53 protein-coding genes (1 of these 53 cut by a window edge) are annotated in these 57,235 nt (G+C 58.1%); 19 read left to right on the top strand and 34 right to left on the bottom strand.

Annotation, left to right across the window (positions count from 1 at the left end; translation table 11 throughout):
- From dgcA to nfsA, 5 genes are all read right to left on the bottom strand, one after another.
- Positions 1-1,510, bottom strand: the 5' portion of a protein-coding gene (dgcA, locus tag QC815_RS12655) for a dimethylglycine demethylation protein DgcA (protein ID WP_310540084.1). 563 nt of this gene lie to the left of the window's left edge; 1,510 of the gene's 2,073 nt are visible here — the first part of the coding sequence; its start codon is at positions 1,508-1,510; its stop codon lies beyond the left edge, outside the window.
- Positions 1,511-1,533: 23 nt separating this feature from the next.
- On the bottom strand, positions 1,534-2,079 hold the full coding sequence (locus QC815_RS12650; protein WP_230445724.1) for a 4-vinyl reductase: 546 nt from the start codon (positions 2,077-2,079) through the stop codon (positions 1,534-1,536).
- A 172-nt stretch (positions 2,080-2,251) separates the two neighbouring features.
- Entirely contained in the window at positions 2,252-3,229 is a 978-nt protein-coding gene (locus QC815_RS12645) for a dipeptidase (RefSeq protein WP_230445723.1), read from the bottom strand.
- 223 nt (positions 3,230-3,452) lie between these two features.
- Positions 3,453-4,595: a choline metabolism transcriptional regulator GbdR gene (gene gbdR / locus QC815_RS12640; protein ID WP_230445722.1), complete on the bottom strand. Its 1,143-nt coding sequence runs from the start codon at positions 4,593-4,595 to the stop codon at positions 3,453-3,455.
- A gap of 349 nt (positions 4,596-4,944) precedes the next feature.
- On the bottom strand, positions 4,945-5,676 hold the full coding sequence (gene nfsA / locus QC815_RS12635; RefSeq protein ID WP_230445721.1) for an oxygen-insensitive NADPH nitroreductase: 732 nt from the start codon (positions 5,674-5,676) through the stop codon (positions 4,945-4,947).
- A 253-nt stretch (positions 5,677-5,929) separates the two neighbouring features.
- Here nfsA and arfB point away from each other — a divergent pair, with 253 nt between their 5' ends.
- The 3 genes from arfB (at position 5,930) to QC815_RS12620 (ending at position 9,338) form a co-directional block, all read left to right on the top strand.
- Positions 5,930-6,343 carry an alternative ribosome rescue aminoacyl-tRNA hydrolase ArfB gene (arfB, locus tag QC815_RS12630; RefSeq protein WP_230445720.1) on the top strand — a complete coding sequence of 138 codons (414 nt, stop codon included), beginning with the start codon at positions 5,930-5,932 and terminating at the stop codon, positions 6,341-6,343.
- A 264-nt stretch (positions 6,344-6,607) separates the two neighbouring features.
- Entirely contained in the window at positions 6,608-7,915 is a 1,308-nt protein-coding gene (locus QC815_RS12625; RefSeq protein ID WP_230445719.1) for an ATP-grasp domain-containing protein, read from the top strand.
- A 253-nt stretch (positions 7,916-8,168) separates the two neighbouring features.
- Positions 8,169-9,338 carry an alpha-hydroxy acid oxidase gene (locus QC815_RS12620; protein ID WP_230445718.1) on the top strand — a complete coding sequence of 390 codons (1,170 nt, stop codon included), beginning with the start codon at positions 8,169-8,171 and terminating at the stop codon, positions 9,336-9,338.
- 96 nt (positions 9,339-9,434) lie between these two features.
- On the opposite strand, the gene QC815_RS12615 is transcribed toward QC815_RS12620, so the two are convergent.
- Positions 9,435-9,923 (bottom strand): pyridoxamine 5'-phosphate oxidase family protein, encoded by a 489-nt coding sequence (locus QC815_RS12615; protein WP_230445717.1) that lies wholly within the window; start codon positions 9,921-9,923, stop codon positions 9,435-9,437.
- Positions 9,924-10,167: 244 nt separating this feature from the next.
- Between QC815_RS12615 and QC815_RS12610 the strand changes: the two genes are divergently transcribed.
- On the top strand, positions 10,168-10,767 hold the full coding sequence (locus QC815_RS12610) for a cysteine hydrolase family protein (RefSeq protein WP_310540080.1): 600 nt from the start codon (positions 10,168-10,170) through the stop codon (positions 10,765-10,767).
- A 137-nt stretch (positions 10,768-10,904) separates the two neighbouring features.
- On the opposite strand, the gene QC815_RS12605 is transcribed toward QC815_RS12610, so the two are convergent.
- From QC815_RS12605 to QC815_RS12575, 7 genes are all read right to left on the bottom strand, one after another.
- The gene (locus QC815_RS12605; RefSeq protein ID WP_230445715.1) at positions 10,905-11,840 is read right to left on the bottom strand and encodes a Brp/Blh family beta-carotene 15,15'-dioxygenase; all 936 of its coding nucleotides are present in this window, start codon (positions 11,838-11,840) and stop codon (positions 10,905-10,907) included.
- 49 nt (positions 11,841-11,889) lie between these two features.
- A complete protein-coding gene (locus QC815_RS12600; protein WP_310540077.1) occupies positions 11,890-13,086 on the bottom strand; it encodes a lycopene cyclase family protein in 1,197 nt (398 codons plus the stop codon).
- Positions 13,083-14,075 carry a phytoene/squalene synthase family protein gene (locus tag QC815_RS12595; RefSeq protein WP_230445713.1) on the bottom strand — a complete coding sequence of 331 codons (993 nt, stop codon included), beginning with the start codon at positions 14,073-14,075 and terminating at the stop codon, positions 13,083-13,085. The genes QC815_RS12600 and QC815_RS12595 overlap by 4 nt, the downstream gene beginning before the upstream one ends.
- Positions 14,072-15,619, bottom strand: coding sequence for a phytoene desaturase family protein (gene crtI / locus QC815_RS12590; RefSeq protein ID WP_310540074.1), 1,548 nt, complete (start codon positions 15,617-15,619; stop codon positions 14,072-14,074). Before crtI ends, QC815_RS12595 begins: the two co-directional genes overlap by 4 nt.
- The gene (locus tag QC815_RS12585; protein WP_230445711.1) at positions 15,616-16,656 is read right to left on the bottom strand and encodes a polyprenyl synthetase family protein; all 1,041 of its coding nucleotides are present in this window, start codon (positions 16,654-16,656) and stop codon (positions 15,616-15,618) included. The genes crtI and QC815_RS12585 overlap by 4 nt, the downstream gene beginning before the upstream one ends.
- A 221-nt stretch (positions 16,657-16,877) precedes the next feature.
- The gene (locus QC815_RS12580) at positions 16,878-17,663 is read right to left on the bottom strand and encodes a bacteriorhodopsin-like (RefSeq protein WP_230445710.1); all 786 of its coding nucleotides are present in this window, start codon (positions 17,661-17,663) and stop codon (positions 16,878-16,880) included.
- A gap of 416 nt (positions 17,664-18,079) precedes the next feature.
- Positions 18,080-18,310, bottom strand: coding sequence for a hypothetical protein (locus QC815_RS12575; protein WP_230445709.1), 231 nt, complete (start codon positions 18,308-18,310; stop codon positions 18,080-18,082).
- Positions 18,311-18,747: 437 nt separating this feature from the next.
- Between QC815_RS12575 and QC815_RS12570 the strand changes: the two genes are divergently transcribed.
- Positions 18,748-19,602 carry a sensor domain-containing diguanylate cyclase gene (locus QC815_RS12570; protein WP_230445708.1) on the top strand — a complete coding sequence of 285 codons (855 nt, stop codon included), beginning with the start codon at positions 18,748-18,750 and terminating at the stop codon, positions 19,600-19,602.
- A gap of 93 nt (positions 19,603-19,695) precedes the next feature.
- On the opposite strand, the gene QC815_RS12565 is transcribed toward QC815_RS12570, so the two are convergent.
- Positions 19,696-21,021 (bottom strand): MFS transporter, encoded by a 1,326-nt coding sequence (locus tag QC815_RS12565; protein ID WP_230445707.1) that lies wholly within the window; start codon positions 21,019-21,021, stop codon positions 19,696-19,698.
- A 253-nt stretch (positions 21,022-21,274) separates the two neighbouring features.
- Between QC815_RS12565 and QC815_RS12560 the strand changes: the two genes are divergently transcribed.
- On the top strand, positions 21,275-21,562 hold the full coding sequence (locus tag QC815_RS12560; RefSeq protein ID WP_230445706.1) for a sll1863 family stress response protein: 288 nt from the start codon (positions 21,275-21,277) through the stop codon (positions 21,560-21,562).
- Positions 21,563-21,582: 20 nt separating this feature from the next.
- Here QC815_RS12560 and QC815_RS12555 read toward each other — a convergent pair whose 3' ends face one another.
- The 8 genes from QC815_RS12555 to QC815_RS12520 form a co-directional block, all read right to left on the bottom strand.
- Positions 21,583-22,791: a toxic anion resistance protein gene (locus tag QC815_RS12555; protein WP_310540070.1), complete on the bottom strand. Its 1,209-nt coding sequence runs from the start codon at positions 22,789-22,791 to the stop codon at positions 21,583-21,585.
- A 63-nt stretch (positions 22,792-22,854) separates the two neighbouring features.
- Complete coding sequence (locus QC815_RS12550; protein ID WP_310540068.1) at positions 22,855-23,796, bottom strand: cobyrinic acid a,c-diamide synthase; 942 nt, start codon at positions 23,794-23,796, stop codon at positions 22,855-22,857.
- A 207-nt stretch (positions 23,797-24,003) separates the two neighbouring features.
- Positions 24,004-24,621: a TPM domain-containing protein gene (locus tag QC815_RS12545; RefSeq protein WP_230445703.1), complete on the bottom strand. Its 618-nt coding sequence runs from the start codon at positions 24,619-24,621 to the stop codon at positions 24,004-24,006.
- Between the two features lie 60 nt (positions 24,622-24,681).
- Positions 24,682-25,443: a TPM domain-containing protein gene (locus tag QC815_RS12540; protein WP_310540065.1), complete on the bottom strand. Its 762-nt coding sequence runs from the start codon at positions 25,441-25,443 to the stop codon at positions 24,682-24,684.
- A complete protein-coding gene (locus tag QC815_RS12535) occupies positions 25,443-26,087 on the bottom strand; it encodes a LemA family protein (RefSeq protein ID WP_268902633.1) in 645 nt (214 codons plus the stop codon). The genes QC815_RS12540 and QC815_RS12535 overlap by 1 nt, the downstream gene beginning before the upstream one ends.
- Positions 26,088-26,171: 84 nt before the next feature.
- On the bottom strand, positions 26,172-27,347 hold the full coding sequence (gene iadA / locus QC815_RS12530; protein ID WP_230445701.1) for a beta-aspartyl-peptidase: 1,176 nt from the start codon (positions 27,345-27,347) through the stop codon (positions 26,172-26,174).
- Positions 27,344-29,980, bottom strand: coding sequence for a cyanophycin synthetase (cphA, locus tag QC815_RS12525; protein WP_310540062.1), 2,637 nt, complete (start codon positions 29,978-29,980; stop codon positions 27,344-27,346). The genes iadA and cphA overlap by 4 nt, the downstream gene beginning before the upstream one ends.
- On the bottom strand, positions 29,977-30,870 hold the full coding sequence (locus QC815_RS12520; protein ID WP_230445699.1) for a cyanophycinase: 894 nt from the start codon (positions 30,868-30,870) through the stop codon (positions 29,977-29,979). The genes cphA and QC815_RS12520 overlap by 4 nt, the downstream gene beginning before the upstream one ends.
- 282 nt (positions 30,871-31,152) lie before the next feature.
- Here QC815_RS12520 and QC815_RS12515 point away from each other — a divergent pair, with 282 nt between their 5' ends.
- A complete protein-coding gene (locus QC815_RS12515; protein WP_230445698.1) occupies positions 31,153-32,454 on the top strand; it encodes an ATP-grasp domain-containing protein in 1,302 nt (433 codons plus the stop codon).
- Positions 32,455-32,514: 60 nt separating this feature from the next.
- Complete coding sequence (locus tag QC815_RS12510) at positions 32,515-34,557, top strand: CocE/NonD family hydrolase (RefSeq protein WP_230445697.1); 2,043 nt, start codon at positions 32,515-32,517, stop codon at positions 34,555-34,557.
- 41 nt (positions 34,558-34,598) lie between these two features.
- On the opposite strand, the gene QC815_RS12505 is transcribed toward QC815_RS12510, so the two are convergent.
- Entirely contained in the window at positions 34,599-35,516 is a 918-nt protein-coding gene (locus QC815_RS12505; protein ID WP_230445696.1) for a homocysteine S-methyltransferase family protein, read from the bottom strand.
- A gap of 217 nt (positions 35,517-35,733) precedes the next feature.
- Complete coding sequence (locus tag QC815_RS12500; protein WP_230445695.1) at positions 35,734-36,036, bottom strand: hypothetical protein; 303 nt, start codon at positions 36,034-36,036, stop codon at positions 35,734-35,736.
- A 212-nt stretch (positions 36,037-36,248) separates the two neighbouring features.
- Here QC815_RS12500 and QC815_RS12495 point away from each other — a divergent pair, with 212 nt between their 5' ends.
- Positions 36,249-36,731: an NYN domain-containing protein gene (locus tag QC815_RS12495; RefSeq protein ID WP_230445694.1), complete on the top strand. Its 483-nt coding sequence runs from the start codon at positions 36,249-36,251 to the stop codon at positions 36,729-36,731.
- 31 nt (positions 36,732-36,762) lie between these two features.
- Here QC815_RS12495 and QC815_RS12490 read toward each other — a convergent pair whose 3' ends face one another.
- Positions 36,763-37,911, bottom strand: coding sequence for a GGDEF domain-containing protein (locus QC815_RS12490; protein WP_230445693.1), 1,149 nt, complete (start codon positions 37,909-37,911; stop codon positions 36,763-36,765).
- Positions 37,908-38,426, bottom strand: coding sequence for a molybdopterin-dependent oxidoreductase (locus QC815_RS12485; RefSeq protein WP_310540058.1), 519 nt, complete (start codon positions 38,424-38,426; stop codon positions 37,908-37,910). The genes QC815_RS12490 and QC815_RS12485 overlap by 4 nt, the downstream gene beginning before the upstream one ends.
- Before the next feature lie 254 nt (positions 38,427-38,680).
- Here QC815_RS12485 and QC815_RS12480 point away from each other — a divergent pair, with 254 nt between their 5' ends.
- Together QC815_RS12480 and QC815_RS12475 are read left to right on the top strand one after the other, a co-directional pair.
- Positions 38,681-39,160, top strand: coding sequence for a tripartite tricarboxylate transporter permease (locus QC815_RS12480; protein ID WP_230445691.1), 480 nt, complete (start codon positions 38,681-38,683; stop codon positions 39,158-39,160).
- 100 nt (positions 39,161-39,260) lie between these two features.
- Positions 39,261-40,316 carry an AbrB family transcriptional regulator gene (locus tag QC815_RS12475; protein ID WP_310540056.1) on the top strand — a complete coding sequence of 352 codons (1,056 nt, stop codon included), beginning with the start codon at positions 39,261-39,263 and terminating at the stop codon, positions 40,314-40,316.
- 56 nt (positions 40,317-40,372) lie between these two features.
- Here QC815_RS12475 and QC815_RS12470 read toward each other — a convergent pair whose 3' ends face one another.
- Entirely contained in the window at positions 40,373-40,540 is a 168-nt protein-coding gene (locus QC815_RS12470) for a hypothetical protein (protein WP_230445689.1), read from the bottom strand.
- A gap of 590 nt (positions 40,541-41,130) precedes the next feature.
- Between QC815_RS12470 and QC815_RS12465 the strand changes: the two genes are divergently transcribed.
- From QC815_RS12465 to QC815_RS12440, 6 genes are all read left to right on the top strand, one after another.
- Positions 41,131-41,721 carry a rhodanese-like domain-containing protein gene (locus QC815_RS12465; protein ID WP_230445688.1) on the top strand — a complete coding sequence of 197 codons (591 nt, stop codon included), beginning with the start codon at positions 41,131-41,133 and terminating at the stop codon, positions 41,719-41,721.
- A 73-nt stretch (positions 41,722-41,794) separates the two neighbouring features.
- Complete coding sequence (locus tag QC815_RS12460) at positions 41,795-42,274, top strand: DsrE family protein (RefSeq protein ID WP_230445687.1); 480 nt, start codon at positions 41,795-41,797, stop codon at positions 42,272-42,274.
- A gap of 29 nt (positions 42,275-42,303) precedes the next feature.
- Complete coding sequence (locus tag QC815_RS12455; RefSeq protein ID WP_230445686.1) at positions 42,304-42,495, top strand: YgaP family membrane protein; 192 nt, start codon at positions 42,304-42,306, stop codon at positions 42,493-42,495.
- A gap of 74 nt (positions 42,496-42,569) precedes the next feature.
- On the top strand, positions 42,570-43,043 hold the full coding sequence (locus tag QC815_RS12450) for a Dps family protein (protein ID WP_230445685.1): 474 nt from the start codon (positions 42,570-42,572) through the stop codon (positions 43,041-43,043).
- A gap of 318 nt (positions 43,044-43,361) precedes the next feature.
- Entirely contained in the window at positions 43,362-44,105 is a 744-nt protein-coding gene (locus QC815_RS12445) for a ZIP family metal transporter (RefSeq protein ID WP_230445684.1), read from the top strand.
- 412 nt (positions 44,106-44,517) lie between these two features.
- The gene (locus tag QC815_RS12440) at positions 44,518-45,210 is read left to right on the top strand and encodes a permease (protein WP_310540046.1); all 693 of its coding nucleotides are present in this window, start codon (positions 44,518-44,520) and stop codon (positions 45,208-45,210) included.
- A gap of 202 nt (positions 45,211-45,412) precedes the next feature.
- On the opposite strand, the gene hemG is transcribed toward QC815_RS12440, so the two are convergent.
- The 7 genes from hemG to QC815_RS12405 form a co-directional block, all read right to left on the bottom strand.
- Positions 45,413-46,861 carry a protoporphyrinogen oxidase gene (gene hemG / locus QC815_RS12435; protein WP_310540044.1) on the bottom strand — a complete coding sequence of 483 codons (1,449 nt, stop codon included), beginning with the start codon at positions 46,859-46,861 and terminating at the stop codon, positions 45,413-45,415.
- 45 nt (positions 46,862-46,906) lie between these two features.
- Positions 46,907-47,869, bottom strand: a complete 963-nt coding sequence (locus QC815_RS12430; protein ID WP_230445682.1) for an SLAC1 anion channel family protein — start codon at positions 47,867-47,869, stop codon at positions 46,907-46,909.
- Positions 47,870-48,019: 150 nt separating this feature from the next.
- Positions 48,020-49,486: a dihydrolipoyl dehydrogenase gene (locus QC815_RS12425; protein ID WP_310540042.1), complete on the bottom strand. Its 1,467-nt coding sequence runs from the start codon at positions 49,484-49,486 to the stop codon at positions 48,020-48,022.
- On the bottom strand, positions 49,462-51,243 hold the full coding sequence (locus QC815_RS12420) for a SulP family inorganic anion transporter (protein WP_310540041.1): 1,782 nt from the start codon (positions 51,241-51,243) through the stop codon (positions 49,462-49,464). The genes QC815_RS12425 and QC815_RS12420 overlap by 25 nt, the downstream gene beginning before the upstream one ends.
- A gap of 53 nt (positions 51,244-51,296) precedes the next feature.
- Positions 51,297-51,731 (bottom strand): protein tyrosine phosphatase family protein, encoded by a 435-nt coding sequence (locus QC815_RS12415; protein WP_310540039.1) that lies wholly within the window; start codon positions 51,729-51,731, stop codon positions 51,297-51,299.
- Between the two features lie 22 nt (positions 51,732-51,753).
- Positions 51,754-52,662, bottom strand: a complete 909-nt coding sequence (locus QC815_RS12410) for an MBL fold metallo-hydrolase (protein ID WP_230445678.1) — start codon at positions 52,660-52,662, stop codon at positions 51,754-51,756.
- Between the two features lie 78 nt (positions 52,663-52,740).
- On the bottom strand, positions 52,741-53,388 hold the full coding sequence (locus tag QC815_RS12405) for a peroxiredoxin (protein WP_230445677.1): 648 nt from the start codon (positions 53,386-53,388) through the stop codon (positions 52,741-52,743).
- A 1,263-nt stretch (positions 53,389-54,651) separates the two neighbouring features.
- Between QC815_RS12405 and QC815_RS12400 the strand changes: the two genes are divergently transcribed.
- Positions 54,652-56,073: a cytochrome ubiquinol oxidase subunit I gene (locus QC815_RS12400; RefSeq protein ID WP_310540036.1), complete on the top strand. Its 1,422-nt coding sequence runs from the start codon at positions 54,652-54,654 to the stop codon at positions 56,071-56,073.
- Entirely contained in the window at positions 56,070-57,071 is a 1,002-nt protein-coding gene (cydB, locus tag QC815_RS12395) for a cytochrome d ubiquinol oxidase subunit II (RefSeq protein ID WP_310540034.1), read from the top strand. The genes QC815_RS12400 and cydB overlap by 4 nt, the downstream gene beginning before the upstream one ends.
- The last annotated feature ends 164 nt before the right edge of the window (positions 57,072-57,235 follow it).

The following is a 57,235-nucleotide window of genomic DNA, read 5'->3' as shown; positions in this document are numbered from 1 at the left end:
GGCTTTCCTCGGGATTCTCGTCGTAGCCCCACTCCGGGAACTGGTTGAGGAACGGCTGGCCGCCGGTGGCGAGCACCACGATATCCGGGCGCAGGTCGAGTAGCGTTGCCTCATCGGCACGGGTGCCCAGACGCAGGTCGACGTTGAGACGCGCCAATTCCAGTTGGAACCAGCGGGTGATACCGGCGATCTGGTCGCGCTGCGGGGCCTGGGCGGCAATGGTAATCTGGCCGCCCAGCGCTTCGTCGGCCTCGAACAGGGTGACATCGTGACCGCGCTCGGCGGCAACACGCGCCGCTTCCATGCCGCCGGGGCCACCGCCTACCACGACGACCTTGCGCTTGACGCCTTCGGATTTCTCGATGATGTGCGGCAGACCCAGGTACTCCCGCGACGTCGCGGCGTTCTGGATGCACAGCACGTCCAGGCCCTGGTACTGGCGGTCGATGCAGTAGTTGGCGCCGACGCACTGCTTGATCTGGTCGACCTGACCCATCTTGATCTTGGCGATCAGGTGAGGGTCGGCGATGTGCGCACGGGTCATGCCCACCAGATCCACATAGCCGCCTTCGAGGATGCGCTGGGCCTGATTGGGATCCTTGATATTCTGGGCATGGATCACCGGCACGCTGACCACTTCCTTGATCCCCGCCGCCAGGTGCAAAAAGGGCTCCGGCGGATAGGACATGTTGGGAATGACGTTGGCGAGCGTGTTGTGAGTGTCACAGCCGGAGCCGACCACGCCGAAGAAATCCACCATGCCGGTAGCATCGTAGTAGGCGGCGATCTGCTTCATGTCGTCTTGAGAGAGGCCGTCCGGATGGAACTCGTCGCCGCAGATGCGCATGCCGACGCAGAAGTCGTCGCCCACTTCGGCGCGTACTGCCTTGAGGACTTCCATACCGAACTTCATGCGCCCTTCGAAGCTGCCGCCCCACTCGTCCTCGCGCTTGTTGACGCGCGGGCTCCAGAACTGGTCGATCAGGTGCTGGTGCACGGCGGACAGCTCGACGCCGTCAAGGCCGCCTTCCTTCGCCCGGCGCGCCGCCTGGGCAAAGTCACCGATGATCCGCCAGATATCCTCTTCTTCGATGGTCTTGCAGGTAGACCGGTGCACCGGCTCACGGATGCCGGAGGGCGATAGCAGCGTCGACCAGTCAAAACCGTCCCAGCGGGAGCGGCGGCCCATATGGGTGATCTGGATCATGATCTTGCCGCCGTGCTTGTGCACGGCTCTAGACAGATTCTGGAAGTGCGGAATGATGCGATCGGTGGACAGGTTCACCGAACTCCACCAGCCCTGAGGGCTGTCGATGGACACCACCGACGAGCCACCGCAGATACACAGGCCGCAGCCGCCCTTGGCCTTTTCCTCGTAGTACTTGACGTAGCGCTCGGTGGTCATGCCGCCGTCGGTGGCATGCACCTCAGCGTGAGCGGTACTGACCACGCGATTGCGGATGGTCAGCTTGCCGATGTCGATCGGCTCGAAGATTGCGTCGAATGCCATGATGTTCTCTCCTCGTAGCCGGGTTAGCGGTCGGCGTCGGTCAGCGGCTTGACGTCGAAAATACCCACCTCGCAGCCAGGCTCGGCCGCGCTCTGGGTCTGCTCGGCGACGGTACGCAGTGAACTGCCCCGCGCGGCGAGGATCTGATCCATGGCGCCGGCGAACCAGCCGGTGAACATGTACTCCACCTTACGTCCCACCTTGCCCATCTGGTACACAAAGGCGCTGTGTTCGAGGCGTACCTGAGCGGTGCCCGACTCGAGGTCGATCTGCTCGGTGACGAACAGTCCCCAGCCGCGCTGGGAGAGGCGCAGCATATAGTGCTCAAAGACCGCCTCCCCGCTGATGCCGTGAAGCTCGGCTTCTTTTTCACACCAGTGCCAGGCGCTCTTGTAGCCGGCGTGGTAGAGGATCTCGGCGTACTTCTCGGCGCCCAGCGCCTCCTCGACGGCCATGTGGTTGTTGATAAAAAAGTGTCGCGGCACATACAGCATCGGCAGGGCGTCGGTCGTCCAGACGCCGGTTTCGCTATCCACTTCAATGGGCAGTGCGGGGGCCAGTTTGGTCACGGTGATATTCCTCAAAATCTTTGTTATGTCAGGTTGTCGGCGGGGCTATCCCGGGAGCATGCCTACGAGGAGGCGCTGTGAATCCATCCTTGGACACTACCGACGCCATCCCTGGCGTCGAACCTCCTCTACGGCATGCTCCCGGCGCCCCTCACTTCGGAGACATGCTTAGTCAGGCGCCCCACACGTCCTTAAGCACGCGCACCCAGTTCTCGCCCATGATCTTACGCACCTGGGATTCGCTCATTCCGCGCTTCAGGAGCGCCTCGGTGAGATTGGGAAACTCCCCAACGGTGCGAATGCCTTCGGGGTTGATGATCTTGCCAAAGTCGGTCAGGCGGCGGGCGTAGCCCTTGTCATGGGTCAGCCACTCGAAGAAGGCCTGGTCGTGCCCCTGGGTGAAGTCCGTGCCGATACCAATGGCATCCTCCCCCACGATGTTCATGATGTATTCGATCGCCTCGCAGTAATCGTCGATGGTGGAATCGACGCCCTTCTTGAGGAACGGGGTAAACATGGTGACGCCGACAAAGCCGCCGTGGTCGGCAATAAACTTCAGCTCTTCATCGGACTTGTTGCGCGGATGCTCCTTGAGGCCGGAGGGCAGGCAGTGGGAGTAGCAGACCGGTTTCTGGGACTCGAGGATGACTTCCTCGGAGGTCTTGGCGCCCACGTGCGAGAGATCACACATGATGCCGACACGGTTCATCTCGGCGACGATTTCGCGACCGAAGCCCGACAGGCCGCCGTCGCGCTCGTAGCAGCCGGTTCCCACCAGGTTCTGGGTGTTGTAGCACATCTGTACGATGCCCACGCCCAACTGCTTGAAGATCTCGACATAGCCGATCTGATCCTCAAAGGCATGGGCATTCTGGAAGCCGTAGATGATGCCGGTCTTGCCTTCTTCCTTGGCGCGGGTGATATCGGCGGTCGTGCGGACGGGGCGCACCAGGTCGCTACACTCCGCCATCAGCTGGTTGGAGGCGACAATATTATCGACCGTGGCCTGGAAGCCTTCCCACACCGAGACCGTGCAGTTGGCGGCCGTCAGGCCGCCGCGCCGCATGTCCTCAAGCAGCTCACGGTTCCATTTGGCGATGATCAGACCATCAATGACGATAGCGTCATCGTGCAGTTCGGTGGGGGTCATGGCTAAGCTCCAGCAACGTTGATTAATGCTGCGAGCATAGCGCTGACGTTGCGTTTAGCTGCTATTGGAAACGACGGCGGAAATTCCAAAAGCGTCATTGTGTTGTCATTGCGACAGCAAGTTGCCGGCGGGTGACCGCCGAGGTAGTGCAGATATGCCACCCATAAAAAAACGTGCTGCCCGTTACCGGTCAGCACGCTTCAAATGTAATGGACGAACGCGATCACTTCAGCAGCAGCACGCTGGCAAAGGTGGGCTCACCCTGAGCGTTGGCCAGTGCCTGCTGCGCGCCGGAAGACGGCTCGTTGGCGCTCGACTGATCGCCCCAGCGCTGTACGAAGGGGGGCGAACTATTCTGCTGCCCCTGGCGTTCACCGCCCCCCAGCCGCTCATTGCGTGGCGGCACGCCAAAATATTCGCGGTAGCACTTCGAGAAATGCGGCGTGGAGACAAAGCCACAAACGGAGGCAATCTCGATAATCGACAGTGGGGTCTGCTTGAGCAGCTGTCGTGCGCGGGTCAACCGCAGCTTGAGGTAATAGCGCGACGGTGAGCACAGCAGATAGCGCTGGAACAGCCGCTCCAGCTGGCGCCGGGACACATTAACGTAGTTGGCCAGCTCGTCGAGCTCGATGGGCTCTTCCAGGTTGGATTCCATCAAGGCGACGATTTCCAGCAGCTTGGGCTGGGTCGTGCCGAGCACGTGTTTCAGCGGGACACGCTGCTGATCCTGCTCGTTACGCACGCGCTCATAGATGAACATCTCCGAGATACCCGCCGACAGCTCGCGCCCATGGTCGTGGCCAATCAGGTTGAGCATCATGTCCAGCGGGGCGGTGCCCCCCGACGCCGTGAACCGATCCCGGTCAATGGAGAACAGGTAGGTCGTCAGGATGACATTCGGAAACGCCTCCTGCATGGACGCCAGGCACTCCCAATGGATACTGGTTTCGTAGTAATCGAGCAGTCCCGCCTTGGCCAACGCCCAGCTTCCTGTACACACGGACCCCAAGCGCCTCAGCTGACGCGACTGCGACTGCAGCCAGCGCACGTGCTCACGGGTAACGCTATGTTGAGGGCCGACCCCACCACAAACGACGACCCACTCCAGCGACAGCGGCGTGTGCATGGAGGCATCAGGCGTCACCTGCAATCCATCGCTGGCCCGAACCGGCAGGCCATCCTGGGTCAGGGTATACCAGCGATACAGTTCGCGGCCGGCCAATTGATTGGCCATCCGTAAAGGTTCTATCGCCGATGCCAGGGAAATCAGTGTGAAATTATCTAGCAGTAGAAAGCCAAGGGTCTGCGGTTCACCAGAGCGGTCGAGCTTTGCTGCTGGTGCGTTTGATTGATCTGCAGTCATCGGTTTTACCTTCCGTCACCCGTACTTGATGCGTTTTTCTTATTCGTATAGGTGTCGCTGGCGTCTATAGTAGTTCCCCCCGCCGAGATAAACATCTCGCGGAGGGGTCATGGCGCTTTCGTCGTATATTGGCACAAATTGGGCGGATAGCGACAAAGCTGGCGCATAAAATTAATAATGACGTCGCAAATGAAACGCTGAATGTCGCACCCGAAGCACATCCGCAGGGCGATGGCCGGGCGTCTGCTTGCCTGGGTGAGCCGTTCTCGGGGCGGGCGTGGTCGCCATCAATCAAAGCCCGCGAGGGCTCGCGGGCTGATGCATGAGTATGCCTATGGCTGACGGGGTCTCACTTCATCGTAAAGCCTTTCTCGACAAGAAAGTCACGCATATGCGGGCGCAGCTTCTGATTGAACAGCGGCGTTAGATTCTGTGACCAGTTGGCATCCTTGTTGCCCCCTTTGCGCGACTGGTAGTAGCCGTGCATGGTGCTGTCGAAGTCGGCCACCTGGGCTTCGTCGTCGCCATAGCGATCTGTCTTCAATACCGCGCTAACCGGCAGGCGTGGCTTGATTTCGGGCTCGTGCGCCGGATAGCCAATGCACATGCCAAAGACCGGGTAGACATGCTTGGGCAGATCCAGCAGCTCACTCACGGCCTGGGGGTTATTGCGGATACCGCCAATGTAGCAGATACCTAGCCCTTCCGATTCGGCCGCGATCGCCACGTTCTGTGCCATCAGCGCAACATCCACCGTCGCCACCAACAGCTGCTCGGTCATGCCGCTGACCACGTCTTCGCCAGTGCGTGCCGCGGCCTCCAGCGGCCGCTTCATGTCCGCACAGAACACCAGAAACTCACTGCAGTTCGCCACGTATTGCTGGCCACCGGTGAGCGCTACCAACTGGTCGCGGGATGACGGCAGCGTGACGCGGATAACGCTATAGGCCTGGATATGACTCGACGTCGCCGCTGACTGACCCGCCTCGATCAGCGTATCGAGCAGGCCTTCCGGCAACTCGCGCGCGGCAAATTTGCGAATCGAACGGTGAGACGTTAACAGCTTGATGACGTCGTTCATCGGGCACTCCCTTTCAAAAAGTCCTGCTCACTATAAACAAATCCCTACTTTCTCGACATGAGCTTTCCAGACATGAGAAAAAGTAGCAGGCTAACATTTAACTGGGGTTGATGGCCATTCGCGTTGCGCATTCTTAATGCCCATCGTCGGCATGCTAAACTGGGTGACATTATCGACAGCGCTGGCGCAGCGAAGCGCTCAGGCCAAGGCTTCGCGCAACGCATGGCGTTACTTATCACCCCCAAGGAGCCCTATGCTGCGTATTTCCAACACGGTGGAACTTGCCGACGGGGAGATCGAGCTGCACCCCATCCGCGCCCAGGGAGCAGGCGGTCAGAACGTCAACAAGGTGGCGTCCGCCATCCATCTGCGCTTCGATATTCAAGACTCCAGCCTGCCACCTTTCTACAAGGAACGGCTGCTGGCGCTGACGGATCAACGCATCACCCAGGAAGGCGTGGTCATCATCAAGGCACAGCGCTTTCGCACCCAGGAACATAACCGCGAGGATGCCCTGGCGCGCCTGCGGGAGCTGATTCGCGAAGCGGTCAAGCAGCAAAAAACCCGCAAACCGACAAAACCCACCCGCTCCGCCAAGCGCAAACGTGTGGACGCCAAAACCCGCAAGGGCAAAACCAAACATCTGCGCGGCAAGGTGACGCCCTAAGCCACTTCGGGCACCGATGCGTCGCTGATGTCACTCACCCATGGTTGCGATAAAACTTATACAGCCGTTGGCCAGAAGCCTTACAACCAAGTTGCCATTTATAACCTAGTCGACTAGCTTGGATAAAGGATGGGGTGCGCTTAGAGCTTCCCTAGCGCTGGCTTACTCAACCGCGTCTGAATAAACACTGTAGTGGCTCAGTTCACCGGGTGCGCTCCAACGTAGGCGCCGTCAGACTAGGTTAACCAGCAAGGAGAATGTCGAATGTCGATACGATCAGAGAAGCAGTTACCCGAGGCCGTTGCCGCTTGGCGCGACCCGGAAATGGACTCCGTCAAGGGCACCGAGACGCCCAAGGATCCCAACAAGGGGTACATCGCGCTGCTTGGCTGGAGCGTGAATGCGATCAAGGCGGCGCAAACGTTCGACCGCCGCTATGTGGTGGTGGCGCCCGAATGGGCAGAGGATTTCTGCACCGCCAACAATATCCCGTTTATTCCATGGGACTTTATTCGACTAAATGACCGGTCCATGGAAATTGCCGAGCGGTTGAAGGCCGAAGGGGTTGATGTAGCCATCCCGCTCTTCGAGGAAACCGTTGAATGGTCGGGCGCCATCAACTCTGTACTCCTCGACAGTCCCCGCATGTACGGCCAGTCCATCCTGTTCCGTGACAAGGCATTGATGAAGCGGCGTGCCCAGCTTGGCGGTATTCGCGTAGGGATTTTTGAAGAAGCTCACGAGAAGGAAGACATCGTGCGCTTCATGAAGCGCGTCAACCAGACGCTGCTCAAGCTGGACGGTGACCCGGATGATCCGATTCACGTCAAGGCATTCGACAAGGCAGGCTGCCTTGGCCACCGCATGATCCGCACGTTAGAAGAAATCGACCATATTCCCGACGAGGAATACCCGCTGCTGATGGAAAGCCACTTGAGCGGCTGGGAGTTTGCGGTTGAAGCCTGGATCCACGATGGCAAGATCCAGTTCCTCAACATTTCGGAATACGTGACGCTGGGTTATTCGGTCTTCGTGCCCGCTACCCAGGAGCTAGAGAGCTGGCGTAACGCGATCACCAAGCAGATTGAGCTGTTGATCAAGACGTTTGATATCCAGTTCGGCCTGATCCACCCCGAGTACTTCGTAACCGCCGACGGTGAGATGTACTTTGGCGAAGTGGCCTACCGTCCGCCCGGCTTCAAGGCCTTCGAACTGATCGAGAGAGCCTACGGGTTCAATGCCTATCAAGCCTCGATGCTGGTGTTCGATCCCAAGAGCACCAAAGAGGAAGTAGCGGCGTTCTTCCCCAAGGAGGTGGAGGACGCAAAAGGTTATGCGGGCTGCTTCGGCGTGTACCCTCGCCGTCGCGTGGTCAGCAAGCTGGAAATGCCGCCGGAGTGTGTCGACCACCCCTACTTCGAGTCCCACGAACTGGTTGCGCCAACGGAAGAAACCGTTCCCGACCGCTCGGCCTACGGGACGCACTGGGGCCTCGTCTTCTTCTTTGGTGACGATCCCATCAAAATGCGTGACCTGCTCAAGGCCCAGGAAGACCTCGACTTCTACGTCTAGTGCAGTAACGCAACAGCGCTAACTAAACTAAAAAGGGGCCGTTTCTATTTAGGAAACGGCCCTTTTTCAACGCGTAGGGACAAGCCTTAAACGGCCGGTTCCCAGACGCGACCCATTGTCGCCGTTTAATTTTTCTGGCCGGATTGTGTACTTACGGTGGTATTCTGTTAAAAAAGTCATTGGCAGTAGGCCCTCTAAAAACCATATTGCTACCTGCCCTCCGCTGCCTTCCTCACACGTCACAGGAGCCACCATGCCGGTTTATACCAATATCGAAGATCTCCGTCGTCATTATGTCCGGCGGACTCCCAAGATGTTCTATGACTACGCTGAGTCGGGCAGCTGGACAGAGCAGACGTTTCGCGAAAACACCAGTGACTTCCAGCATATCCACCTCAAGCAGCGGGTGGCCGTTGACATGTCGGGGCGCACGACGCGCCGCCAGATGATTGGTGAAGACGTATCCATGCCGGTGGCCCTCGCGCCGGTGGGTTTGACCGGCATGCAGTCGGCCGATGGTGAGATCAAGGCCGCGCGGGCGGCCGAGAAGTTTGGCGTCCCCTACACGCTTTCCACCATGTCGATCTGCTCGATCGAAGACGTGGCCGAGCACACCACCAAGCCTTTCTGGTTCCAGGTTTACACGCTGAAAGATGACGACTTCATGCGCCGGCTGTTCGAACGCGCCAAGGCGGTCAACTGCTCGGCCATCGTGGTCACGGTGGATCTTCAGGTGCTGGGGCAGCGCCACAAAGACATCAAGAACGGGCTGTCAGCGCCCCCCAAGCTGACTCCCCGTTCGATTGCCAACATGGCGACCAAGGTGCCCTGGGGGCTCGAAATGCTGCGCACCAAGCGGCGCTCGTTCGGTAACATCGTCGGCCATGCCAAGGGCGTGACCGACCCGTCGTCGCTGTCCGCCTGGACCGCGGAAGCGTTCGACGTTTCGCTGGATTGGAAGCGTATTGCCCAGTTCAAGGAATGGTGGGGCGGCAAGCTGATCGTCAAGGGCATCATGGCGCCCGAGGACGCCCGACGTGCCGTCGAGATCGGCGCCGATGCAATCATCGTTTCCAACCACGGCGGGCGCCAGCTTGACGGCGCGGTCAGCTCCATCCGCATGCTGCCGGCTATCATGGACGCCGTGGGCGATGACGTGGAAGTGCATCTCGATTCGGGCATTCGTTCAGGGCAGGATGTGCTCAAGGCGCTGGCGCTGGGCGCCAAGGGCACCTACATCGGCCGGGCCTATACCTATGGGCTGGGTGCTGCCGGGGAGGCGGGCGTTACGCGCGCGCTGGAAATCATCCACAAGGAACTGGACACCACCATGGCGCTCTGCGGGGAAACGGATACCCGCAACTTGGGCGAGCACAATCTGTACGTGCCGCAGGGCTTTGGCGACCCCACCGTCAAACTTTGACGTCAAGCGGGCGGCTAGGTTGCCGCCCGTCGTGTACTGCTTGTAGTGGCCGTTTGCGTATTGCGTACTCACGTTTATGAGTGCGCTATTCGCGGCCTAGCCACCAAACTTCTCGTTTTCGCCCAGATCCGGGGTGGTGCCTTTCTTGACGTTGGCCTTGGCCACTTCATACAGCTGGAACGCCTTGCTCTCCTTGGCTTTCCAGTGTTCCCCCATCTGCACCTTGACTTCCAGCAGTGCCACGTCGGGGTCGTCCTTGCCTTCCGGGAACCAAGCGGCGATGAAGGGATTCCAGTACCTGTCGATCAGCTCGCGGTTATCGGTCAGGTTAGCCTTGCCGGACAGCGACACATAGACCCCTTCTTCCTGATCGGAAAAACTCAGGCATACGTCGTGATCCTGCTCGGTTTCGGTGACTTTCTCGGCACTGCGCCGGGTGAAGAACCACAGGGTGCCGTCATAGGCATCCTGCACCAGATGCATCGGCCGCGCGCGGGGCATCTCACCATCCAGCGTCACCAGCATGCCGACCTTGATGTCTTTGATCATCTTCCATATTTTCTGCTTATGTTCAGGGCTGGACATAGCGTCAACCTCCTGTTGAATAAAATTTTAAGTATTACATAACCTGTACAAGCCTAGCTCCCATTACTACTATGAGCAAACATCGATGCTGGCGGTGTGTGCTCAGTTCACGCAAAGCACACACCATGCGATCACCCGCCCAGGCTGTCGATGGCATCCGCTACATCGGCGACAGCGCCTGACGCGCTCGACATGGTAACTCTGCGTTAGCTATCAGACCGTTAATGAACAACAGGAGCCATCAATGACCACATCCGTCACGCTGCGCGAGCTGTTAGGGCTCGGGCACACTCCCAATAAGCTGTCAGAATCGGCATTAGTCCTTATCGACTGCCAGAACACCTATCGCGAAGGGGTGATGCAGTTAGAAGGCGTCGAAGACGCGCTGCTGGAGGCCCAGAAGCTGCTCGAAAAAGCGCGGCAGGCCGGTATTCCCGTTATTCATATTCAACACGACACCGGCGAAGGCACGCCCTACGACATCAAGGCGCCGATCGGCCAGATTGCCGATATCGTGAAGCCGATGAACGATGAGCCGGTCATCACCAAGCAGTTTCCCAACGCCTTCGTCCAGACTGACCTTGAAGCGCAATTGAAGCAGATGGGCTGCAAAAAGCTGGTGCTGGCGGGCTTCATGACCCACATGTGCGTCAACTCGACCGCCCACGGCGCGTTCAATCTGGGCTTTGATGTGACGGTGGTAGCCAGCGCGACGGCAACCCGAGCGCTGCAGGCAGATAACGGCAAGGCACTCTCGGCCCAGGCGGTTCACGAGGGGGCGCTGGCCTCAACACGGGATCTTTACGCCGCCGTTGTGGATAACGTGGACGATCTGCCTGTTTAAGCTGCCGGAAACAGGCCTTGCTTAAACCATCGCGCCGCTCATTCGATGGCGGCGTGTATTCCCCGGTTCGTATCCGCCAACACAACACGATCACGGCCGGCGCGTTTGGCGGCAATATTATCAAGCGCCGTTCAGCTTCATGCCCTCTGCCACCTTAGCCACCACGCGACCATCAACGAATGGGGCACCGTCAGTACGGCCAACCCCCAAAACACCACTGTGACACCATCTGCCAGCCACGCCATGTCGCCGCCGGGCTGCCAATAGCGCATACCCAGCCACACCAGCAGGCCCAACAGGAGGGCGCCAAGGGTGGCGGGGGCCGCGTGTCGCGCTAGCGCTTGCATGCCAAACGCGAGCTGGGTGTCTTGCGCCGAGGCCATTAACAGCAAGAAATGCCGCACGCTGTGCACACAGCAGAAGTAAAACGCGAAAGCGAGCAGAGGCGGCAGTAATATCATCGCCGACGCAAGGACGCTCAGCTCGACCAGCATGCGCCCGCGGGCAGTGCGCGGCGAGCGCCTGTAGCCGATCACCAGGCCGATGACCCAGGCCGTCAAGAGGACTTTTCCGGCAACGGACACCACCGTCAGCAGGCTGGCGGGCTCACGTAGCAACAGCCAGCCAAACAGCGTCGCGACCTGATCGGGGTATCCCACCATGGGCCCGATAATCGCCAGGCTGCCGCTCAACCATCCCGCCAATCGCGATGCGCCATCCGGCATGAACTCATGATCCGTGCTGGCAAAGTGCCAGACAGACAGCCACAGAAAGCCGATCAGCGCCCAGGACGGTTGCCACAGAATGAACGCCACCGCCAGCGCCATCAGCGCAACATAGCCGCTCAGGAACAGCAGCGTACTGCGCCCATGCGCCGTCTTGAGCGAGGTGATGATCAGCGGATCCGCGCCGCCGTGGGACATGCCAAACAGCGCAACAGGTATCAGCACGATCCAGAATTGGCGTTCAAGATCCAGGGCAGGCAGCCAGGGCCCCATGGCACCAAGCGCCAGAGCGGTCAGGATCATCATGCGCCAGTGACGCTGTGCGCGCAGGAACGCGATGGTGTGCATGAAGCCTCTCTTTCGCTGTCATGAAGAAGGTGAGAACGACGCCTGGCGCTTATGTCACCCTTGCCAGGCGTCGCATGGCGGCGGCCAGAAAAGGCCGCGCGGGCAACGCCCGCATGATCTCCAGCAGGTCGGCAAGCGAGGGCTCATCGCTCAGAAAGCGACGCTGCTGAGCGGCGTTCGTCGCTGCAAACAGCGCCATGAACCAGTGGGCAGCTCGGTCGGGATGGCGGCGCATGGCGTTCAAGAACACGCCATCCATCCACTCAAGCAGCGGTGATCGCAAGTCTGGCGCCGTCAGCTGCCACTGACCGGAGCGATGCGCTTTCAGCAACTGACTGGCGACATTGGCGGCCCCCCGCTGGCAGCTGACAAACATGTAGCCGGTGGCTGGGCGCATCCATCCACCGCGTATACCCGCGGACAGGTAGCGACTGCCGGAACGCGGCGGCTGGACGGGCATCATCGGCAAACAACCGGTCTCGTGGCGCTCGACTTGCCACCTGTCGCCAAGGTGCGTATTCAGCCACTGGCGCAACGGTGGCGGTACCTGATCCGGCGACATCAGCGCCTGACAGGCGGGGTCACGATAATCGGCATGGAAACACGTCCACTCCACCAGCAGCCGATCCGCGTCCAGCGGCAACAGATAGACAAACTCGACGCCTGTCGAGCCTGACTGGAAATCCATGAGCCTGGCCGTTGACAGGTCGTAGCCGTGATCGGCGAGGCGAATGTCGACCCCGTGAAACACCTGCCATACGCCCTGCTGAGCGGATAAAGCCTCCGGAGGCGGCGGGCGGGTATCGATCACCACCTGAGCCTCGATGCTGCCCCGGGACGTGTCAACCCTCATGCCTGACGGTTGAGCCACCACCTGGCTGACGTCAACACCACGCCGGAGATGAAACTCGTCGCGCCCGGCGATAACGCCATAGGCTTTTTGCCGGACGTCACCCGACGACAGCATGGCGTAACCGGCCTCATGATCTTCACGGTCAACCCGCTGGTCGGTGGAATGAAAGCACCAGCGCGGCCAGCGGTGGCTGATCATCTCGCGGAACGGGTGCGGTCGGTGATCCCAGAAACACCAGGTGCGGTCAGGCGCATCCGTGAGACGGGATTCGAGAAGGTCAACCCGTGGCGCCTTGTCTTGGGCAGGCAGCAGGTCATCCAGCCAAGTGGCAATACTCAGGCCCGCCAACCCCGCGCCCAGGATAGCCACATCGGTGCTTGCCGGCAGGCTCATGTTGCGGCCAGGCCCGACGTCGACTGGTAAGCCACAAGCGATCCGGCAATAGGTCGATGGAGCCGTTCGTCGTGGCGGGGCCATTCCCCCTGGCGCCACATGCTCGGCAGGGCGAGCAGGCTCTGCCCTGCCTTGGCCCACCCCGGTACCCGCACACGACGCTGCCAGTAAGCGTTTTCCTCGAGCGTCAGCAGGCGCCGGCCGATATCGCGATAGACGCGCAGCGCAATGCCAATCGCCAGCTGCGGACGCCACGGCAGATAAGCCAACCCCTGCTGACCGCTTTGATAATACACCTCGGCCCGCTCGACCAGGTGCCGGGCGCCCAGCCACACCTGATGCCTGGCTGAGGCAACACCTTGGGCAATGTCTGACGCCATGATATCGCCAGCCATCCAGCTGGCGGGCACGTAGACCCTGTCGCGCTGGGCGTCTTCCAGCACATCACGGGCTATATTGGTCATTTGCATGGCGATGCCCAGATCCATGGCAAAAGGCAGCGCGCGTTCGCGCTGGCGTGCGTCAAGCAGCTGACACATCATGACCCCGACGGTGCCGGCGGCCCCGAACGCATAGGTCAGCAGGGCGCGCTCATCTGCCATGCGCACGGGCGACAGATCGACGATCATCGTCGAAATCAGGTCTTGCATGGCCTGTCGGGCCAGCCTGTCGTCCGCAAAGAGATGGCGAATATCCGCATCGAGCTGGCGGACGACATCGCGTTCCTTGGCCGCAAGCGATGATTCGCATGACGGGCCTTGAGCGCTTCCGGCCAGACGCTGCTGAAGAGACACCAGCACGTTGCGGGCCGATTGCCGCTCAGCGCCGGTCTGGGCATCGTCGGCGATGTCATCGACCTGGCGGCAGATATGATAGAGACGCGCACCATCTTCCAGCTGGCCACTGGATAGAAAATGTCCGGCCCAATGAAAGCTTCGCCCGTGACGGCGCAGCGTATCGCGCGACGCTGTGGTGGAGGTACTCGTCATGGTGCCGGCTCCTGAATCACTCGGGATACGCCGGTGGGCATCGACGCCGTGTCTTCGCGCACCAGTCGCTCGACGACTCCCGCCGACGATACGACCCCCGGCACCCCTGCGCCTGGATGGGTGCCGGCACCCACAAAATAGAGGTTAGGATAATGCGGCGACCGGTTGTGAAAACGTAGCCCCGCCGATTGGGTCAAGGTCGGCGCGATGGAAAAACCGCTACCGAACGGGCTTGAAAGCGCCTCGTAAAAGTAGCGTGGCGATATAGTATGTGTCGCCCCAAGCTGCTCATCAAGATCCGGCATCAGCCGCTGTTTCAGCATCGCGAAAATATGACGTGACAGAACAGGTTCCAGCGATTCCCAATCCTGGTCTCCTTGCAGATTGGGCACCGGCACGAGCACATAGAAGGCGTCGCCGTCTGCGGGTGCCATGTGCGGATCCGTTGCCCCCGGACGATGCAGGTAAAGGCTCAGGTCATCGGGCATTTCGTGGCGCTCAAAGATCGCGTCGAGAATCTCGCGGAAGGTATCGCCAAAGAGGATGGTGTGGTGCTTTAGCGCCGGATACGCCCGCCGCGTGGTGAAGTACACCACCATCAGGCCCATCGACTGCTTCATGTTTCGCCGCCAGGCGTTGACCAGGCGACCCCAGCGCCCCAGGGGTAACCAGTGCTCGTACACATGCAGAGGGTCGACGTTGCTGACCACAATATCGGCGGAATACGCGTCTCCCGACGCCACCTGAACGCCAACGATGCGGCTTTCCTGCACGCTCAGTGACGTCACCTGCTGCCGGGTGCGTATGACGCCACCGTGTCGTTTGAACAACGCTGCAAGCGCCTGAACCAGTGCCCCGGTACCGCCTTCGGGATACCAGACACCTCCCCGTCTTTCCAGCGCATGGATCAGGCCATACAGCGACGACGTGCGGAACGGATGTCCACCCACCAGCAACGAAGGCACCGAAAACGCGCGACGCAGTCGCTCGTCGTGGAAAAACCGCGAAACAAATCCGTACAGGCTGATATCCGCGCGCAATCTCACCAGATCCGGCAGTACCTTCAGCATATCGGTGACACGCGTAAAGGGTTGCTCGGCCAGATCGACAAATCCTCGCTGATACATCTTTTCGGTAGCGGCCAGAAAATCGTGGTAGGCGTTCCCTTCGCCGGGGCAAAGGCGCTCTATTTCGGCGATGATCTGTTCGGTATGGCATCCGTAGTCGAAATACGACCCATCGGCAAAATCCATGCGATAAAAGGGCTCGACAGGCAACAGCGTCACATGGTCGTACAACGATTCACCAAAACGCTCGAAAAGCGCCTCGAACAGGAACGGGGCGGTAATCACCGTGGGGCCTGCGTCAAAGGCCACCCCTTCCAGCTGAAACACCCGTGCCCGACCGCCAATATCCTCGTGGCGCTCCAGCACCTCAACGTCCCAGCCGTCAGCAAGCAAACGCAGGGCGACTGCCAGCCCGCCAAATCCAGAGCCAATGACCACCGCCTTGCCTGGGGCAGGCTGTTCAACGGGTTTATTCATAGCAGCGATTCACTTTGCGGTGTATCAACACGGCTGGCAGACGCAAGACGATGTTCGACAAGGCGTTGATTAAGCTTGGCGAGCATGTCGTCCAGCGCAGCGCTCAGCGGGTTGGGGAAATAATGAACCAGGCCCGACGCTCTTGAAAGCGCCCCGGCGGCATGGCGTACAGCGCGCAGCATGGCCGTTGATGCAGGGTCTGTATGATTTGGGGTGTGCCAGGGCCAATGCCGTGGCCAGGCATGATAACGATGATAGTAACCGGGAGATGAACGCTGGGCACACTGCAGATCGACATCGTCCAGGTCGTCGATGATCTGGTAGGCAAGCCCTACCGCGTTTGCAAAACGGCCCAGCCGCTGGTGCTGCTCGTCGGACAGCTCACCGCCGGCCGCGCCCGCTTCCAGAGGTAATACGATCAGGGGCGCCGTTTTCGCAAGCGTTGCCTGCAGGTAGTGATCCAGGGTGTTGGTGGCATGGGTTGTCGTTTCAGGAGACGCCAATTCGATACTTTGACCGGCAATGACCTGGCTGACGCGATCGGTGAGCAGCTCTACCAGCGCCAGACGGTGTTCAGGCAAGTCACTGTTCAACGCCGCGCGAAAGGCGGCGGTGAGCAATAAATCGCCGGTGCATAACGCAACGCCAGGGCTCTCCTTGCGCCAGACGGCGGGTTTGCCCCGGCGCTCGACATCCCCATCGCAAAGATCGTCGTGCACCAGCGACGCGTTATGAACCAGCTCGGCCGCCGCCGCTGCGGCGATACGGTGCGCGGAAGAAGCGCCGTACGCCATCCCGCTCAACAGTGCCAATCGGGCGCGCAACCGGCTACCGCCGGTATCAAGATGATAAAGCCCCGCTGCGGTGGCTGGCCAATGATCGGCCACCCCCACGCTGTCACGCATCAGTGCTTTTGCGTGCTCAAGCTCCTGCGCTACCTGATCGGGGACATCGTCATCCCTGGCAAACGACCCTTGCGCCGAACTGTTGCCGGCGACATCGAAATTGGCGGTGTGATGTATGTTCGCAGTGACCATGCCAATGTCCTTTCGATCGGGTGGTTAAACGTGGCATGACGCAACGTACTTTCCATGCGGCATGCCGATATCTCGATGACTCAAACATTATCTTCAAAATGACAGATACTTTTCTGTTTACAAGCCACTGTTCGTTAATTTGCGTGCTTTGCCGGGCGCCATCCCTGGCCAGCCTCTCTCAACGTCCCGGTTGTTCAAAGCCGCTTCATGCGGGTAACGGGTTAAGAAGACGGCGTCTCATGGTGAGTGGCATCGTGCGACTCACTTGCCTGCGACTTGCGCATCGCAATGGTAAAGATGAAGACACCAAAGACCGCCTTGGCCACGATGTCCGCCACGGTATAACCCACTTCGACAGCGGTAATGGCGGCGCCACCTGTCAAACCGACCAGCGGGAACAGATACACGATCGGGTAGAAGAGCCAGGAGCCGATCACCAGATATACCGACATGTTGATCAGGTTCTTGACGTTGTCAGGCTGCGCGGATATGGACGCCTTGAGGCCCACGACCAGCTGATAGACGATGTAGACAAACGGAATCATCGACAACACCCAGAAGACGAAGCGAATACCGCCGGAGCTGGCCACTTCACCTGGGTAGCCTAGAACGATCATCAACGCCGCAGCACCGCCCAGCATGGTCGATTTGCGGATGGTTTCTTCCTTGGAAAGACGCATGACCAGAATGAGCTCAATGAGCAGCAGTGGCACCGTCAGTAGCCAGTCTACGTAGCGGTATGCCTGATTGAAGGGTTTACCTGTCGCGACGACCTCACCGGAGGTGACATCAATGGCGGCAGACCATGACAGCATGATTTGAAGGTAGTGATAGGCAGCGACTGCTGTCACCAAGCCCGTGATGGTGACTGCAAGTCGGTAAGCTGGGGCAATCTCGGATTTCATCAGCCAGAAGAAAAGGGTCGCGGCCGCCATGACGGCAAAGCCGAACGAATAGGCGTTCTGGGTGAAGGAGTATTGCCCTAGGGATAGCGCTTCAAGTTCCATGAGTATCTCCAACGTCGGTGGGGGTTGTTGGCAAGCTTCGCGTACCTGTTTTCATCATCACGCGACTGACGTGGACGAACTGTATAAAATCAGCCTGGCTACGTCGTGGTGGTGACGCCCTGACAGCAGGCATAGTTGCACAACAGTTATCCAACTAATTTTTATTGGATAACAATTACAAGCTAGTTAGGTTCCGGACGAAAAACAAGAAGATTATGCAAATACTTTAAACGACATTTGCCGTGTATAAATTAAGCTTTATCTAAGCAAGAAAACACTGCATTAGAGCGCTTCCTGTGACGGCAGGATGCAGGGGATGATCCGGACGAAAACCGACTCTTGGTCTGGCGGTAAGCGTGCAGTATCTTGAAAGGACGACGATGGGGAGGGCGAGGCCGGCCGAGGTTAACCGCGCATCAGTTCAGCGACAGGTTGATAACGATCAGAAACGCAAGCGCCGCTGCCGCCGGCCAGGGACTGCGCAGCACGACGCCGAACAGGGTCAGCGGCACCAGGACGGTCAGCGCCGCCATCAGGTGGGGCAGTTCAGCCAGACCGCTTGCCGACATGCTGCGGATATAGATCAGCCCCAGAACGCCGAGCAGCAGTCCAAACCAGACGTTGCGGTCACGCAGCCGTGATGGCATGTGTCTTTCCTCTTGCAAGCTAACCGATGGGTCATCATAAGGTTGAAAGACGCCGTTGGTAAACCAACGCCATGTGGTGCACAGTCGGACAAAGGCAGGTTGACACTCGGTGCCTGGCTGCCTGCTTCTTCCCCACGCCCCTTTCCTGACTGTGAGTGCAATATGACTGTACCTGCCCAACCGACACCAACGCCTGCCACCAACCGACTGCCCTGCCGAGGCTGTACAACAAACTGCCGTTACTATGCCACCTGTGACGGCAAGCCATGGCGCAAACAGGCGCTATAGCGCCGCCCTGCCACGGGGCTTCTTTTTAACACCCGGCTACGCCGTTCTCGTTGCAAAGCCCCGTCATGCGTTAACTAAAATGAATTACTTGGCGTGCTTTTTAAAGATCACGATATAATCACAGAACGCTCGCCGGGATAGCTTGCCCCATGAACGTTGACCTGCCGTCGCTCTACCCGAAGCTCATCAACTTGATGCTGGATACCGTCTTTGTAGTCGATAGCGACAATCAGATCGTCTTTGTCAGCGATGCCTGCGAATCACTGCTGGGTTACCGTGCCGACGAGCTGATTGGCACCGCCATCACCGACTACATGCACCCCGACGACCTGGAAGCAACGCAAACCGCTATTCGCATGGTCATGGACGGCAAACCGCACATCGATTTTCGTAATCGCTATCTGCGCAAGGATGGCGATGTCGTCTATATCCTGTGGTCTGCTCGCTGGCACGAGGAAGAGCGCGCCAGAATTGGCGTTGCGCGTAATGTGACGGATCTTGTTGAGGCCGAAACAGCATTACGCTATCTCGCCCACCATGATCCACTGACCAAGCTCACCAACCGCAGCCTGTTTTACGACCGGCTAAAGACCGGCCTGGCAGTCGCCCAGCGCCACCAGACCGGCCTGGCACTGCTGTTTGTGGATATCGACAGGTTCAAGCATATCAACGACGCCCACGGGCACGCAGTGGGAGACGCCGTGCTATGCAGCGTCGCAAGACGGCTGGAAAGCTGCGTCCGTGAAACCGACACCGTCGCCCGGATGGGCGGCGACGAGTTCATCGTGCTGTTAACGGACATTCCATCAGACGATGCCATATCGATGAAGATGGCGCAGATTCGTGACGCCATGTCCGAGCCGTTAGGCGCCGAATTTGACGGCATCGACATGCCGTCCTGCAGCATTGGCGTGGCGGTCTATCCCACCGATGGCGAGGATGCCGAAACACTGATGAGCCATGCGGACGGCGACATGTACCGCATGAAAAGCACTCCCCATTAAATAAAGCCGCGCCGCCGGCGACGCGGGAGTGCCTATCGCCATGACGGATCTGCGCCTTGCTGCGCCACTATCACGGCAGGCCAAGCACTCCCTTCAGCGCGTATCAGCATCTTCAGTAGCAGACTCTTCGGCAACGGGGTCGTCCTCCACCGGGTCTTCGAGGGGCTGTCCGTCCTCATCCACCAGCTGGTGGTCGTAGGCAGCCTGAAGGCCGGTATCTTCCACATGCTCCTCCTCGGCCTGCGGTTCTTCGTCATCGGTCAGGTAGTCGATATGGCCGGGATAAAGCGGCGAAATGACCGCCGTCAGGATGCCGATCACCGTAAAGATCGCAAACGCATCCGCGTACCCAACGCTTTCGACCAGCCCGCCGATCACCGGCGAGCCCACCGCCTGCCCAAGGGCGCAGGCCATGAACGGCAGCACCGGCCCCACCGATATACGTCCCGGTAGCAGCCGGATGCCGGTCATCAGATAAAGCCCCGTCAAACTCATGTAGGCCAGACCGAATACCATCGCGGAGAACATCGCCAGCGGTAACTGACTGGGGCTCGCGGCCAGCAGAACCAGGCTTGATGACAGCATCATCAACATCAAGGCCTGGGTAATCGGCGGGTTGTTACGGTCGGCCAGGTCACTGATGACGGCGCCGCCGAGGCCGGCGACACCCACCGCAAACCACAGCCAACCGGTGTTCTGCGCAGACAGTGCGCCGAGGTTGACCAGCAGGTCGGGCGCAAAAAGCCAGTACGGCGCGGACACAAAGCCCATGGCAAAGGCAAACAGCGTCAGCCGAATCAGCCGCGACCACTGCACACGGGTGATGGGCGGCGGCGGCGCCGCGTTCGCGGGGATGACACGAGATACCGAAGGAATGAAAAACCAAGCCGCCACGACACCCAGCCCGGCCAGCACCGCAAATATCGTGTAGGTAAGCCGCCAGGCATCGGCCAGAAAGACCACCGTCGGCACGGCCACGATGATACCGATGCTGGTGCCGGCATTCATGATCGAGCTGACGCGGCCGTGCATGGAACGGCTGACCAACGCCTGCATCGCCGCCGTGAGCGCAGGCATCATCAAACCGGTGCAGACCCCGCAGATGAACACGCCCACCCCCAGCGAGAGCGCCGTTGACGACTGGCTGATCAGGGCAAGGCCGCCAAGCCCGAAGCTGCTGGAGAGCACCGCCAGATTGCGGGCGCCGAGGCGGTCAGCGGCAAGCGGAGCCACCAGCGTGGCCAGCACAAAACTGACGAACGGCAGCGCGCCGATAATACCTACCAGATAAGAAGAGAGTGACAGCTCATCACTGATAGAAGGGACAAACAGGCCAAACGCAAAGCGCGCGAGGCCATAACTGATGGCGACCAGCGCCGCACCGAATAGGGCAAATCCCATGTTCGACAACGTCTTCATACTAGGCACTCCCTCCACCGCCGCTGGTTGCATCTATATGCGTCAAGCTGACTTATTGTGGTCGCAACCTTGGTGATGAGCAATGCAGAAACGCCACCATTCAGGCAAAAAAATACATTAACCGGATGGCTACCATGGCGTAGCCGCTGAGTGCGTTGGCTAGCAGACACTGCTATAAAGAAAAGCGCTAGACGTATCGACGGAGCTGCAACGTCAATGCCGTTCATCGCCATCACCACCAGGAGCGCACGCCATGAGTCAACGCGACGAATTTGTCGAGGAAATGAAAGCCCGGCTCGACGAATGGAATCAAGAGATCGACGAGCTGGTCGTCAAGGCCCGCCAGGCCAGTGACGAGGCCAGGGTCAAATACCATGAGGACATTGAGCGGCTCAAGCAACGCCAGGCGGAGACACAGCAGCGCCTCGACGAGCTTCAGCATTCAAGCGAAGCCGCCTGGGAGACGGTTCGCCAGGGCATGGAAGACTCCTGGGAGCTGATGCGCAAGGCCTTTCGGGACGCGTCGTCGCGCTTCAAGTAGCCGCACAGGCCTCCGCCTCATCAGTGAGTAGCGGTGCCGTCCGGGGGTTGCGACGCGTTACCCTCGCGGAGACGCTCGATGGAGGCGCCCCCCTGCTTGGCAAGGGTCGCAAGACGATCGATCTGTTCATCCAGGCGGGGCAGCGCCTCCTGACGGTAGCTCGAGAGATCGTCAATCGCGCCCATGACCTCGCCGAAGGCCTCCTCAAGCACCTCCATGTCGAGCATCGCCCCGGAGGCCCGCTTCTGGATATCCACCCCCTGCTGGCGCAGCGCCTTGGCGGTGCCGCCAATCATCTGCGACGTGGTGTCGTTGAGGGCTTCGACGCGATCCAGCACCAGGCGCTGATTGGCCATGGCCATGGCCACGGTCACCGCCACGGTGAGCGCCGAGACGGTGACGTTGATCGCCCTGTCCACGCCGCGCATCAATTCGCGGTTGTTGCGGATGATAACCTCCAGCGCCAGCACGCCTTGCTGGCTCACCGCCAGTTGCTGCTGAAGGTCGACAATGCGCTGGCGTAGCGGGAAGAGCAGTTCCTCCTCGAGGAACTGACGCCGCGGATCATCGGCATCGCGGGTGGCAATCTCGCCCTTCAGACGGCGATCAATCAAGCGACCCAGGGCAATCTGGCGATGCAACTCGGCGAGAATGTTGTTGAGCGCTTGCTGGTCATCGCTGAGGGTGAGGTTGTCGCGATGCAGCATGTCGCGCCCACTCTCCAGCTCCTCGATGATCGCATCCAGCGCCTGCTGGGCATTCTCGAACTTGCGGAAGTAGCGCTGCAGGCGGCTGTCGATACCGGGAATGATCGCCATGACGCGGTCCAGCGCGCTCGGCGCCAGGCGATGGCGGGCAGGGTCGAGCCCTTCCATGCGCCCACGTAGATCGGTCAGCGCCTTGGCGACGGGCCCGCCTTCATCGCCCTGGTGAGCCAGCTGGCGAAGCGGCGTTTGCAGCATGGCGCTACGATGGGCGGCCTGCTGCTGCAATTCCAGCCCCATCTCGTCCACGGCCCGGCGCTGGCGAACCACCGACGCCTCGTCCTCCCCGGCGAGCACCTCCTCAACGAAGTGGTCGGCCATCGCCTCAAGCTCAGGGTCAGGATCAATGTCACGGTCATCGGCGTCGGCCGAATCGGCGTCGGCCTGGCGGACGCCCACCTGGTCGGCGATCTCGTCTACCGGCGGCAGGGAAAGGCGACGTTGATCATCGGATGGCTGAGTCATGGACATCTCCTGGGCTATCAATAAAACCGTTGCAAAAATCGCAGAGTAGCGCCAATCGACGCATTACTCCCTGCGCGCATAACGGTCTGCGCCTTCGACGAAGCGGCGCAGGTCTTCAAGCGCCGTCTCGGTGGCGACCGACGCCTGGGGGCGCGCCGTCTCGATCCGCGCCATGGAAACGGCGGTATCGTCGAGCACGGTCAACGCCGATTCAATGCGCGCGGAGAGCTCATACAGGCGGTGCTCGGTTTCCACCAGCAGATCCAGGCGACGTACCAGGGCGGCGCGCTCTTCCTCGCTCAGTTGGCTGCCCTCGCGGTTCAGGCGGCCCCGCACGTAGTCGCCGTCCACGCTCACGACTCCCCGCGCCTGGGAGGCCATGGTCGTCAGCGTATCCAACGCGCCGAAGCACACCTGAGTGACCAGCCCCTGCGCGCGCTTGAAGGCCAGCTCGCCAGGCTGGAACCGTTCGCCGAGCACGTCCATCACATGGCGATAGCGGCTGTAGAGCCGGTCGGCCAGAACCGCCAGGTCGGGACGATTAACGTCCAGCAGGCTTTGCTTGACCCGGCACATGGCCAGCACAAGCTCGTCGGCACCGTCTGGGGGCCTGGCCGGGTCAAGCACCGAGACCCCTGCCTCGTGGGCCCTGCGCTCCTCCCGGGCGCGGCGCTGCTGTGTTGCGGCCGCACGCTGAGCGGCCTGGCGACGCTCACGGCGGCGCGCCAGCCAGCCGCGCAACGTGCGCTCCACGGGCAGCGCCACCGGAATGGCGACGATGCCCGCAAGCCAGCCAAGCAGGCTGGGACTGAAGCCGCCCCACAGGGAGGTCAGCCACAGCAACATGCTAATGAAGGGCACCAGCAGGCAGTAGCGGGCGATGACCTGCAGTCGGCCGGGCGCCGGCCACGGAAGTGCCAGGCCAGGATTGTAGAGCCCTATCAACAGCCAGGGCAGGCAGGTCATAAAGAGGCCGTAGGAGAGCCCCTGCAGGAATCCCAACATGGAGATGGCTATCCTTCCGTCGTGGAACGCAAACACCGAGTGTAGCCTAACCGGGAGGGGGCGCTAAGCCCTAGTTGGGCACACGCTGTTAACGCTAGGCCCCAACCGGGGTATCGAGAGCCGCCAAGTGGGCCGCTAATACGCAAACGGCCACCCCCTGGGCGGCCGTGAGACGCCGAATGTCCCGATGGGCAGCCGGCGTTGTCGCTATGGCAGGATGACCAGATGATTGGGCAGCTCGTTACGCTCGTGGGTGGCGGGTACGTGCGCTTTCAGAAGCTTGCCGCAGGCGGCAATGCAGTCGAGAAAGCCCTGCCGGGTCTCGCCCTGATGCACCTTGGCGGTGAAATCCGCCACAATGTCTTCCCATACTTTGTCATCCAGCACGTCGGCGATGCCCTGATCCACCAGGATCTCTACATAGCGCTCTGCCTCCGAGACAAAGATCAGCATGCCGGTGCCGCCGTCGGTATGGTGCAGGCGTTGCTCCAGGAACTGGCGGCGTGCCAGGTTGGAGGCGCGCCAGTAACGCACCTGCCGGGGAATCAGCCGGGTATTGATGCGCGGCATGCGAAACAGCAGGCTGAGCAGGACGAAAGTACTCCACTGCACCAGCAGCAGCACGTCGGCGCTGAACCAGCCGCCCACATAATTGGCGATACCCGGCACCAGCAACGCCAGAATGCCCGCCCAGAGCAGCGGAATATAGCTGTAGTTATCGGACTGGGCCGTCAGCACGGTGACCAGCTCGGCATCGGTTTCCCGTTCTACCTCGTTGATCGCGGCGGTAACGGCTTCCTGATCGCTTTTGCTTAGTAATGTCATGATGGTGTGATGCTCATAGTCAGGTGTGAAGAGTCAGCGCGCGCGGATGGCCATATGGCATTACCAGCCACCGGAGGCACCGCCGCCGCCGAAGCCGCCACCGCCGCCACCAAAACCGCCGCCGCTGCCACCGCCGCCGCCACGACCGCCCATGGCGGCACCCAGCAGCGCCGCGCCGACGAGGGCTGCGCCCCCGCGTCCGCCACGGCCACCACGACTGCCAATAAAGAACACGACGCCCATCATGATGAAGAAGAATAGCCCCATCAGCCCGGGGTTGGGCTTTTCCTGGGCTGACGCGGATTGTTGTCCCTCGGGAGCCGCCAAGGGCTCGCCGCCGAGCACCTGGATCATCGCCGCAGCACCGTTAACGATACCGGCCTCAAAATTCCCCTGGCGGAACGCCGGGCTGATCGCCTGGTTGATGATCACCGAAGACTGGGCGTCGGTGAGACGCCCCTCAAGGCCATAACCCACTTCAATGCGGATGGCCCGCTCTTCTTCCGCGACGATCAGCAACGCGCCGTTATCCTCGTCCTCCTGACCAATCCCCCAGTGGCGCCCCAGCTGGTAGCCGAAGTCCTCGATCGGATACCCCTGGAGATCCGGCAATGTCACCACCACGACCTGTTCGGTGCTGGCTTCTTCGTGGGACTGAAGCATCTGGGTCAGCCGCGCTTCCACCTCGGGTGACAGCATGTCTGCGCGGTCGACCACCCGGCCGGAAAGCTCGGGAAACTCAGGCGAAGACTGGGCCCAGGCGGCAACCGGCAGCCAAAGCAGGAAAGTCAGCAACAGGCTTTTGCGCATCAGGGTAGCCATCAGAAGTCCACCGCAGGTGCGTCGTCGGCATTTTCCGTCGTGGCCTCGAAGTTGGCGCGGGGCTCAAGCTCGCTATACAGCAGGCTATGCCAGATCTTGCCCGGGAAGGTGCGCAGCTCGGTGTTGTAACGCTCCACCGCCTGGATGAAGTCCCGCCGCGCAACGGCAATGCGGTTTTCCGTACCTTCCAACTGCGACTGCAGGGCCAGGAAGTTCTGGTTCGACTTCAAATCCGGGTAGCGCTCGGACACCGCCATCAGGCGGCTCAGGGCACTGCTCAGCTCCCCCTGAGCCTGCTGGAACTGCTGAAGCTTCTCGGGGTTCTCAAGAATGCTCTCGTCCACCTGGATCGAAGTGGCCTTGGAGCGCGCTTCGATCACCGCAGTCAGCGTTTCCTGCTCTTGGGCGGCAAACCCCTTGACGGTTTCCACCAGATTGGGAATCAGGTCGGCGCGACGCTGATACTGGTTTTCCACCTGGGACCAGGCGGAGGTGACTTTCTCATCGTAGGTGGGGATATTGTTGACCCCACAGCCGGTAAGTAACAGCACCAGCGCCAGCACGGACGTCCACTGCCAGAGTATCCGCTGTCGAAACGGTTGATAAAGGATGCCCATAGTGCGCTGCCCCGAAAGTCGTTGCATGAAGAAGGGTAAATGTCCTGCCCGCGAGCAGAAACATTAAACTTAAGATAAATGTGGGGGGCAAAGAGGCTGTTTTCAAGGTGGTCAGCGATCCAGGCGGCTCGCGTCATAGACGCACTTACCCGCCACGAACGTTTGCTGCGGCTGGAGTTCGCTATCTAGCAAGGTGACATCGGCGTCAAAGCCGATCGCCAGGCGTCCTTTTCTTGCGTGTAGCCCGAGCACCCGGGCAACGCTTCCCGAAATCAGCCCCAACGCCGTTTCGAGGGGCAGCACTTCCTCCCGCACGAGGCGTTGCCAGTCCGCAATCAGCGTGGTGTTGCGTGCCACTTTCATGCCCAGATAGGCCCCGTTCGCGTCGAATTCGGGCAGACTGCCGTTACAGTCGGAGCTCAGGGTGATGAGCTCAGCCGGAACGCCACGCTGGAGTAAGCGAGCCACAGCATCGACGCCGGACAGGCCGTCGCCGGCGTCTTCAAAGGCGGTGACATCGACGCTGGCATTGAACGCCAGCGCGTAGTCCGCAGCTTCCTCGAGCAAGGCTAGGTGGCGGTTCACGTGGGTGGGAATCACCTGGTCGGCGGGAATCTCGGTCTCAGTGAGCAACCGGCGAAGTGGCTCCAGCCCCCGTTTGCCGTCGCCGAGATGGAAGTGGCAGATGCCGCGTTTGCCAGCCAGCATGGCGCCCACCCGGGTATCGCTGACAAGGCGTTCGATTTCATCCTGACGCGGCTGACTCGAGCGATGATCCGAAATGGCGATTTCCCCCAGGCCGATGACCTCGGGAATCCAGGCCAGGTCGCGCTGGATGTCGCCGGTCAACGTGGGCGGCGGGACACGATAGGCGCCGGTATACATGTAGGCGGCGATACCCTCGGCCCTGAGCCCGCGCACCTTGGCCAGCACATCCGCCGGGGAACGGCTGATGCTGTCGGTGCCCAATACCCCCACCACCGTGCCGATCCCCATCGCGGCGATCTCATGGGCCGAAATTTCCGGACAGCGGGTACCGCAGCCGCCCTCGCCCCCACCGCCGGTCACGTGAACGTGCTGATCGATAAAGGCGGACACGGCGGTGAGATGGCGCGCCTCCACGACCCGCACCGGCCAGCCTGCGGGGATCTCGAGGTTCAGCCCCAGGGCGGCGATGCGGCCGTCGGCGATCAGGATATCGTTCGCCTCGAGAGGTTCCGGCGCATAGATGTTGCCGACCCGCAGCAGGGTCAACAACCGGTCTTCCTGGGGGGCTGCGGGCATCATGGCGACTCACCGTCTGGCGTTGGGGCGGCAGCCGACTGGAAGCGGCGCCCCCTGATGCGCTCAATGGCGCTATCCACATCGTCGATCAGCAAGACCAGCAGGTCACCTTCGCTGGCCTCCTCGAAAGCGCGTTCCACGGCCTGCTGCTCTTCCATGATGACCTCCACCCGACAGTCGCCGGGTACGGACTCAGCACCTTCGCGCAGCAGGCGGGCGGCGTCACCGGGAGTGCGTCCCCGGGCGTCGGTCTCGTAGATGAAGACCACGTCGTGCATCCGGGCGAGCAGGGTGCCCAGCGTGAACAGGTCTTCGTCGCGACGATTGCCGGGGGCGCTGGCCACGCTGATCCGTCGCCGCGCCGGAATGCAGCCGACCAGCTCGCTCAACGCCTCGAGCGCCGGCACGTTGTGGCCGTAGTCGATCAGCACCTTCATGCCGTCAGCGTCGATAAGATTGGTGCGACCCGGGTTCTGGCCCGGCGTGGGGTGGAAGGTCTGCAAGCCCATCTGGATGTCGGCGATCGACAGGCCCAGCGCATAGGCGGCGGCACTCGCCGCCAGGGCGTTGGCGACATTGAAGCGCGCATGGCCTTCGAACGTGATCGGCACGTCCACCACCGGGATCACCTCCGCTTCGACATGGCCCTGGCGCATCACGATGCGCTCGTTGTGGAGGGTAAAGGCAACGCCCTGGTCGCGGACGTGCTGACGGACGGGGCGGGAATTAGGATCCAGCGTAAAGAAGATGATGTCGCCTCGGGCCCACTCCTGGCCCTCCAGCACCCGGGGGTCGTCGGCATTGAGTACCGCCGTGCCACCCTGGCGGACGGCATCGATCACCACCGTCTTGCAGCGCGCCAGCTCATCAAGCGTATGGATGTCGTGCTCGCCCAGGTGGTCGCTGGCGATGTTGAGCAACACACCCACGTCGCATTCATCGAACCCCAGTCCGCGACGCATGATGCCCCCCCGGGCGACCTCGAGCACGGCGCACTCGACCGTGGGCTCGCGCAGCACGATCGCGGCCGCCTGAGGGCCGCTATAGTCACCGCGCATGATGACGTGGTTGTCGATCTCGATGGCGCCGGTGCAGGCCATACCGACATTGCGCCCGGCCTGGCGCAGCAGGTGCGAGAGCAGGCGTACCGTGGTGGTCTTGCCATTGGTGCCGGTGACCGCCGCGATGGGAATGCGGCCGGTGGTCTCGCTGTCGGGAAACAGCATGTCAATGACCGGGCGTCCCACATCGCGCCCCTCCCCGTGGGTCGGCGAGAGGTGCATGCGAAAGCCGGGCCCGGCATTGACCTCGACCACCGCAGCCGATTGCTCCTCAAGGGGCTTGGTCAGGGTTTCGGCGAGCAGGTCGATGCCGATGATGTCCAGCCCCACCAGCCGCGCAATGCGCTCCGCCGCGTAGCGCACCTCCGGGTGAACATCGTCGGTAACGTCTGTGGCCGTGCCCCCGGTGCTGAGGTTCGCGGTGGGCTTGAGATAAACGATATCACCGGCCGGGATGACGCTCTGCAGGGTCAGGTTCTGCTGGCCGATCAGCCTTAGCGACTGGTCGTCCAGCTGGATCTGGGTGAGCAGGTTCTCATGGCCGACGCCGCGACGCACATCGTTATTTTCCGCGTCGACCAGCGCCTGGAGCGTCGCTGCCCCGTCGCCCATCACATGTGCCGGACGGCGCCTCGCGGCGGCGACGAGCTTGCCGTCGATGACCAGCAGGCGGTGATCCTCGCCGCGAATGTACTGCTCGACAATCACCGAAGCATTGTGGTGCGCGGCAATGTCGAAGGCATCACTCAGCGCCTGGTCGTCCTCGATATTGGTGCTCACCCCGCGGCCATGGTTGCCGATGATCGGCTTTACCGCGACGGGATAGCCGATGGTGCGGGCAGCGTCCAGCGCCGCGTCGAACGAACCGCACACCCACCCCTGGGGCACCGGAATCCCGGCATCGCCGAGTACCTGTTTGGTCCACTCCTTGTCGTCGGCGATGCCGTAGCCGATCAGGTCGGTATGGCCGGTCACTGTCGCCTGGATGCGCTGCTGACGGTGGCCGTGACCGAGCTGGATATAGCTGTTTTCTTCGCTCAGGCGGACATGGGGGATGCCCCGCCGGGTGGCGGCCGCGACAATGGCCGCCGTGGAAGGGCCGAGCATGTGGGCGTCGCGCACCTGCTTGAGGCGCTCCAGGATGTCGGGCACATCGATTTCTGCGTCGCGAAACAACCGCTCGACGAGACCGACGGACTCAACACCCGCGGCCAGACCGCAGGCTTCGTCCCGGTAGCGATAGACGACGTTATAGATGCCAGTTTCGTAGGAATCGACCGTCTTGCCGTAGCCCACCGAAAAGCCGATCAGGTTCTGCAGCTCGATCGCCACATGCTCGACCACGTGGCCGGCCCAGGTGCCGCGTTCGAGCCGCTCCAGAAAGCCGCCGGGGCGGCCCAACGAGCAGCGGTGCTCCTGCAGGGTCGGGAGCAGCGTCGTCAGCCGTTCGACAATGCCGGGGACAAGGTCGCTTGGCCGCTCTTCGAGCTCACCAATGTCCAGCCGCATATAGATGGCCGGGTAACGGCTGTAGTAATTCGGACCCCGCAGGGCCCGATGATCGAGGATATTCATTGCCCTCGCCTCCCTGCCAGGGTGGCCGCCAGCTCATCGGCGACGAGGTAGCGACGCGCATCAACATCGTAGCCATGCCCGCTGACCATGGCATGCAGGATCATATTCTCGATGGCGACCGGTTCGTCCATGTCCAGCTCCGCGATATTGGAACTCGCCAGGTCTCGGCTATCGATAATGATGACGTGACCCGGGCCGACTGTTTCCAGAATGCGGTTGGGATGGATGATGACTGCGGCATCCTCGCCTAAGCCAACACCCAGATGCTCGGGGTTGCTGGCCCCCACCTGCATGAGGCGCGTGAAACGCCCGCGCTCGAGGAAGTGACTGTCGATGATCAACCCGCGCACGAAATCCAGGCCGAAGGTCATGTTGACCCCACCCTTGCGCAGGGCATCGGCCGCCGCTCCGTTATAGATCATGGTACTGGGCATCGCAGCGGCCCCGGCACTGGTGCCCGCGACCACGGCGCCCGCTCTCAAGCGCTCACGAATAGCACGCAGGGTCGCGGAGCCACCAAACACCGAGGTCAGGCGCAGCTGGTCGCCGCCGGTGAAAAAAATCACCCCGCTGCGTTGAATCAGCCGGATATTCTCTTCATCGGCGGCTTGCTGGCGATCCTGGATATTCAGCGCATGCACCTGACTGGCCCCCAAGCGGGTGAAGGCTGCCTCGTAGCTGGGCAAGAGCTGTTCAGGAATGCTGCTGGCCGTGGCGATGATGGCGACTTCGTCGCTATCGTTGGGGGCAAGCTCGAATACCCGTCGCAGGATGGCGAGTTCGGAGGTCTTGTCCTCGGCTCCGCCAATGGCCACAAGATGGCCGGTGACGGTGGGGTGATGTGACGCCATGTCCCATTCGCCGCCCAGCGACGCTTTTAAGGAATGCACAGACACGTCCGGTACCGGTCATGTCATATGCGATAATGTTTCAATTCGTGGTTTAACTTATAACAGTAGACAACGACCCTAGCCAGCTTAATAACGCCCCTGCCTGCCCCATCCCGTTCCCCAGCATATTACTCCTGCGCCCCGACGATAACCCGCTATGCTTGGTTAAGTGTCCTGCGCCACGGCTAACGCCTGCCTGGAGCAAGGCCATTTCCTGCCTGCTACCCGCTGCCCTTCAGCGGTGACGACTGCCGACAGCCGAGCTTACGCCAGGAGGCAGACATGAGCGTTCGGAATATTTTTGTTGTCGGGATGGATGAGCCTAATCGCCAACGTCTCGCGCATTTACGCGGGGCTGAAAACTACCGTTTCCACGGCGTGATCGAGCCCGCCGAGGTCAATGATACGGAAATCTTTCCTATCGAGGATATGCTCGCCCGGGCCGAAACCCAGTTAAAAGCCTTTGGCGAGCCTGTCGATGCCATCGTCGGCTACATGGATTTCCCGGTCTCGACCATGCTGCCGTTGCTCTGCGAGCGACTGGGCACGCGCACGACCAGCCTCGAGAGTCTGCTCAAATGTGAGCACAAGTACTGGAGTCGGCGCGTTCAGCACGAGGTCATTGCCGATTACATCCCTCGCTTTACCGCCTTTGACCCCTTCGATTCCCAGGCGCTTGCGCATATCGGGGAAGCGGGGCTGTATTTCCCGTTCTTCGTCAAACCCATCAAGTCGTCAGGCTCACGGCTGGGCTTTCGCATCGAAAGCCCCGAGGATTTCGCCCACGCCGTCGCGCGTTTGTGCGAAGGCATCGGGACGATTTCAGAGCCGTTTAACTACGTGCTGGAGCAGGCCAACCTGCCTGACGAGGTACGCCTGGTCGATGGCGGTCACTGCATGGCCGAGGAAATTATCGGCGGCTGGCAATGCACCCTTGAAGGCTACGTGTTTCAGGGCGATGTGGTGCCTTACGGCATTGTCGATTCGATTCGCTACCCGCAGGTGCTGAGCTTTTTATCCTACCGCTACCCGTCACAACTGCCCGAGCCTATTCAGCAAAAAATGCAGGCGCTGACGCGCGACGTCATGGCCCACATCGGCTACGACAATGCAGCGTTCAATATCGAATACTTCTGGGACGAAGTGCAGGATCGCATCTGGCTACTCGAGATCAACACCCGGGTTGCCCAATCGCATTGCGACCTGTTCGAAAAGGTCGATGGGGTGAGCCATCAGCAGGTAACGGTGGACCTGGCGTTGGGACAGTCACCCGACCTGCCCTCCCGGCAAGGCGCCTTTCAGTTTGCCGCAAAATACTTCTACCGCGTCTTCTTCACGGATGCTACCGTCAGCCAGGTGCCCAGCGACGAGCAAATCACCGCGCTCCAGCAGGCCTTCCCCGGGACCATCATCACGCTACAGGTCGAGGTCGGTACGCGCCTGTCCTCCCTCCCCGAGCAAGACAGCTACAGCTTCGCCCTGGCCTACATATGGATGGGCGCCGACGACATCGTCGCGCTGGAAGACAACTACGCCCGCCTCGCCGAGCAGCTACATTTTGCGTTTGAGGACATCGTTGGCTGACGCGCTATCGTTGCAGCCCCTTACTACGCGCAACCCCGCCACGGAAAAGGAAAGAAGGTCATGCACATCGTCAGCGATTTGCCCCGCAAGGTGCAGGAAGAGGAAGACTGGATCACGCTTGCCGATGGCTGCCGGCTGGGTATTCGTATCTGGCGTCCGGTGGATGCCGAAAGCGATCCGGTGCCTGCCATCCTTGAATACCTGCCCTATCGCAAGCGCGACCTGACGGCGATGCGCGACGTCCAGACGCACGCCTACTGGGCGGGCCACGGCTATGCCGGCATTCGGGTGGATATTCGCGGCAGCGGGGAATCAGACGGCGTACTGACCGACGAATACCTCCAGCAAGAACTGGACGATGGCGTCGAAATTCTTAAGTGGCTCGGTCAACAAGCCTGGTGCACCGGCGATGTCGGCATGATCGGCATTTCATGGGGCGGATTCAACGGCCTGCAGATTGCCGCCCTCCAGCCGCCCGAACTCAAGGCCATCATTACGCTGTGCTCGACCGACGATCGCTACGCCGATGATGTGCACCACATGGGCGGCTGCCTGCTCGGCGACAACCTGTCGTGGGCCTCGACCATGTTCGATGGCAACACCTGCCCTCCTGACCCGCAGCTGGTCGGTGAGCGCTGGCGTGAAATGTGGCAGGAACGCCTTGAGGGTAGCGGGCTTTGGCTTTCGACCTGGCTTCAACATCAGCGCCGCGACGACTACTGGAAGCATGGCTCAGTCTGCGAGGATTTCTCGCGCATTCGTTGTCCTGTCTATGCCGTCAGCGGCTGGGCCGATGGCTACTGCAATGCCGTGTTCCGCTTGCTTGAAGGGCTCGACGTGCCGCGCAAGGGCCTGGTCGGCCCCTGGTCGCACAAGTACCCCCACCTTGGGGTACCGGGGCCGGCCATCGGCTTTTTACAGGAATCTCTGCGCTGGTGGGACTATTGGTTGAAGGGCAAGGAAACCGGCATCATGGAGGAGCCGATGCTGCGCGTCTGGATGCAGGACTCGGTGCCTCCGTCCGCCCGCTACGAAGAACGACCGGGCCGCTGGGTGGCTGAGCCCAACTGGCCGTCGCCGCGCATCGAGCCGGCGCCCTTTCGCCTCACCAGCGGCCATGATCTGCTGCCTGCCGGGCAAGGGGCTGACGCGGGCAAGACGGACGACGATATCCCGCTCGCCGTGCGTTCGCCACTGTCCGTCGGCCTGTATGCCGGCAAGTGGTGTTCCTACAATGCGCCGCCAGACTTGCCCCACGATCAACGCGACGAGGACGGCGGCTCGCTGATCTTCCAGACGGCCCGGCTCGATGAGGCCATCGAGATTTGCGGACAGCCGGTTGTCGAACTCGACATCGAAGCCGACCAGCCCGTGGCCATGGTGGCGTTAAGGCTCAGCGACATCGCCCAGGACGACAAGGCAACCCGGATTTCCTACGGGCTTTTGAACCTGACCCACCGCGACAGCGATGAATTTCCCGAACCGTTGGTGCCGGGCAAGCGTTATCGCGTGCGCATCCTCCTGAAGCATATCGCGCAACACTTTCCCGTGGGTAACGCCATCCGCCTCTCGCTCTCGACCAGCTACTGGCCGCTCGCCTGGCCGTCGCCGGTGCCCGTCAAACTCACCGTGCACCCGGCCGGCTGCCGGCTGATCTTGCCGTGTCGTGAACCACAGCACGATGAAGAAGCCGCGCTGCCCGCGTTCGGCCCGCCGGAAGCCGCGCCACCGCTTGCGGTCACCCTGATCCAGCCCAGCCAGGAAGCCTGGCGGGTCATCCGTGACCTGGCCCAGGACCAGACCACCCTCGAGGTGATCAACGACGAAGGCACTTTCCGGATCGATGACATTGACCTGGAGCTGTCATCTCGGGTGACCGAGCGCTACACCTATGCCTACGGCAACTACGATAGCCTCAGCGGCTGGACCGAGTGGGAGCGCAGCTTTCGACGCGGCGACTGGATGGTACGCAGCGTGACCCGCACCCTGATGACCTCGGATGCGCACAACTTCCGCTTGCGTGCCACGCTGGACGCCTTCGAGGGCGACAGCCGCGTCTTTGCCAAGAGCTGGGACGAGGAAATTCCCCGCGACCTGGTGTAATTAACGCAAGAAGAAGCCCATAGGAAGGGTGACCCGCTCCCTCAGGACGCGACCAGCCGGTAGCCCCTTTCGGTCAAGCACTTGGCCAGCGCCGCGATGTGGGCGGGGCCAACTTCACAGCAGCCGCCCACCAGCGTTGCGCCCTGCTCGACCCAGGCAAGCGCTTGCTCGGCATAGGCCTCCGAATCAAGATCGGCGCGCGACGCCAGCGTGTCCACCGTCCCGCCGGGCTGCAGCGCGTCCACGGACGTAAAGCCGTTGGCGTAGCCGCCAAATGGCACATCAAGCTCGGCAAGCGCCTGCATCGCGGCGGTCACGGCCTCTGGTACGGAGCAATTGACCAGTATCCGCTCAGCGCCGAGCGCTACTACCTCCCGGGCCGCTTCCGTCAGCGATTCGCCGGAGCGCAGCCGCGCGCCATCGCGATCGTCTACCGTAAACGCCACCCAGACCGGATGCCGGCTTTCCACCGCCGCCGTGGTCGCGGCACGCGCTTCACGGATCAGCGACATGGTTTCACACAGGAACAGGTCGACACCGTCGGCCTGCTGCGCCACCAGGCGGCGGTAGTCGCGCAGGCAAGTGGCATCATCCGGTACGCTATCCGGGTGGTAACTCGCCACCAGGGGCGGCAGACAGCCCGCGATGCGCACGTCCTGAGCGTTTGCGCTTGCTTCACGCGCCTGATGAGCGGCGTCGAGCGCCGCCGCATGCAGCGGCTCGAACGTGGCAGGGTCGCCATCGCGGGCCAGCCGAAGCGGCGTTGCCGTATAATTATTCAGCTTGATCACCCGGGCGCCCGCCTGAATGAAATCACGGTGGGCGTCTGTGACCAGATGAGGCTCGTCGAGCATAACCTGCGCCGACCACAGCGGGGACGCCGGCTGGCGGCTGCGCTTCCTGAGTTCCTGCCCCATGCCGCCGTCAAGCAGCACGATATCCACCTTTTCAGTACGCATCGGGTCACCACCTTGTCTCTAAATACTTATCACGTTGCCGGCTGGCGAATGCCGAACGTCGTCACGTTTCAGCGTCAGTCGAGCCAGCAGTTGGCAGCATAACAAACCATGCGCGTCAGGTTGTTTGATAAATGAGCGAGTAAACAAAAGGGCCCCGACAATTTGTCGGGGCCCTTGAGGTTGATAGGTCAACCAGCATCTTGATGAGCGATCGTGTTTAGGTGGTCGCTTCGCGTGCCGGCGCCAGCTCATCAGCGCTCAACTCGATATCCGTCTCGTGCTGGTAGTTGGCTTGAAGGTTAGCGCGCGCCTTTGCCATCGCGGTGCTGTCGCCCTCGCTCACGATGCCTTGGGAAACATCCATGACCGATACCGACGTGCCAGCGTCCTGGTGCGTTACCTGACCCGCCGTTTGAAGGGGCTCGTTCAACTCCATGGTACGCTCGGATGCCTGACCGGCCTGTGCGGCCATTGGAACAGCGGCAATGACAAGAGCTGAAAGCGTTGTCTTAAGTTTCATGATACGTCTCCTTTGCGTTAGTACAGAGAAATGCTCTCCCTCTGTTGATTAGCATGCTAATGGATCGGACGTTCCTTAAAAAGCTACTTTAATTGCTTGTTCCATTCGAAAAAATTTAACTAAATATGATATTGACGCGAAAACCCTCGCCACCTGCCGCTTGCCCGCTCATGATGGGGTACCACATAGATGCTTTATAGAAGGTGACCCGCATGACAAAGGTGGCGATATTTGTCGACGTCCAGAACGTCTATTACACCGTGCGTGACGCCTATGGCCGACACTTTGATTACAACAGGTTCTGGGCGAGCGCCACCGCCAACCGAGACGTCGTGCACGCCTTCTGCTATGCCATCGACAGGGGGGACCGCAAGCAACGCGAGTTTCAAAACATTCTCAGGGCGATTGGCTTCGAGGTGAAACTGAAGCCTTTTATTCAGCGTGGGGACGGCTCTGCGAAAGGCGATTGGGATGTTGGCATTGTCATCGATGTCATGGAGCACGCGCAGGACGCCGATGTCATTGTGCTGGTGTCCGGCGATGGAGACTTTGATCTGCTCGCCAACAAGATCCGGGTAAAATACAAAAAGACCGTTGAGGTCTATGGCGTCCCCCAACTGACCGCCGCGTCACTCATGCGCGAGGCCAGCGAGTTCATCGCGATTGATGAGGCGCTTTTACTGAAACCGCATTGATTTAACTATTTCTAATTAAATATATGGCGACTCAGGCGTTGCATGAACCATGAGGGCAGTCCACCGCAACGCGATTGCGTCCCTGGAGCTTGGCTTGGTAGAGAGCTTGATCGGCCCGGGAGTAGAGCTGATCGAAGGTTGCGTCATCCGCGACAACCGTGGCCAGCCCCAGACTGACCGTCACGGCAACAGGCACGCCAAACGCTTGGTGTGATAGCGACGCCACTCGCTGACGTATCCGTTCGGTGACGTCCAGCGCGCCTTGCGTATCGGTTTCAGGCATGAGCACGCAGAATTCTTCGCCACCCAGCCGCGCTACCACATCGACCTTGCGAACCTCGCCAAGCAGGGCATCCGCAACGACTTTAAGCACTTGATCGCCTGCCGGATGACCAAAATCGTCATTCACGCGCTTGAAATGGTCAAGGTCAATAAGCGCCATGCTCAGGGGGAGGCCGCTGCGTTGACTCTGTTCGAACAGCAGATCGGTGAAATTGAGCATGTAACGGCGGTTGCCAAGCCCGGTGAGTTCGTCCATCAGGCTGAGCCTGAGTACTTTTTTATGCTGATGATGCAGGCGCATCAAGACCAGCATGAGACAGCCAACCAGGATCAGGATGACAAGGATCAGCAGCGCAATGCCTATCGCCAGGCGCTCCATCACGATCCGCTGCTTGGCTGCCTCAGCATGTAGTAGGTAACTGAGTCGGCTGTAGGCCTGCGCCAAGTCATTTTCAATGGCGAAGCCCTGTTGAATCAGGTCATCCGGCGGCGCGCCAGCGGCAATTTCGCCGAGCGCCTGGCGCAGTTCAGGGAGATGTTCCCTTGCCCGCTCCAGGCGATTCAACGCAGCTTCATAGGCGGCGGGTGCCAACGGGGTCTTGCTGAGTCCGAACTCGACGCCCTCGATATGCTGAGGAATTCGCCAGAGCAGGTTGTCAAAGCGTTCGATCAGCTCGCTATCCTGCGGGTGCGCATGGAAGTCTTCCAATGCGGAACGGAGCAGGACGGTATGCAGCTGCGGACGTATGACATCGGCCACGAGCGCCGTGTAGTTTGATCCGAGATGCTGGCGCACCTGGTACAGGTAGACACCCGTTGCGATTGCGCAAATGCCAGCCAGCAGGGTGAACCCAAGCCCTAACTGCCAGCCAAGCGGCCGGTTAAAGCGCCGATTCATTGCTGGAGATAGATATCTTTAATCGCCCATATCCATGAGGTCATGCTCACGGTGCCCGCTTCAACGGCGTCGGCATCTTCGGGAATGATCAACATCGTCGGGCCGAATTCCTCTCGGGTCAGCGGATCGCCATCCAGCCGTGTGGCAAGCATATAGCGTTTGGCTGCGCGATCATCCGGCGTTATGAAGGTGGTGTAATCGTCGTGAGCCACGAAGCGTAACGTCACGGCATCGTCGATACTCTCGGCGTCGAGGAAGTCGTCCAGCCAGACCCCCGCAAAGCGCCCCTGTGGGCCTTCGAAATGCTGCAGGGATACCTCGTAGAGCGGAGATTGCTCAATGTCCTCGCGGCTGATTGACCAGCGTTCCCCGGCACGATGAAGCATGAGAATCGGGCTTTCATCCTCCGACGCTGCCAGGTTGCTTGAGGCGACTTCTGCCCCTTGAGCGGTCGCTGCCAACGAGGCGGCAGCAAAGACAACGGCGGTAAGCAATTGCCGAATGGACGTTAACATACCCGAGCCTCTTCATAGTGATGTACTGAACATACCGCGTAAACAGCAGAACAGTCTAGTCAGGTAATGAGGCCTTGAACACTCATTGCTCCCATCGACATTAGCAAGCAGTGAAGATGCATAGCTGCCGTGATGATACCCACCCTCTCGCGTCGCGTACCGACTCAGGGGGCACACGCACTTCGACTCTCCCCCGTACACAAGCATGCAAACGTTGAGCCCGGGGATGACTAGTCGCCGATCTGGGCGCGCTGATGCTTTACAACATCACCCCAGGGCCGATGATGTTCACCGAACGCCCGGAAGTGGCCGGTGGCCTGATCGCCTCGCTTTACATCGGTAACGTTGTACTGCTGATGCTGAACCTCCCGCTGGCGGGCGTATTTGCCCGCGTGCTGACCATTCCGCGCTGGGTATTGGTGCCCGCCATTGCTATCCTGGCGTTCGTCGGCGTCTACCAATTGCACTCCGACCTGTTTGCCATCTACCTGATGCTGATCATCGGCGTGTTTGGTTACCTGCTACGCAAACTGGGGTTCTCCCTGGCCCCCGTGATTCTTGGCTACGTGCTGGGAGGCTTGATGGAGCAGAACCTTCGCCGCGCGCTGTCCATCAGCGGGGGCGATGTCGGTATCCTATGGCAGTCGGGAATCTCACTGGGGCTGTGGATCGCCGCTGCCTTGCTGCTGGTGCTGCCCTGGGCAGTGCCGAAGATGCTTGCGGCCAGACGCTGATTGACGAAAGCCAAAAGCCGATCGCTCGACACGCAACACGACCGCCCCGGCAGATGCTCTCAACTGCCGGGGTTTTAACGTTAAAAGGAGATTGAAAACCATGCTGGCAGCAAGGATAGGCTCGCTAGGTCGTTTTCTGCCGACGTTGGCACTCGGGCTTGTTGGCGGTGGGCTGGCCTACTGGCTACAAATACCACTCCCCTGGTTGCTGGGTGCCATGATCGCCACCACAGTGGCCTCTCTGGTGGGCGTCCCGCTTGAGTCACCGCGCAAGGGGCGCAAGGGGGTACTGGTGGTCATTGGGGTCATGCTTGGCTCAGCGTTCACACCGGAGATGACCGGGGATGCCAGCCTCTGGGGTATCAGTCTTGCCGTCATGCTGATCGCCACGGCGGTGATGATGACCTTCTCGGTTTGGTTCTCCTGCCGCGTGGCGGGCCACTCTTGGGAGACCGCGCTCTACTCCGGCGTGCCCGGCGGGGTCTCCACGGTGACGGGGATGGCACTCTCCTCCGGGGCCGATCTACGCATTATCGGCATTACCCACGCCGTGCGTATCCTGGTGCTGCTGGTGGCCATTCCGCCTGCGCTGCAGTTTATCGGCCATGTCGATATTGGCAGCGCCACGCCCGCATTGTCGCAGTGGTTATGGATGCCAACACCGGTAGATGTTGGCTGGCTGTTGGCGGCCGGTATCAGCGGTATATGGCTGGGCAAGATACTTAGGCTGCCCAGCCCGCTGCTGTTTGGCCCGGCGCTGGTTTCAGGGGTGCTGCACTTCTCAGGCCTCACCCACGCCGCGGTGCCCCCGGTAATCATTGCGTTCGCCCAGGTGATCATCGGTATCTCCGTGGGCGTTCGCTTTGCTGGCGCCAAGCTTGGTGCAGTGGGCATGGCGCTGCTAATGGCCGTCATTCAGGCCCTGGTACTGTTGTTTCTCGCCATTATCGCGGCCTGGGCAGGCCACCTGCTCACCGGGTATTCCGCCGCGGCAGCGCTGCTCGCCTACATGCCCGGCGGTGCCCCGGAGCTAAGCCTGGTCGCACTGAGCTTGGGCATCGACCCTGCCTTTGTTACCACTCACCATCTGCTACGTATCACGCTGCTGATGTTGCTGCTTCCGCTGTTGCTCAGGCGGACGGTGCCCAACGCCTAGTGATTGTCCGCAGGGGCGGATCAAGGTCATGCAGGCGGCGGCTAAGAACCCATTTTTTACTTTCCTTTCTTGAATTTTGCTTTGCAGTTACCGCTCATGCACATCGTGCAGTAGTGTTCCCTGTCCTCGTGCTCGGTACCCTCAGCGATGGTAATGCCGCAGCCGTTGCAGAGCAGAGTGCCAACGCCTTCTTCGAATTTCACAACTGCATGTTCGTATTCCATAAAGTGCTCCGCGAAGACCCCGTCCCGCAAGAACGGGGAGTAATAGCTTGTCGGCGAAAGCCGGCCCTTGTCTCACACTTCTTTCGACGGCGTTATCGAACATCAGTTCAAACGGACGGCCTCGAGCTCCAGGCGCAACACTATTGAAGAGTGCTCGGAACGGCGACGGATTTCTTGAGCACCCCGACGCAGACGTGAAGCGGTATGCCCCAGTTCAGTGCCTTGCGCGGCCTTTTAGCACCGTGTCGCCTTCCCAATGTCCGATATAGCGCCCTTCTCCCACCTTGGCAGAGAGCTGCTCGCCCCGCATGACGCGGGATAACGCCCGATACCGCCCGCTTAGCCAACTAGCGCTGATAGCATGGCCGGAGCCGTTTCCATCATGTTCTGCCTCGTTTCTTGCTGCCCCCTATGAGTCCGTAGATCCACTGATGGGTCATCCTCTACACCAATCAACAACCTCTGCTGTCGTTGGATAATGCTCATGAGATGACTTGGGTCAAGCTGCGACTAATTGCCTCGTGTCTTCGTTCAGAAAAGCAGCTACGCTGAATAACAAATCAAATGTTATTACCTTAGAGGAAAAAGTTATGAAAAGCCCATTAGCTTTCTTATTATCAACATTGGGAGGCGTGATGATTTTAGTGTCTATGCCTTCGCTGGCCGATGATGTTGAGGCCTACCGCGAGACGGAATCGGGGCTCTATGTCACAGCTACGGAGGCCTATAACTTAATGCAGGCAAATGATCATGCTGTATTAATCGACGTACGCGATCCAATTGAAATTAAGTTCACCGGCTTTGCCGAGCCTACCGATATCCATGTGCCCTGGGTGCTATCAGACCGCGACCAATTTGATGAAGAGGCGAAAACATGGCCCGTGGTCAGAAATCCTGATTTTGAAGAGCAAGTAAGAGCTGAAATAGAGGCGCTTGGCGTAGACAAGAGCGATCCCATCATTGTGATGTGCCGCTCAGGCGCTACTCGCAGCGCTCCCGCTGCTGATGTGATTGCCGAGATGGGGTATAGCGATGTTTATTCCATGACTGACGGCTTCGAGGGTGAAAAGCTGAGGGATGGCGCTTCTCAGGGCGTAAGGGGTCTTAATGGTTGGCGCAACTCTGACCTGCCATGGAGTTATGAGGTAAACCCGGACGTTGTTTGGCAACACGATGATTGAATGACACAAAAAACGGATGGTCAGGCGCGTTCAGCTTGGCTTTAGACATCATGAAGCCCAATGAGGTGATCGTATGGTTATCAAGAACGTTATCCCGCCAGTGCTAGCAGCCGCACTGGCTGCACTGGTTTTCTCGGGTTCCGCGATGAGTGACGAGCATGAAGTTGAGAAGCAAGCAGACCAGGCGTTAGTGATACTTACCAACGGATCGCTGCAGACCCAAGGCATGGCCATGATTTTGTCCAATGCCATGCAGCAGCAGGGCACCCGCGTGCATATCCTGCTCTGTGACGCCTCTGGGGATCTAGCGGTCGAGGGTTATGAAAGCGCCGAGGCCATCAATACACCACCTAGCAATCCAGCGGGTCGGGTCAAACCCGAAGCGATCCTCAGCATGCTTCAAGAAAAAGGGGCCAATGTAGATGTTTGTGCTATCTACTTGCCCAATAGCGAATATGATAAGGAAGATCTTCTAGATGGTGTGGGGGTAGCGACGCCCGAAGCTATTGCACAGATGATGACCGATCCAGCGATTCCTGTTTATAGCTTCTGAAAATTTTAGATAACCTAAAGGGTTCAAAAATGAAAAGCAATGTAGGTAATATTGATAAGATATTACGCATCCTGGTGGGGTTAACGCTGATTTTATTAGCCATTTTAGGCACTGTCGGCGTTTGGGGTTGGATTGGCATTTTGCCACTAGCCACGGGCCTCTTTAACTTCTGCCCGGCCTACAAGCTGATTGGCATTAATACATGCAAGCTAAAAAAATAACCAGCGTGAACCAACAGCACAACCAGAGAGCCGACCAACACTGACATTTACGTTAAGATATAGGAGATAGTCGCATGAGCAATACAAATCATATTGGATTGAACGAGGTGAGTGCTAGCGAACTGGCTCAAAAGCTCAATGAGCTACTTGCCAACTATCAAGTCTTCTACATGAATGTGCGTGGATACCACTGGAATATCAAAGGTCGTCAATTTTTCCAGCTTCACGAGAAGTTCGAGGAGTTCTATACAGACTTGCTGGCGAAGGTTGATGAGGTTGCCGAACGTATTCTTACCCTTGGTCATTATCCGATTCATGCTTATAGCAACTACATCGATGTCGCCAAGATACAAGAAGATAAAGACGTACAAGACGGCGAGGCCTGCGTGCGAGGAATACTCCAGGGCTACCAGGCGCTAATTGAATTACAGCGTGAAATTTTATCACTAGCGTCGAATGCTGGCGATGAAGGTACTGCTGCTCAGGTAGGAGACTATATTCGCGAACAGGAAAAAACCGTGTGGATGCTCACTTCCTATCTGGATTGATTCAGGTGAATAGCGACCTGATTACAGCAACGCCAGACCTGGAGGTTTGGTGTTGCTGACGTCTGAGAGTGGCAAAATCGTAAAACCATCTATTTTTTATCTAAATCAAAAACTCAAAAAAGCCGGCACCACTATTAACAACCCATCAGTTCCTGCCAGACTTACACCTACCGCCTTATATTTCAATTTTAGGAACAACTAGCCCACTCAGAAAGCTTCACTCACAAATTACTATTAAAGCATAAATAGCAAGCGACTAATGAGCCATCCTTATCTCGATATGATTGCTTACTGCAAAACCGTCTTCGTGGAGAAAAAATGTCAATCGAAATTACACTTTGGGTTGTATTTTGGGCTGCGATGATTACGGCTATTGCGACCGGATTGGGTGCACTGCCGTTTCTTTTTGTAAAGAATTTTAGCCCTTTTTTGCTAAGTATATTTAATGCGGTAGCCGCAGGGTTAATGCTGGCCGCCAGCCATAGCCTGGTTGGTGAAGGAAGTCGAGACGCCCCTTGGCTGACGTTGCTAGGTATGGGTTTAGGCTTACTGCTGGTCGTCATATCCGACAAATTAATTGAACGACGCGGCGCACCGAGTGTGAGTGAACTAAATGGTGCTAGTGCACGCAAGGCATTGCTCATCTTGGGCATAATGACTATCCACTCTTTTGCCGAAGGAGTGGGAGTAGGCGTCTCGTATGGAGGTGGAGAGTCACTTGGCATATTCATTAGCGCGGCTATCGCTATTCACAACATTCCTGAGGGACTTGCTATCAGCTTGGTACTGATCCCACGAGGAATGTCAGTTTGGAAAGCAGGAGGGTGGAGTATTTTTACCAGCCTGCCCCAGCCATTAATGGCAGTTCCAGCATTCATGTTCGTCACTTGGTTCGCGCCTTTTTTACCAATCGGACTTGGGTTGGCTGCGGGAGCCATGATATGGATGGTATTTGCTGAACTTATACCCGACGCATTTAAATCTGCTTCCCCGAATGCTGCTGCCACTACAGTAGCATTAGCGTTTTTTGCCATGTATGCATTTCAGCACGGAATACATTGAGATAAATTTATATAACACCTCATTGGTGACAGTTTCCTTTTAAATATCCAAAAGAAGGTTCATCGCCGAAGAAATAAACGCAATCCATTTAACACTTTTTAGACACGGAATTTAAAAAGATATAGCCGACAATATGCCTCAGCATGCTTACACCCAGGCACTTTTGAATAGGTCAACTTCTTGCCGACTCGCTTCTCCGAAAGCATGACCATTTACACATCAATTAATCGACCGGCAGCGCCTGCGTCAGCGGCTGATTGCGCAATGTGGCATCGTCTTCGATGAGCAGGGACACCTCTGTTGTCATCGTGCTCAAGACGAATAGGAAAAAATTTATAGCCAGACTGCATCCTTTTGCCTGCTGCTGCGTCTTCTTGTGTGACAACTCCTATTAAACAGAGAGACGCTGATTATGCTTGAGGTCTTTACTTGGTTGGCCGACTGGCTCATCTACGGCCTTGCCGGTCTGAATCCTGAGAGCAAACTAGGCACCTCGCTGCACTTCTTTGTCGAGGACACTACCAAGATTTTCGCGTTGCTAGTGGTGATGATCTATATCATCGCGCTGGCACGTGCCTCGCTGGATCTCGAACGGATTCGTCACTACATACAGCAAAAGAACCGATTCGTGGGTTATGGACTTGGTGCCGGTTTCGGCGCCATAACACCCTTCTGCTCCTGCTCCAGTATTCCGCTATTTCTGGGGTTTACCAGCGCCGGGATCCCCCTGGGCATCACCATGGCTTTCCTGTTCACCTCGCCAATCATCAACGAGGTGGCGGTCATCATGCTGTGGGGCCTATTGGGCTGGGAGTTCACCCTGGTTTATGTCGTTATTGGCATGGCAGTGGGGATCGGTGGTGGCATGATCTTGGATATATTGAAGGGAGAATGCTGGCTCAAGGACTTTGCTGCAAAGGCCTACCAGCAAGCTGCTGAGAATCCCCATAACGATGAATCGCCCCCTGATGCGAAAACGCTGACGATGAAAGACCGTCATGTCTTTGCGCGCGACGAGCTCAAAGAGATCGTCGGACGGATCTGGAAGGAGGTCTATCGGCTACTCAGTGGCTACGGAGCTAATCACGCGATTAATTTTGAATAAGCACTTATCGACGGCAAGCTTGTGCACAGTGGTAGCGTTCCAAATCACGAGAAGATCGAGACCCTGCTAAAGAATTAATTCAGGCAGATCAACACCCCGGTAATAACGCTTTATCGGGGTAGTTTAACTTCGGGCAGTAAACGCCAGACACCCCAGGGATGCCGCTAGCCGCCGAGCTTGTGATGCAGATCCTGATTGCGGGTCATCTTTCATTGGATGACGGCGAAGCACCAGTGCTGGCGTGCGTCTCAGTGCCCAGTAATGTCTGTGCCATGACATGACCATTATCAATACAGTCTCCTACACTAATGCCATCACGCCAGTTCCCTATCAAATGAAGACCTGCATATGCCTGCGCAATTTTATCGATTTTAGCTATCCGCGCTAAATGCTCAATATCGTACTGCGGAATCGCCTGCGACCACCGAGCAACTTTCGTAAAGACTGGCTGAGTGTCGATATCGAGCAGCTGGCTGATGTCTGAGCTGACGGTGTTCACTAGCTGTTCGTCTGACTGGTCGTTAACCGCCGGGTTTCTACGACCACCTATAAAACAAGTAAAAAGCACGTGACCTTTGGGCGCGCGTTGCGGAAAAAGAGTGGAAGAGAATAGGACGCCAAGAGTTTGCTTGTTTTCTTTGCTGGGAATAAGCATGCCGAAGCCATCCAGCGGATGTTTAACGGCCCGTTCGGGATACCCCAGTACGACGGCGGCAAGCGGTGGGTAAACAATGCTTTCCAACTCTGACTGAAGTTCAGCATTTATGTTGCTCAGGAGTGATCCACTGACGTGTGCTGGTGTTGTCAGTATTAGCTTATGGGCGACAAAAGCCTGTCCCTTCTGATCGACGGCATGCCATGTGAGATTCTCGCGACTGATCTTTTCCACTCGGCTTCCGGTCACGAGGCGAACGTTGGGCAGCCGCTCCAGCTCATGTCTGATGCCATTAGTCAAGGTAGACAACCCTTCAGGGAAGCTAACAAGCTTGCCACGCCACTCCTCAGGGAAACCAGCCTCATGATCTTTGGCACGCCTTTTTTTCCTGTAGCGTATTTGAGCTATTCCACCGCGCAGCAATGATCCGTGTGTTTGCTCCAGGTAATAAAGGCGTGGGAAAGCAGTTTTCGCTGACAGGCGTTCTGGCGCACCTGCATAGACGCCAGACACAAACGGGTCTACAAAGTGACTGAGAATATTTTGCCCGAGGCGTCTTCGAACGAAGGCGGCAAGTGTTTCTTCATGCGACGCTGGTTTTCGGAAAGGTTCCATAAGCAGGTGGCGCCAGCCTTCAAACCCTATAAGCGGACTTTTTAAAGCAGATTTAAGGCTATCAGGCAGCGCAATTAGCTTGCTGTCCTTGACGACGTAACGCTTTCGACTGGCTTCAGGCGGAAAGATGGCCTTGCCCGTTAAGTTCAGTGAATTTATCAGCTGATATAGCGAAGGCTGTGCCATCAGCGTATTGGGGCCAAGCTCCATGTGCCATCCCTGCTCAGTCACTGACCGTATATTTCCCCCCAAGTGTTCGTCAGCCTCAACCAGAGTCACGGATTTATTGTGGCGACCGAGTTCAAGAGCAAGCGAGAGTCCGGTTATTCCTCCCCCAATAATCAGAAACGATTGTTCTTCAGCCTGTGTGGCACCTTGCATACAAACCCTTAATCGATTGTTGTCAAAGTTTCGACAGTTTAAGGCTTAATCCTGAACACAGATCGCCCGTGCCTTTACAGCTTGGGCCGTCCTGATAACCAGAATGCCGATCAAAATCGTCAATAGTCCCAGAAGCCCCACGCTCAGGCCCTTGAAGAACGGAAGCTGCAACTGCTCATACATTAAAAAGCTAGCGATGGTAATCGCCGCCATCGGGAACGAATACGCCCACCAAGACAGGAAGAATGCCAGCTTAAGAAACCGTCCTGTCTGGCTCAGTAACATCAGCGTCATGAACAGAGCAAAGTAATAGAGAATGCGACCAAAGGCATTGATTTCACCCACCAGTTGAAACCATGAAACGGATCCAACGGCCGGCGGTGCTATCAGGATGAACAATGTAGGCAAAAGCTTGGACGGCAAGGGCTGGTGAAAGAACATTCGATAGAAAATGATGGTCAGCAGCACCACCCAGAAAACCAACCCGATGCTGAAGAAAAACCAGGAGATTTCCATCGAGGCATGCTGCGCACCTGCAATGGGTACAAGAATGTTGCCCACGATAGGGATAAACCAGGCCGGATTGATGTGAGTAACTTCAAAGTGGGTCTGGTGCAACCAAGCAGAGAGAACATAAAGCGTGAAGCCCAGGTGAAGGACCACGCCAACGCTCCACAACGTGAAAGACACGGTATTGCTATGTGGCAAAAGCGCGATGCTCAATAAAATCAGACCAATGGATATAGCGGGAAAAAAGTTAACTTTTATCGGATGAGAAAATTCAGCTTTAACCTGACCGGGATATCTCAACGCCTTGATCAGATAGAGCACCAGCAAAACAACAAATGTGACGACCGTCAGGCCAAGTAATACCGGGCTGAACTTTACGGAAAGACCCAGCAAGCCCTCCGCCCGGTGCCACGCAATGGTGAACCCAGTCATTCCCATCACAGTGGCAAACCAGGAAATGGGGAAGTTCTGCAGCCGTGAAGGACGCACCTTGGTCATCAATTCATCTCCTCTGATCACATAGCCCGGGCTTACTTATAGACATGTTTGGGTGTTTGAGGGTGGGAATACCCTGCTTTGGTCTACTGAAACAAGGCGCTGATAAACCAGGTCGGTTTCGATAAAGCGTTCGGTAGTTGAAACATACCCTTAATCGCCTGGACCACACTCCATGCAACGTTCAGTAATGGCAGGCCCCTGTCGGAGGTTTGCCTGTAAATCGCGTAATCCTGACCTTAATCCCTCTTCAAGTACCGGATGGTAAAAGGGCATTGCGAGCATCTGGCTGACGGTTAACTTCTGCTCCAGTGACCAGGCGAGCAGGTGGGCCATGTGCTCAACCTGCGGCCCGAAGAGCTCAGCACCCAGAAACTGCCCGCTACCGTGCTCTGCATAAAGCTCGAGATGACCCATGTTTTCACCCATAACCAGTGCCCGGCCTTGATCGGCAAAGGAAACCCCGCCTTCAGCAATGCAGTCACAACCACCATATCGAGCGTCTAACGTCGCACGACCGTCACCCACAATCGCCATCTGGGGTTCAGTAAACACAATCGACAGAGGAACATTGCGCTGGCCTACTTGCACATCCTCAAGGTTGGCAGCATTACGACCTGCGATTTTTCCTTCGGTGATAGCCTCGTGCAAAAGCGGCACCGATTGATTGGCGTCACCCGCGATAAAGATATGGCTTGGCGTGCCTGTTGCATTTAGGCATTGCAGGGTGAAACGATTGAATTTAGGAATGCCATTTTTGGTTAGAGAAAGACCTGCCTGCTCCATTGACAAATGATCAAGGTTGGGCTGACGCCCTGTGGCGGCAAGCACATAGTCGAAGGTTTCGGTGATTGTCTGTCCGCTCTCCCGTTCTTCAAATGTGAGGGCAACGGCGTTATCTAGGCGTTCAACCTTTTCGAGGTTGGCATCAGAATCGAGATAAAGCTCGCGGTTGAATGTGTTGTCCGCCAGCTCGCGAAGTGTTTCAGACTGAAAAGGTCCAATTCCACCCCCCACACCAAATGTGCGGGTTCTTACGCCTAATCGGCTAAGCGCCTGCCCCAGCTCCATGCCAATCACGCCAGGGCCGACGATTGCGATCGACGCAGGCAACGTTTCCCAGTTGAACACGTCATCATTGACAATTAACCGATCGCCAGCGGCTTCCAGCAGGCCGGGCCATGTTGGCCGAGAGCCGGTAGCAATGATGATCGCATCGGCCTTGAGCTGGGTATGGTCATCGATAGCCAGTCGATGGGGGTCAACAAAACGGGCATGACCTTTCAGGTGCTGCGACTCTGGGATCGTTTTCATCGATTTGAGCACGTTATCAACGAAGCGGTCGCGCTCATGCTTGACCCTCGTCATTACCGCCTGACCATCGACCCTTACATCATTAACGTGAATCCCAAACATCGCCGTGTTCCGTGCATGGTGCGCCGCATTAGCAGCGGCGATGAGCAGCTTCGAGGGCATACACCCGACGCGAGCACACGTCGTGCCATACGTTCCTGCCTCTATCAGCACTACATCATCGGTATGTTTGCGTGCGGAATGCCAGGCACTAAGCCCAGCGCTGCCTGCCCCAATAATGGCTATCGTGGCATGTTGCTTTCGCATGGCCTTGTCTCCTCTAATGGGATTGGCACGGAAGGTGTGATTGTGTCGCCAGGTTGGGCCAGCGTCTGCCAAGCATCGAAGGTGGTGAAAAACACCTGCCCGGTCAGCTCGTGGCAGAAGTCCGTGTGCTTTAAACGATCCATTACCGGCCCTTTGACTTCCGCCAGGTGCAGCGTGGCTTCGGCGTCCTTTAACCGTGTGTTGATCGCTTCCAGGCTTTCGAGTGCCGACGCATCAATCACGTTGACGGCTTGGCAGGTCAACACAATATGCTTTATCGAGGGTGATCGAGCAGCCAACGCCATGACGGTGTCTTCCAGATATCGGGCATTGGCAAAGTAGAGGCTTTCATCGATCCGCAGCATCGCGACGTGCTTATCGGTTTCAACCTGATGTCGTTTGACGTTACGGAAGTGCTCAGTACCCGGCACACGCCCCACCACCGCGCTGTGAGGCCGACTGGTACGATACAGATGCAACCCCAATGAGAGCATCACGCCACTGATAATGCCGACCTCAACGCTGTGAAGCAGGGTGAGCAGTAACGTTGCTATCATCGCCACGCCGTCGCTGCGCGAGTATTGCCAGGTGCGCTTGATCGCCGGCAAATCAATCAGCGTACCGACCGCCACGATAATCGTGGCGGCCAGGGTCGCCGTCGGTAAAAACGCCAGCAGGTCGGTCAATAAGAGGGTGGAGAGGACAATACCGAAAGCGGTGAACGCCCCGGCCATCGGCGTCGCCGCGCCGGCTTCAAAATTCACCACCGAACGCGAAAAACCGCCGGATACCGGTGAACCGCCACTAACGCCCGCCCCCACGTTTGCCATGCCCAGGGCAATCAACTCTTTGTTGGGGTCGATGCGCTGGCGGCGCTTGGCCGCAAGGGTTTGCGCAACCGACACCGACTCGACAAAGCCTACCAGGCTGATCAGCAGCGCGGCGGGCAATAGACCAAGCCACAGCGATTGATCCAGGCTGGGTAGCATGAGGTCGGGCAGACCGCTGGGCACAGCGCCTACGACGGCAACACCCTGCTGCTCAAGGTTAAGCCCCCAGGTGAGCAGCGTAGTGACAACCACCGCCGAGATCGGTGCGGCCTTCACAATGAGCCCTGCATGGGTGGACGAAACGCCGATGGCGTTCAGCCAAAGATTCAAACGCTTGCGGCACACCACCAGAAAGCCCAACACCGCCAAGCCTATCAGCAGCGTAATCAGGTTGGCTTGATGCCACTCGCCCATCAACGCGCCCAGCAAGTCAATGACGTTATGGCCTGATGCCTCAACGCCGACAAGGTGCTTTAGCTGGCTGATGGCAATCAGAATACCCGAGGCGGTTACAAACCCCGAAATTACCGGATGGCTCAGGAAGTTGACCAGAAAACCGAGGCGCAGAACCCCCATGACCATCAAGATCAAGCCTGACAGCATTGCCAGTACCAGCGCAGCCCCTACGTACTCCGGGCTGCCGGGTTCGGCAAAGCTGCTAAGCGCAGACGCCGTCATAAGAGCCGCCACGGCCACCGGCCCCACCGCTAAGCTAGCACTGGTGCCAAAAACAGCGTAAAGCACCAGTGGCAGCATGCTGGCATAAAGGCCCATTTCCGGCGGCAACCCGGCCAACAAAGCGTAGGCCAGCGCCTGTGGCACCAGCATCAACGTGACGATTACCGCAGCCAGTACATCTTGTGAGAGTAGCTGTCGGTTATAGTGGCGTAGCCAACCGACGAGCGGCACCCAGCCATCAATCCTCATAAGGCGTACCCGCTGGTTGATTGATATCGATTTCGCCTGACGTCGCTGCCCTATCAAGCGTTTTGATTTTCAAGCCCTTGCCGATGCGCTTCTAAATCGAAACCGGCGGCTTTGGCCGCGCTAAACAACTCGGCCAGATCGCACTGTTCATTGTTGCGCTTAGCGTAGGCCCATAGATGGGTTGCACGCTTACCGGTACGGCAGAAAGCCAAGATAGGCCGCGGAAGTTGCTTCAGCGCCTCTGCAAAAGCCGCTACATCCGCTTGGCTGTAGTCGCCGGGCGTAACCGGAATGTGCACCCACTCCAGGCCAATGTCCGTAGCTTTTTGCCGATAGGTGTCTTCGTCAGGGAACTCGGCACTTTCACCAGGCTTGCAGTTACAAATTACCGTTTTAAAACCTTTGGCTTTGGCCTGCTCAAGGTCATCTACCGTGAGCGATGACGTAATCTCAACGTCCGCCTCTAAAGGTTGTGTTTGCATCATCATGCTCCCTCCAAGAGGTGGTTAACTACTCCCAGGCGGCGCCTTCCAGCGCATCCAGTGGGATTTTCAGGTAACGCTTTCCGTTGCTTTCTGGCTCCGGCAACCTTCCCCCTCTCGTATTGACCTGCAGCGCATGCAGAATCAGCTTGGGCATGGGTAAATCACTATCGCGCTGGTGGCGTAGATCGATATAGGCCGATTCACTCATATCGACCAGATGAGGATTGTGGGCGCGTTGTTCTGCCACGTTGCTTTCCCAGCGAGGCTCCCGACCTTCGGGCATATAGTCGTGGCCGGTGAATAGCCGTGTGCTGTCGGGCAACGACAGAATCTGCTGAATGGACTCCCACAATACTTTGGCATCGCCACCCGGGAAGTCAGCTCGTGCGGTACCGAAGTCTGGCTGGAACAGGGTGTCATGCACAAAGGCCGCATCGCCGATCACGTAGGTGATCGAGGCCAGCGTATGACCGGGAGAGTAAAGAACGCGCGCGTTCAGCTCACCGATGTTGAAGGTGTCGCCTTCACTAAACAGCGTGTCCCACTGACGGCCATCCGTTGGCATCTCCGGCCAGTGATAGATCTCTTTCCAGAGCGCCTGGACTTTGGTGACATGCTCGCCAATCGCGGTGGGCGCGCCGGTTTTGTTTTGTAAATAGTGAGCGGCCGAGAAGTGATCGGCGTGCGGATGGGTGTCGAGGATCCACGCCACCGTTAAGCCTTCTTTTGCTATATAGGCCAGCAGCTCATCGGCATGGTGAGTTGCCGTCGCGCCGGACTTCTCGTCGAAATCCAGCACCGGATCAATAATGGCGCACTGTCGGGTAGCGGGGTCGCTCACGACGTACTGAACGCTGAAGGTGCGCGGGTCAAAAAAACCGGCGACATCCGGTGTGCCTGCATCGTTATGCTTTGAGAGCGCAAAGGTATTCATGCTTTCCCTCCTGAAAATCGAGGCATATCCGCTTGATGAGCAGTAGAGGCCATTGTCATCGGTGACGAACTACTCGTGTTAAAGGGCTTTCTTGCAGAAATACCAGTCGGTGTATTCGTAACCTTCAGATTGACGAGCTTCCGCATCGTGAGAGGTATGCGGCGGGGGTACGATCACCGGCTGACCGGGCAGCCAGGCTTCGGGGGTTGCAACACCATGCTGATCACTGGTTTGTAGCGATTTGACCAGACGCAGCACTTCTTCCACCGAGCGGCCGTTGGACATTGGGTAGTACAACATGGCGCGCAGAATCCCTTCCGGATCGATGACAAAAGTGGCGCGAACCGCTGCGGTGTCACTAGCGCCCGGCTGAATCATGCCGTAGGCGTTCGCTACCTTCATATTGAGATCGGCAATGATCGGAAAGGTAATATCGACACCAAAGTTGTCCTTGATGCTGCGTATCCAGGCGATATGCGAATGAATGCTATCGATAGAAAGCCCTAGCAGTTCTGTATTGACCTCTTTGAACTGATCCGCGTAATTCGCAAACGCCGAAAATTCTGTGGTGCATACCGGGGTGAAGTCTGACGGGTGGGCGAACAGCACCAACCATTCGCCTCGGTAATCGCTAAGCGACTTTTCACCGTGGGTGGTTTTTGCCGTGAAATCCGGGGCGGGACGGTTAATTTGCGGCATCACCGGTTGTAAATCTTCGTTAGACATATCGGACTCCTTGGGGTTGGTTACAGGAATAACGATAGCTTATTTTGTTATAACAAGCGAATAGCTTAGCGTAATCGCACCAATAGACTGAACATTGATAGGCCGTATCAGGCGCCAAACATGCTTCTCAATGCTCTTGCGAAAAACTCGCACGGCTCGTCTAAAGCAAATGGCCACGCCCACTGGCAAGAGCAGAAAAGTAGCGAACGGGGACGTTGATGCGTGACGAGGCTTTCTGGAATGGCGGAAGGAGCGCGAATACACGAAGAGACAGGCATCGGGGGCGTGGCGACCAGCGTGCTCAGCCAGGCACCGGTTGTAGTGCTCTGATCGACTGACAACGCCTGGAAAGCCGCCAACGGTTACCCTCGCCTTGGAAAGGTAATCGCACACTGTCCGTATCGCTGCCATGGGCTTTCAGAAAGGCGCTAGGATAGCGCCCTAGCCGCAAGCGAAGATCCCTGGTTACTGCTTACGCTGCATGTGGCCCGCGTAGTGATGCACGAGGCGCATAGCCGTTTGTCGGAAATCTTCAACTGGCGGGAGACGGCCAGCACCAGCATTTTCTTGCCCAGCACATGGCCGCTTGCTCGAACAGCTAAGTGAAGTCTCTGCCTGGCCGGCCCCAAGGCACTCCTATACGTTTGACGCCATGTTCAGGGTACTGCGTGCGAAGCATGCGGGTAGCGGTTCAGATGCCGCCAGGGTTCGTCGGCATCGTCGTGAGCTTGGCAAGTCTTACCGCATGCCGGACAAGAATAGAAACTGTCTCGCTCCGCCTCGGCATAGAGATCCAGACGCTGGGGCGACACAGCGGTGTCCAGATGCTGACCCTTGAGGATCCAGGGCGCTTCCAAGCCCAGACCAAGAGTTAGCACCTGGGGGGTATCCATGCCATACCTATTGCCGTTGTGGAGTCCATGCTTGGCCCAGCTCAGGGTACAAATTCCACACACAACGGCGGAGGGCCGAAAAAAACAGTATTTGATTCTTCGTTGCCCTCATTTCCCCGCAACGTTGTAAAAATACGCGTCAATCGCCCATGGACTATCGATGGCCGACACTAGCCCCCCTCTCGAACCATGATGCGACAATACGCCATCACTGATTTTACCAATCTCGCGTGTTTCATCAGGCCGGCCTACTGTATAATCAAAAAAGTAATAAGCATATTACCTAAAGGGATATTAAGGATATGTCTCAATCACTTGGTATGGACGACTCCCCTATCGCTTATACCGCTTCATGCCCCATGAGGTCACGATGGAACTCGATCCATTGATTCTATCCCGGCTACAGTTTGCTTTTGTGGTTTGTTTCCACGCTATCTTTCCCGTTTTCACGATAGGACTTGCGTCTTATATCGCTGTTCTACATGGCTTTTTTTATAAGACAGCGAATAAGGTTTGGGATCGCTTGGCCCTGTTCTGGACCAAGATTTTTGCCGTCGTGTTCGGAATGGGCGTGGTTTCCGGCATTGTCATGTCTTTCCAGTTCGGGACTAACTGGAGCAACTTTTCGTATGCAACGTCGAACTTTCTTGGACCGGTGCTGAGCTACGAAGTTGTGACTGCCTTTTTTCTCGAAGCCGCCTTTTTAGGCGTTTTGTTGTTTGGCCGCGGTAAAGTACCTCAGGGTGTGCACCTGTTTGCCGCCATCACAGTAGCTACCGGTACTTTTATCTCGTCCTTCTGGATTCTTTCTGCCAATAGCTGGATGCAAACACCAGCTGGATACGAATTGATTGATGGTCGCTTCCATATTACTTCCTGGATTGAAGCCATTTTCAACCCATCGTTTTGGTATCGTTTTGCGCACATGGGCATGGCCTCTTTCCTAACCGGTGGCTTTGTTGTTGCAGGTGTCAGCGCGTGGTATCTGTTACGTAACCGCGATGTTGAGGCCAACAAGAAAGCGCTTTCTATGTGCCTGTGGCTACTCCTTTTTTTAACTCCTGCACAGGCATTGATTGGCGATTTCCATGGGTTAAACACGCTCGAGCATCAACCTACCAAGCTGGCAGCTATGGAAGGTAATTGGGAAACCCGCTCTAACGTACCGTTACTTTTATTTGCGATTCCTGATCAGGAAAATCAGACGAATCGATTCGAAATTGGCATTCCCAGCATGGCAAGCATCATCCTTAAACACAGTGCTGATGGCGTTGTTCCCGGCATCTCTGAAGTGGCACCAGAAGAACAGCCTCCCGTTGCCCTGGTATTCTGGTCTTTCCGCGTGATGGTTGGCCTTGGCTTCTTGATGATGGGCGTTGCATTGTTGGGGCTATTCATGCGTAGAAAGGGGCGCATTTTTCAGAACAGGCTATACCTCAGAGCATTGGTTGGCATGATCGCCAGTCCATTTATCGCTGTGCTTTCAGGTTGGATCGTAACAGAGGCCGGACGTGCCCCGTGGTTAGTATATGGCATGATGAAACACGCAGATGGCCTAACGCCTTCCTTAACAGGTGGAATGGCGCTATTCACGCTAATGGGTTACATAGCCGTTTATGGTGTCGTCTTTTTTATCGGCGTTTTCTACCTCACCCGTGTCGTGCGAAACGGAATGCTCAAGGATCCGATAGAAGTTCATGGTGAAGTTGAGCGCCCTAAGCGTCCGTTATCAGCTGCGCATACACCACTTGATGATGATTTTAGCGATCACAAGGCAGGAGCAAGCGCATGATCAATATCGACCTGGCGATTGTTTGGGCCGCTATCATCGGTTTTGGCATCATCATGTACGTCATTATGGATGGTTTCGACCTGGGCCTTGGGATCCTGTATCCCTTTGCACCCGACGAGGAGTCGCGTGATGTCATGATGAATTCTGTAGCGCCTGTATGGGACGGCAATGAGACATGGCTGGTCTTGGGTGGCGCAGGTCTTCTTGGTGCTTTTCCGCTGGTATATTCTGTCTTTTTACCTGCGTTATATATAGGCGTTTTTTTGATGCTGTCCGGCTTGATCTTCCGCGGCATATCATTTGAGTTTCGCTTTAAATCGTATAGAAATCGCCATTGGTGGAACCGTGCCTTTTTCTTGGGCTCAGCTATTGCAGCCTTTGCTCAAGGAGCCGTTGTAGGTGCCTATATTCAGGGGTTTGCGGTTGAAGATTTTCGTTACGTTGGCGACGCGCTCGATTGGCTCACGCCCTTTACTGTCTTGACAGGATTAGGGCTAATGGCAGGCTACGCACTGCTTGGTTCAACTTGGCTGATAATGAAATCAGAAGGACATGTACAGCAGTGGGCTTACACCATTGCACCCAGGCTTTTATTGGCTGTCTTGGTCGTCTTTGCCATGGTGAGCCTCTGGACACCTTTGGTTAGTCCTGAAGTACGCGGTCGCTGGCTAGATCAGTTCTCGACGATCTGGATTTTGCCCACTCTCGCCTTACTTTGTTCAGCGATAGTGTACCGGTCAGTCAAACGCCAAGACGAAGGCCTTCCTTTTGTTATGACGCTTGGCATCTTCGTATTTACATACCTTGGTTTAATAGCAAGCAAGTGGCCAATTATCGTGCCACCTAACTACACCATTTGGGATGCCTCTTCTGCGCCGGAATCTCAGCTGTTTTTGTTGCTGGGTGTTCTGGTTGTTGTACCTATCGTGCTGACGTATACCGCATGGACCTACTGGGTTTTTCGCGGCAAAATTAAAGTGGGGGAAGGTTACCACTGATCAGCATAACGTGGGCCCAAGCCACCTCCCAACAAAGTGAACTGGTCTAATTGGAGCGGACACCCCGATAAGTCTCATAATGGAGGCAATGGAGGTGTTCATGACAAAGAAGACTCGACGTCGGTTTTCCGATGAGTTCAAGACGGATGCGGTGAGCCTGGTGA

Source organism: Vreelandella gomseomensis, from assembly GCF_031451645.1.
In the GTDB taxonomy this organism is placed as follows: Bacteria; Pseudomonadota; Gammaproteobacteria; order Pseudomonadales; family Halomonadaceae; genus Vreelandella; species Vreelandella gomseomensis.
Note: the sequence above shows the minus strand (reverse complement) of the source record. Positions and strands in the feature narration are given on the sequence as shown.

What these genes read in the sequence shown, in the direction of transcription:
- QC815_RS12645 (WP_230445723.1), bottom strand. Translation starts at nt 3,229, where the DNA reads ATGACCCCCACCGAACTGCACGATGACGCTATCGTCATTGATGGTCTG.
- gbdR (WP_230445722.1), bottom strand. Translation starts at nt 4,595, where the DNA reads ATGACTGCAGATCAATCAAACGCACCAGCAGCAAAGCTCGACCGCTCT.
- nfsA (WP_230445721.1), bottom strand. Translation starts at nt 5,676, where the DNA reads ATGAACGACGTCATCAAGCTGTTAACGTCTCACCGTTCGATTCGCAAA.
- arfB (WP_230445720.1), top strand. Translation starts at nt 5,930, where the DNA reads ATGCTGCGTATTTCCAACACGGTGGAACTTGCCGACGGGGAGATCGAG.
- QC815_RS12625 (WP_230445719.1), top strand. Translation starts at nt 6,608, where the DNA reads ATGTCGATACGATCAGAGAAGCAGTTACCCGAGGCCGTTGCCGCTTGG.
- QC815_RS12620 (WP_230445718.1), top strand. Translation starts at nt 8,169, where the DNA reads ATGCCGGTTTATACCAATATCGAAGATCTCCGTCGTCATTATGTCCGG.
- QC815_RS12615 (WP_230445717.1), bottom strand. Translation starts at nt 9,923, where the DNA reads ATGTCCAGCCCTGAACATAAGCAGAAAATATGGAAGATGATCAAAGAC.
- QC815_RS12610 (WP_310540080.1), top strand. Translation starts at nt 10,168, where the DNA reads ATGACCACATCCGTCACGCTGCGCGAGCTGTTAGGGCTCGGGCACACT.
- QC815_RS12605 (WP_230445715.1), bottom strand. Translation starts at nt 11,840, where the DNA reads ATGCACACCATCGCGTTCCTGCGCGCACAGCGTCACTGGCGCATGATG.
- QC815_RS12600 (WP_310540077.1), bottom strand. Translation starts at nt 13,086, where the DNA reads ATGAGCCTGCCGGCAAGCACCGATGTGGCTATCCTGGGCGCGGGGTTG.
- QC815_RS12595 (WP_230445713.1), bottom strand. Translation starts at nt 14,075, where the DNA reads ATGACGAGTACCTCCACCACAGCGTCGCGCGATACGCTGCGCCGTCAC.
- crtI (WP_310540074.1), bottom strand. Translation starts at nt 15,619, where the DNA reads ATGAATAAACCCGTTGAACAGCCTGCCCCAGGCAAGGCGGTGGTCATT.
- QC815_RS12585 (WP_230445711.1), bottom strand. Translation starts at nt 16,656, where the DNA reads ATGGTCACTGCGAACATACATCACACCGCCAATTTCGATGTCGCCGGC.
- QC815_RS12580 (WP_230445710.1), bottom strand. Translation starts at nt 17,663, where the DNA reads ATGGAACTTGAAGCGCTATCCCTAGGGCAATACTCCTTCACCCAGAAC.
- QC815_RS12575 (WP_230445709.1), bottom strand. Translation starts at nt 18,310, where the DNA reads ATGCCATCACGGCTGCGTGACCGCAACGTCTGGTTTGGACTGCTGCTC.
- QC815_RS12570 (WP_230445708.1), top strand. Translation starts at nt 18,748, where the DNA reads ATGAACGTTGACCTGCCGTCGCTCTACCCGAAGCTCATCAACTTGATG.
- QC815_RS12565 (WP_230445707.1), bottom strand. Translation starts at nt 21,021, where the DNA reads ATGAAGACGTTGTCGAACATGGGATTTGCCCTATTCGGTGCGGCGCTG.
- QC815_RS12560 (WP_230445706.1), top strand. Translation starts at nt 21,275, where the DNA reads ATGAGTCAACGCGACGAATTTGTCGAGGAAATGAAAGCCCGGCTCGAC.
- QC815_RS12555 (WP_310540070.1), bottom strand. Translation starts at nt 22,791, where the DNA reads ATGACTCAGCCATCCGATGATCAACGTCGCCTTTCCCTGCCGCCGGTA.
- QC815_RS12550 (WP_310540068.1), bottom strand. Translation starts at nt 23,796, where the DNA reads ATGTTGGGATTCCTGCAGGGGCTCTCCTACGGCCTCTTTATGACCTGC.
- QC815_RS12545 (WP_230445703.1), bottom strand. Translation starts at nt 24,621, where the DNA reads ATGACATTACTAAGCAAAAGCGATCAGGAAGCCGTTACCGCCGCGATC.
- QC815_RS12540 (WP_310540065.1), bottom strand. Translation starts at nt 25,443, where the DNA reads ATGGCTACCCTGATGCGCAAAAGCCTGTTGCTGACTTTCCTGCTTTGG.
- QC815_RS12535 (WP_268902633.1), bottom strand. Translation starts at nt 26,087, where the DNA reads ATGCAACGACTTTCGGGGCAGCGCACTATGGGCATCCTTTATCAACCG.
- iadA (WP_230445701.1), bottom strand. Translation starts at nt 27,347, where the DNA reads ATGATGCCCGCAGCCCCCCAGGAAGACCGGTTGTTGACCCTGCTGCGG.
- cphA (WP_310540062.1), bottom strand. Translation starts at nt 29,980, where the DNA reads ATGAATATCCTCGATCATCGGGCCCTGCGGGGTCCGAATTACTACAGC.
- QC815_RS12515 (WP_230445698.1), top strand. Translation starts at nt 31,153, where the DNA reads ATGAGCGTTCGGAATATTTTTGTTGTCGGGATGGATGAGCCTAATCGC.
- QC815_RS12510 (WP_230445697.1), top strand. Translation starts at nt 32,515, where the DNA reads ATGCACATCGTCAGCGATTTGCCCCGCAAGGTGCAGGAAGAGGAAGAC.
- QC815_RS12505 (WP_230445696.1), bottom strand. Translation starts at nt 35,516, where the DNA reads ATGCGTACTGAAAAGGTGGATATCGTGCTGCTTGACGGCGGCATGGGG.
- QC815_RS12500 (WP_230445695.1), bottom strand. Translation starts at nt 36,036, where the DNA reads ATGAAACTTAAGACAACGCTTTCAGCTCTTGTCATTGCCGCTGTTCCA.
- QC815_RS12495 (WP_230445694.1), top strand. Translation starts at nt 36,249, where the DNA reads ATGACAAAGGTGGCGATATTTGTCGACGTCCAGAACGTCTATTACACC.
- QC815_RS12490 (WP_230445693.1), bottom strand. Translation starts at nt 37,911, where the DNA reads ATGAATCGGCGCTTTAACCGGCCGCTTGGCTGGCAGTTAGGGCTTGGG.
- QC815_RS12485 (WP_310540058.1), bottom strand. Translation starts at nt 38,426, where the DNA reads ATGTTAACGTCCATTCGGCAATTGCTTACCGCCGTTGTCTTTGCTGCC.
- QC815_RS12480 (WP_230445691.1), top strand. Translation starts at nt 38,681, where the DNA reads ATGCTTTACAACATCACCCCAGGGCCGATGATGTTCACCGAACGCCCG.
- QC815_RS12475 (WP_310540056.1), top strand. Translation starts at nt 39,261, where the DNA reads ATGCTGGCAGCAAGGATAGGCTCGCTAGGTCGTTTTCTGCCGACGTTG.
- QC815_RS12470 (WP_230445689.1), bottom strand. Translation starts at nt 40,540, where the DNA reads ATGGAATACGAACATGCAGTTGTGAAATTCGAAGAAGGCGTTGGCACT.
- QC815_RS12465 (WP_230445688.1), top strand. Translation starts at nt 41,131, where the DNA reads ATGAAAAGCCCATTAGCTTTCTTATTATCAACATTGGGAGGCGTGATG.
- QC815_RS12460 (WP_230445687.1), top strand. Translation starts at nt 41,795, where the DNA reads ATGGTTATCAAGAACGTTATCCCGCCAGTGCTAGCAGCCGCACTGGCT.
- QC815_RS12455 (WP_230445686.1), top strand. Translation starts at nt 42,304, where the DNA reads ATGAAAAGCAATGTAGGTAATATTGATAAGATATTACGCATCCTGGTG.
- QC815_RS12450 (WP_230445685.1), top strand. Translation starts at nt 42,570, where the DNA reads ATGAGCAATACAAATCATATTGGATTGAACGAGGTGAGTGCTAGCGAA.
- QC815_RS12445 (WP_230445684.1), top strand. Translation starts at nt 43,362, where the DNA reads ATGTCAATCGAAATTACACTTTGGGTTGTATTTTGGGCTGCGATGATT.
- QC815_RS12440 (WP_310540046.1), top strand. Translation starts at nt 44,518, where the DNA reads ATGCTTGAGGTCTTTACTTGGTTGGCCGACTGGCTCATCTACGGCCTT.
- hemG (WP_310540044.1), bottom strand. Translation starts at nt 46,861, where the DNA reads ATGCAAGGTGCCACACAGGCTGAAGAACAATCGTTTCTGATTATTGGG.
- QC815_RS12430 (WP_230445682.1), bottom strand. Translation starts at nt 47,869, where the DNA reads ATGACCAAGGTGCGTCCTTCACGGCTGCAGAACTTCCCCATTTCCTGG.
- QC815_RS12425 (WP_310540042.1), bottom strand. Translation starts at nt 49,486, where the DNA reads ATGCGAAAGCAACATGCCACGATAGCCATTATTGGGGCAGGCAGCGCT.
- QC815_RS12420 (WP_310540041.1), bottom strand. Translation starts at nt 51,243, where the DNA reads ATGAGGATTGATGGCTGGGTGCCGCTCGTCGGTTGGCTACGCCACTAT.
- QC815_RS12415 (WP_310540039.1), bottom strand. Translation starts at nt 51,731, where the DNA reads ATGATGATGCAAACACAACCTTTAGAGGCGGACGTTGAGATTACGTCA.
- QC815_RS12410 (WP_230445678.1), bottom strand. Translation starts at nt 52,662, where the DNA reads ATGAATACCTTTGCGCTCTCAAAGCATAACGATGCAGGCACACCGGAT.
- QC815_RS12405 (WP_230445677.1), bottom strand. Translation starts at nt 53,388, where the DNA reads ATGTCTAACGAAGATTTACAACCGGTGATGCCGCAAATTAACCGTCCC.
- QC815_RS12400 (WP_310540036.1), top strand. Translation starts at nt 54,652, where the DNA reads ATGGAACTCGATCCATTGATTCTATCCCGGCTACAGTTTGCTTTTGTG.
- cydB (WP_310540034.1), top strand. Translation starts at nt 56,070, where the DNA reads ATGATCAATATCGACCTGGCGATTGTTTGGGCCGCTATCATCGGTTTT.